This is a genomic window from Pseudomonas sp. 15A4 (genome assembly GCF_016925575.1).
Classification (GTDB): Bacteria; Pseudomonadota; Gammaproteobacteria; order Pseudomonadales; family Pseudomonadaceae; genus Aquipseudomonas.
Window position 1 is genome coordinate 1,145,001 of sequence record NZ_CP068986.1, and the last position, 57,671, is coordinate 1,202,671.

Here is a 57,671-nt window from a genome sequence, read left to right on the forward strand (position 1 = left end):
TCAGGTAACCAGGAACCGTACCCCAAACCGACACAGGTGGTTGGGTAGAGAATACCAAGGCGCTTGAGAGAACTCGGGTGAAGGAACTAGGCAAAATGGCACCGTAACTTCGGGAGAAGGTGCGCCGGTGAGGGTGAAGGACTTGCTCCGTAAGCTCATGCCGGTCGAAGATACCAGGCCGCTGCGACTGTTTATTAAAAACACAGCACTCTGCAAACACGAAAGTGGACGTATAGGGTGTGACGCCTGCCCGGTGCCGGAAGGTTAATTGATGGGGTTAGCTAACGCGAAGCTCTTGATCGAAGCCCCGGTAAACGGCGGCCGTAACTATAACGGTCCTAAGGTAGCGAAATTCCTTGTCGGGTAAGTTCCGACCTGCACGAATGGCGTAACGATGGCGGCGCTGTCTCCACCCGAGACTCAGTGAAATTGAAATCGCTGTGAAGATGCAGTGTATCCGCGGCTAGACGGAAAGACCCCGTGAACCTTTACTATAGCTTTGCACTGGACTTTGAATTTGCTTGTGTAGGATAGGTGGGAGGCTTTGAAGCGTGGACGCCAGTCTGCGTGGAGCCAACCTTGAAATACCACCCTGGCAACTTTGAGGTTCTAACTCAGGTCCGTTATCCGGATCGAGGACAGTGTATGGTGGGTAGTTTGACTGGGGCGGTCTCCTCCTAAAGAGTAACGGAGGAGTACGAAGGTGCGCTCAGACCGGTCGGAAATCGGTCGTAGAGTATAAAGGCAAAAGCGCGCTTGACTGCGAGACAGACACGTCGAGCAGGTACGAAAGTAGGTCTTAGTGATCCGGTGGTTCTGTATGGAAGGGCCATCGCTCAACGGATAAAAGGTACTCCGGGGATAACAGGCTGATACCGCCCAAGAGTTCATATCGACGGCGGTGTTTGGCACCTCGATGTCGGCTCATCACATCCTGGGGCTGAAGCCGGTCCCAAGGGTATGGCTGTTCGCCATTTAAAGTGGTACGCGAGCTGGGTTTAGAACGTCGTGAGACAGTTCGGTCCCTATCTGCCGTGGACGTTTGAGATTTGAGAGGGGCTGCTCCTAGTACGAGAGGACCGGAGTGGACGAACCTCTGGTGTTCCGGTTGTCACGCCAGTGGCATTGCCGGGTAGCTATGTTCGGAAAAGATAACCGCTGAAAGCATCTAAGCGGGAAACTTGCCTCAAGATGAGATCTCACTGGAACCTTGAGTTCCCTGAAGGGCCGTCGAAGACTACGACGTTGATAGGTTGGGTGTGTAAGCGCTGTGAGGCGTTGAGCTAACCAATACTAATTGCCCGTGAGGCTTGACCATATAACACCCAAGCAATCTGCAGAGAGACAGCAGGTTGCGGTGTGTGAAGACGCATGAAGACGAAAGTTTGCGAACACACAAGCTGCACCTTGATCACATACCCGATTTGCTGAAGCGTTCGAGAGAACGAATCAGTACCCGAATTTCTTGACGACCATAGAGCGTTGGAACCACCTGATCCCATCCCGAACTCAGCAGTGAAACGATGCATCGCCGATGGTAGTGTGGGGTTTCCCCATGTGAGAGTAGGTCATCGTCAAGATTAAATTCCGAAACCCCATTTGCGAAAGCAGATGGGGTTTTGTTTTAAGTGAAGGTCATACATTTTCGCTGGAACGTTACGTCAGTAACGGATCGGCCACAGAATTTCTTGACGACCATAGAGTGCTGGAACCACCTGATCCCATCCCGAACTCAGCAGTGAAACGGTGCATCGCCGATGGTAGTGTGGGGTTTCCCCATGTGAGAGTAGGTCATCGTCAAGATTGAATTCCGAAACCCCAGTCTGCATACGCAGACTGGGGTTTTGTCGTTTAAAGCCTGCCGATGAACAAGCCCAGCGGGCGCGTCGCCGTCAACGCCCCTATCGTTCAAACAGCAACGGCACGTTATTCATCGCACCATCAGCAAAGCCCTGCAAAAACTCTCTGAAGCCCTCAGCGCTCATAGGGTTGTCATCTGTAGGTTCAGCAATGATGGTCCAGGTCGCAATGCAGCTGGCACCATCCTTGGGCACAACCGTCATTGAGGCCCAGAGCTTGCTGACGCCAAGATTGTTGTAAATAGTTGTCCACGTCATAGCCATCGCGTTGTCGTCGCGAGAATTGAGTTGCTCGACAACCACAAGACTACCTTCCTTGAATTTCTTGTAACGTACCGAGCCAGGACCGTTACCGATTACTTCGATGCTCGCAAGCGCCGGAATGAATTGCGTGAAACCACCGAAATCGCCTACGACCTTCCAGGCCTCACCCGCTGGGGCGTTTATCGATATCGCAGACACCACCGGTTCTCCAGCGGGATTGGTGATCAGCGTATCGGGCGACAGGCAGCCAAGGGTGTTGAGCGGTTGAATGGCGTTCATGTTGTTCTCCATAACTTAAGGGATGTTGCGTCGGGGTGTATCAGATGAAAGCAATCTCTTTCAGGTACTCGCAGCCCTTGCGCAGCAGCGCCGGGGTTTTCGGTGGGTAGCACTCGCCCATTCGTTGAACACCCGCATGGGCGTTCTGATACGCGATCATTGATATGTCTCCGATGTCTTCCTCCAACCCGTCGAGGTAAAAGCCGAGCACGCCGAATAAAGCGTTCTCGCTGTCCACCCGTTTCAACTGGATTTGCCACTCACTGACGCTGACCATTTCGAAATCGCTGCCCGCTTCACGGAACGCGCTCACGTAATTGCCCCAGCTCAACGGCTCCGGGTTATGGAGGTTGAACACTGCGTGGGCTGGTTGATAACGGCTGGCGTGAAAGCCTATGAATCGGGCGAGAAAATCGACAGGCATCAAGTCGAAGCTCATTGAGAAATCCGGGACCTGGCCCAGTTGCATCGAACCCTTGAGCATTAGCATCAGGCGATTCTTGTGCGGCTGGCAGACACCGGTCGTGCTGTTGAATGCGATGTTACCGGGCCGGTAGATGTTTACCCACGCGCCTCGGTCACGGGCTCGCTCCAGGATCCGCTCGGCGACCCACTTGGAGAGGTTGTAGCCGTTCTTGATGTAGATGGGAGGTGTCTCGGCAGCAGGCGCTTCCAGAACGCTACCGTCGGCCCCGACGGCGCTCGAGGCTGAAAGCGTCGACACGAAGTTGAACACTTTCTTGCTGCGTCCTTCGCACAGCTTCAGGCATTCGAAGATCGGCTCGACGTTATCCTTGGCCAGGGTCTCGTAATCCTGGACATGGTTGACGTTGGCGGCGTTATGCACCAGCGCGCCAAACTCGCGATCAAGCCGCTCAAACACCTCGTTGCTCAACCCCAGCTGTGGTTGGGTGACGTCGGCGGCATAAATCCGTACTCGCGCCAGATCCAGATGCTCAAGACGGTTTTCGTGCAGTGCCTGAATAAAGCGATCCTGCGCCGTCATCCCTGCGCTTTCACGTACCAGGCAGGCGACCTCGGTTGCGCCCCACGCCAACAGCGCTTCGACGATGTGAACACCGAGAAAACCATTGGCGCCCGTGACGATGACTTTATGGACGTCCCCCATGCGCTCTACAGGCAGTACCGGCAGTTCGAAGGGCGCTGATGCATCCAGAAGTGTTTGCGGGCTGACAGTCCAGGAGGTGGTGCCGTCGCTGTCGAGCAGTGACGCCAGATTGGTCAGCGTGGGTGCCTCGATGAAACGGTTGATCGGAATGCTGCGGCCGAACCCTTCGCGAATCCCCAGCAGCATCTGCGACAGCAGAATCGAGTGGCCACCCAGGTTGAAGAAGCTCTCGTCGGTTGATATCTCGCCGGGGGAGCTCCAGAAGGTCTGCCCACAGCGTGAGGAGGAGCCTCTCGTTTTCAGTAGCGGGTAAACGACGTGGGGCTTGCTCCAGCATGTTCACTGGCAGCTGCAACAGCGCCTTGCGATCAACCTTGCCATTGCTGGCAAACGGCATGCTCGCCAGCTCTGTGTAGGCGGTCGGCCGCATATAGTCGGGCAACAAAGCTGCGACATGGTCCTTGAGCAAATGCCGAGCCGCGTCGGGTTCTACGCCGTGGGGCTGCGCGAGAAAAGCCAGGATGCGTCGCTGGTCATCTATCACGACTGCGACTTGGCGGTACAGCTGACTGTCGCGCAGGCAATGTTCGATCTCCTCAGGCTCGACCCTGAATCCCCGGATCTTGACCTGGTTGTCACGTCGCCCGGACAACTCGATACCATCGTCCGTCCATCTGCCGATGTCCCCGGTGCGATAGGCGCGCACGCTTTGGCCGTCACCCAGCGCGACATGCACATAGCGCTCATCGGTGAGCGGAGGGTTGTGGATGTACCCCAGGCACACGCCCGGACCGACGATGTAGAGCTCGCCGGGCGTCTGGTCTGCGACGGGCTGCATATCCTCGTTGAGGATCAACACTTGGCTGTTGGCGATGGGGCGACCCAGGTTGCGGTTGCTGCCGCCGGGTTGAAACCGGCCGGCGGTGATCAACACCGTGGCCTCAGTCGGGCCGTACAGGTTATGGAAATGACATTGCGCTGCCAGGCGTTCAATCACGAGGGGCTCGCAGACATCACCGCCCGTGCTCAGGTGCTTGAGCTTCAGCGGCCGGTCGATGGGCAGGATGCTCAGCAAAGCAGGCGGCAGAAACGCGTGGCTGAGATTCTGATCCAGCAGCTCGAACAGTTGCAGCGGATCACGACGCTGATCATCGTTCGCCACGATCAGCTCCGCGCCGCTGAGGAGGGTGGGGAATATGTCGATGACCGACGAATCAAAACTCAGCGTCGAGAACTGCAGCACCCGGCTGTGCTCGGACAGCTCGACATAGCGTGCATACCAGGCCGTGAAATGGCTCAGGTTGCGCTGGCTGAGCATCACGCCTTTTGGGTGTCCGGTCGTGCCTGAGGTGTACAGCGCCATGCACGGCGCGTTGATCTCAGTGCACTGTCGCATCAGCGACTGCGGCGTAGGCACAATCTCGATATGACTGATGTCCAGACCGGGCACTACAACACCCGCCAACGGATGACTCCCATCGTGCAGCAGCAACACGGCATTGGCGTTTTCGAGGATGTACTGTTGACGCTGTAGAGGCTGGCTAGGGTCCAACGGCAGGTAGACCGCTCCGTTGCCCAAAATGCCAAGGATTCCGGCGAACAGCGCCGCAGATTTTGGCATACAAATGCCGATCACAAGCGGTTCAGCTGATGCGTGCGGCAGCATGGCCTGTATCTGCTTCTGGATCGCGACACTGTTTGCGCGCAGTTGGTCATAGCTGATGCGCTCGCCGTCGATATTCAGCGCAGTGCGCTTGGCGAATTCGCTGAAGCTCCGATCAAGGCGTACTACCAATGGCTGCTCTGCGATGCTCAGCAGTTCGGGCTCGTCGGTGAAGTTGAAGCAATGCTCAAAGGCCAGTCGGTCCAGACGCAGCAGGCTTTCCTGGCGCTCACTGTGGGACGGGTCGACGCGCTCGGCGCGCGCGAAATACTCGGTATCGCGCGAGAATCGGCTGATCAACATCGCGACGTTGTCTACTAGCGTTGCGACCGCCGCGTCCCGCAACACGCGCCCGTTGCTGGGCGACGAGGCAGCCACGGCATGGCGCGCGATCAAGCGCTGCGCAGTAGCCGTCCCGAGCCAGCACACTATTTCCAGCTCAGGCAGTGCCCGCTCACCCACCGGTGTCAGGCCTACCCGGAGCCCAAGATGCACGGCTGCCTCAAATGCGTGCAATCCGGCATGGGGCACGTCGAGTGTGCCGTCTTCAATGACGACTGACGCGTCCTTCACCTCGATCAGCTCCAGCGTGGCCTGATCGCGCAGGTGGTGAATCAGATGGCCGTGGGCGTCCAGCTCTGCACTCAGTTCACTCATCGCCTGGCTGTGACCGATGAGCACAATCTCCAAGCGCTTCATTGCAATCCTCCGATAGGGAGATAGTCGGCAAGGGCGTGCTGCACGCAGGGGGATTCAAGCATCGAGCTGGAGGTGAAGAAGCGCATGATGTTGCCCACCAGCGGATGGTGGCGATTGATCGGGAAGCACATCGCCTGCGTTTCTTCCCTTAAAGCCTGCTTGATAGGCTCGGCGACCGGCAGGCTGTCGATCAGAACGAAGTCGAAAGACTTCTGGATGTCATTGGTCAAATACTGAGCGATAAACACCGGCAGGATCTGCGCAATGAACTGCTTGTCCTGCTCAGGCGCTGCATGCCAGTAGATCCTGACCAGACGTGCCCAGAATCCCGAATGCCGCCCTTCATCGAGCAGATGGTCCGCCATAAGGCCTTTGACGGACTGCTTCACCGTGTCGTCTTTGGCGAACGCGGCCACGTCGTTGGTCACGGTGTTCTCGGCGATCGCCACGCAGATGAGCTCGACCGCGCTGCGCAGGTGGTGAGGCGCCAATGCCAGAGCAGCGGGGATGGCCCGGCTGAGTTCGATTTCCTCCGGCAAGGGGATCGGCTGAATGCCGGTCAATGCGATGGTTTGTTGCATGAAGTCCATTGCCACCAGCGCGTGGTAATCCTCATCGACGACCACGGTCATGGCGTCGTAGCGGCACGCGAAGGGAAAGCGGATTGCAAAGTTGTCTTTGGCGATGCTTCGGGCGGTCTTGTCGACGATTTCGGTCTCGAAAATCACCACGTCGTTGATGAACTTGTACAGGCTCTGCACCAGCGCCAGATCGCGCAGATGGGCGCATTCGCGAGTGAACGTCTCGCTCAGCACCAGTGGCTGACGGCTGAGCGGGTAGATCAGTTTTTCGTCGTTTTCGACGATGCGGCGCGGGCGTGTCCGAATCGTCGCGCGGCCTTCCCAGGCATCGACGAATGACAGGTAGTCTTCGGCTTTCATGATGGCGTCCTTGTGTGGAGGGCTGGTCGGTTGCAAACGTGTGCCAGGCTCAAGCGCTGACTTCCCGCACTGGTTCGCGCATGGTCAGGCGAAGGGCGTCCCACAGCGCAATGCGGCTCTCGACTGCGGCGATGGCGGCGACATACACCTCGCGCTGATGCCGTTCATTGCCCGCGACCAGCCTGGCCAGCAGGTCTTCGGCCGCCGGACCGTGGTCTTCGGAGTCCACTTCAATGTGGCGTTCCAGGTAGTAGCGAAAGGTCGGTGCCTTATCGGCGGTGATGCCCCAGTCGTCGAGAATCCGCTGGAACATCTGTGGGATAACGCTCTCGCGGCCGTGCAGGAACGCGGCGGCGACGCAGTGCGCCGGCGCGTTCAAGGCAATGTCGAGGGTATCGCGGACGAAGTGAGTGGCCGCTCGGCCTGCGCCGACGCTGTTGAGCGCCGTTTTGTAGTGAACGCCTTCGCGCAACAGTTCGACGAAATGCTCGATGCGCGCCGTGCTGGCGCCGATCTCTCGCATGGCGTCCAGATAGAGCTCGAAGTGGCTGTAATGATCGTGGCGTCCCGGCCGATCATCCGACTCTTCGCCCAACACGATTTCGTTGATGAGTCGCGCGGCCTTCGGGTCTCGCGGCGGCAGCCAGGGAGCTGCGTGCATGTCAGTTCCTGCTGCAGCCGTTTGGTCAGTGACATAAAGTCCCAGACCGCGAACACATGCACCTCCATGAACCGCTGCAGAGCGTGCAGTGAATCAATTTCGGAAAAAACAGGGTGCGCGCTGAGCACTGATTTCTTTGCGATAAGTTGCTGTTTTAACAGATCCATTTTTACGTCCTTGATGAGATTGAGTACGTCACAAACTCTTTTAATTGCCGCAATTAGCGGTCGTCTTAAGTGCCCGTATAAGAGCGACTGAAACGGACTCCCGTAACTATCGGGCAATAAGAGACTGCGAACGTTACTTCGTTAATGGTCAACAATCGTGCAGGATTTAATAAGGCATGCTCACGTGGTCTATGCCCTCGCTGACCAGCGGTTATGGGCGAATGGCCGATAAGCGTTGGCGGCCAGAAAACGTTAGAACAGTTTCAAATGGTTTCGCAAATACTTTTTAATATAATTAATAGCGCATAAAAATCCGACATGAGTGAAGGCAATAAAACTTTTGAATAAAGTTTTATTGGGGCGAGCGCAACCCTTCCGGCTTATTAGAGCCAGAATTGAAATTAATGAACGAATACCTCGTTCAGCGTTGCGCTTTATTGGGCTAATACACTTTTTGAGATTTTTTGGTTTGGGCGACATTTAGGGTTTAACCTCAATGTCTCCGCCCAGGGCAATGCTCCTTTTACCGCTCCATGAGAACTGCCTGTCCTGAACCGGCTGCAGACCGATTCGTTGTTCGAGTTTGCCTGAACACGGCGGTACACCGCGTAACAACGGCCAAGTTTCACGATAGGTGCATTAGCGGCGCTCGGCCCAAGCGTGGCGCGGCGGCTTTTAGTCGTAGGAGAGGTTAGAAGGGGGGCTTAAAGAGTCGATGCAGTGGGAGAGGGCGGCTCAGCCGCCCAGCAAACCGAGGTGCGTATTGATGATGTGCAGCAGACGGTCGCGTTGCGAGCTGAGAAAGTCATGGGTGCCGCGCACTTCGATCAGCTCAAATTCCCGCCGAGTGAACTCACGCCATTTCATCATGCTTGCGGCCGTAGCGACCGGATCATCGCTGCCGTACAGACCGGTCAACGGAATATCGAGGCCCTCGTCCGCGCAGTGTGACCAGATCTCCGACAGCTTTACATCGCTGCGCACGACAGGCTCCAGCAGCTTCAGGCGTTTTTTATCCTGCGCGAAAGTGTTCGGGACCACGCCCAACCTGATTAGCGCCTGAATGAAATCGTCTTGCGGCAGCGTGTGCAAATACGGCCAGGGTTGTCGGCTGTCAGGGCTGCGGCAGCCGGAAACGAACAGATGACGTGTCAGACTCGGGTAGTGATTCTGCGCCAGTCTGGCCATTTCATAAGCGACCCGGCCGCCGAAGCTGTGGCCATAAAACGCATGGGGTTCGCTCAGGTAGGGCTGCAACGCGAGGAAGGTGTCTTGCAGCAAGGGTGCCCATTGATCGTAGGGCGTTTCCTTGAGCCGGCTGCCGTGGCCGGGCAGGCGCAGCGTCACCAGCTCGATGTGATCGGCAAGGCCTTCGGACCAGTCACGAAAGTGCTCCGGATCGCCTCCGACATGAGGGAAGCAAATCAGGCGTGTTCTGACGGGTTGTCCGGAATTGACCACCATCAGCCATTTGTTCTTTTCGGCGTGCACTCAGCTTCCCCGAGCCTTGAAAAGGCGTCATAACCGTGGAGCCGGGTCCTTCGGCGCATACACCGTCATGAACGGCGTTCGTTGATCCCTTGTGCTTTTCGGCCAATCAGGCAGTGGCGCGCAAGGTCGAGATTAAAAAACAGCAGTGAATGTCACTGGGTGACGGCACGCTTTCGTGAGGCCGCTGCAGGTTTTGCCTCTTCGGCCTTGCGGGCGCTCAAATAGGCATTAATAGCTTCAACACCACGGTTCAAGTGTTGAGTCAGCGCCTCGACCGTAGCGTTGACATCACCGGCGGCGGCCATCTCAAGCAACTCAAGGTGGTCGTGCTGGGACACCTTGCCCAGGTTCATTTGCTTGAGATTGAATCGCAGGAAACGCTCTTCCTCGTTCAAGCCGTCCTCGACCAATTTGAGCAGGCGGGTATTGTGGGCCTTGGAATACAGCACCATGTGGAACTGACGGTTGAGCGTGCCCATGATGCTGTAGTCGGTTTCGACCTCGAGCTGTTCGATGTACCCACGCGCCATGCTGATGTCTTCGGCGGTCAGAAGCGGGATTGATTGTCGCAGGGCCTCGGACTCCAGCAGGATGCGCAACGCATAGGCATCCGTTGCATCCTCGTTGATCAACGGGGCAACGACCGCACCTTTGTGGGTTTCGACACGCAGCAACGATTGAGCTTCCAGCTGCCGCAGCGCCTCGCGGACGGGCATGCGACTGACACCGAAAAGGGTCGCCAGCTCTTGCTGGCGCAAGGCGATTCCTGCCGGGAGACGTCCTTCAAGGATGGCGCTGCGCAGCTTTTCTTCGATGACGGTACGGGCCAGATGCGCAGGCGGCTGCTCATCACCCAGGGTTTCCCGCAGAAATTGCTCTTTCTCAGTCCTGCGCATGCTTGATCTTCTTCAGCTGAACAGTTATTGGATCCAATGGAACACTAGAGACCCATTGTGGCCTTGTCAAACTTTGATACAAGTCTGGCAGGCAGTCTCGGCGCGGCATTCTACAAGGGATTGCGCGTGCAGGTACTGCCATCAATCGGGATTGGGACCGCGATGTCCAGCCTCGCTTACGGACTTCGTTTGCAGCACTTGAGGCCGGCTTCTCAGTCGATCGGTATCAGGTATAACGGCCTGTCACGAAATGCTGCACATCGTTGAAACCTGGCGTGGATGCATGTCCGGGTGTCACAAGGGAGTCGATGAACGCCTCGTCCTCGGCAGTGATGTTCACGCTGAGCGCCTTGGTGTAGCTGTCCCATTGGTCCTCGGTGCGCGGTCCAACAATGGCAGACGTTACGGCCTGATTGTTCAGCACCCAGGCGATAGCGAATTCCACCAGACCCACGCCCTTGGCCTGGGTATACGCCTGCAGTTTCTGAGCGATGTGCAACGACTCGCTGCGCCATTCGGTTTCCAGAATGCGTTTGTCCTGACGGCCGGCGCGGGTGCTGCTGTCCGGCGTTACGTCGGGGGCGTACTTGCCACTCAACACGCCACGCGCCAGCGGGCTGTAGGGCACGACGCCCAAGCCATAGAACTTCGCCGCTGTGATCTGCTCCAGCTCGGCTTGGCGGTTGACGATGTTGTACAGCGGTTGGCTGATCACTGGTTTGTCGACGCCCAGGCGCTGAGCGACGTTGACCACCTCGGCGATACGCCAGCCGCGGAAGTTCGACACGCCCCAGTACCGGATCTTGCCTTCGCGAATCAGATCGCCGATGGCGGACACAGTCACTTCGAGTGGCGTGTTGTGATCTTCCTTGTGCAGGTAATGAATGTCGATGTAATCGGTGTCGAGACGCCGCAGGCTGGCCTCGATTTCATTGAAGATGTGCTTGCGATTCAAACCGCTGGTGTTCGGTGCAGTGTTGCCCGAGCTGCTGCCGACCTTGGTGGCGAGGATCCACTCGCTACGCCGTCTGGCGATGGCCTCGCCAACGATTTCCTCAGACCGGCCGGCGTTGTAGACGTTGGCCGTGTCGATGAAATTGACGCCTTCATCCCAGGCCTTGTCGATGATGCGCAGGGATTCTTCGGTGCCGGTCTGCACGCCAAACATCATGGAGCCCAGTGTCAGCGTTGAAACCTGGAGGCCGGATTGGCCAAGGGTGCGGTATTTCATTGCTCGATATCCTTTTCGTCGGGGGAAGTGGAAATCAGGACAGTCTGGGACAGGCTTGCAAGAGGTCTCGTAAAGACCGATCAGACCGACAGCTCTAGGCCGGACATACTCACCTGTTTGGGCAGCGTTTGAAAAGTGACAAATTGACGGAACTGCATGTGGCCGAGCGCAGGGTCAGAGGGAGATGTCAGCGTGAGTAAGCTTCGCGTGTCGCCCGGCCAGAAAGCACAATGTACCGCCCACCACAGTCAGGGACGCGAGGACGTAAAACATGGTTGGCGCGGGGCTATTGATCAATAAGTAGCCACAGATAACCGGGCTTAACGCTCCGCCGAAGGCCGCCAGATTCTGCGCACCCAAGTAACTCCCGCGAAGGTGATCGGGCGCAATGGTGTCGACGAACAGGTATTCGGCGGGGTAGATGATCATCTCGCCCAGCGTAAAGACGAACATCGCGGCGCACCAGGCCAGGGTGGTTTCGGCAAAACTGAAGCCAACAAGGCCGATCGCGAACAATGCAGTGCCGAGGCAAATCCAGTAGGGCAGTTGCTCGCGCTTGAGAAAACGGCCGATCTGGTACTGCATCACAATGACCGTCAGCGCGTTGCACGCCAATACGGCTGACAAGATTTTCAGCGCCTGCTCCGCCGTGTGCGTGACCAGCAGAAATTGCGACAAGTACAACGTATAGCGGCCATGCACGATGGTGCTGAGCAAGCTGCCGCCCGTGAACAGGATCAGCGTGCGATCGTTTTTCAGCGTGACCAGGGTGTCGATAAAGCTGCGCGGCAGGTATTCGGTGTCAGCGACTGTGTGGGGAATGCCGAGCATCAAAAAAGGCTGCAGAACGCGATGGCGCTGGCGATAAAAAACGGTGCCAGTGGCAGGTGCCCGGCGATGACCACGCCGAGCATCGGGCCGGTGGCGTAGCCAATGTTGGTGAGGGTGTAGCGCAGGGAGAACACCTTTGCGCGCTGTCCAATGGGCAGGTTTTCGCTGATGATTGCTTTGGAGCCGATTAGAAACAGCGCCGAAGCCGTTTCAGTGATGACCAGCGTAAGGGTCGTCAGATAGACGTTGTGGGCGAAGGTCAGTAGCGCGAAGCCGACGGCGCTGGACAGCATCGCCAGGATCAGCAATTTGCGCTTTTCCAGCCGGTCAATGACGTAGCCACCGTACAGCCCCAGCAGCGTGGCGATGAACACCGCGATGCCCATCAGCAGTCCGACGTCTTGCTGGTTGAGTCCCAATCTTGTGCTGAGGAACAGCGACAGCAACGGGCTGGTCATCGCTCGGCTCATGACGATGGTCAGCGAGCAGATCATCAACCGGCGGATGACGAGGGAGTAGGTGGCCACTGTCGTTTCTTCCGTCCTTGTTAGAGCCTTGGCGTAATCCTTTGCGGGAGCACCGGTATGGCACTCCCACATGAGCGGTCGTTGCTGATCGACCGTCTACTAGTGCCCCTGATTCATGCCGACCTTGGTCACCGCGCCCTGTTCCAGCTCCCACTTCTTGAGGATCTTGCCGTAGGTACCGTCATCCACCATCGCCTGCATCGCCTCGGCGATGGCCGCCGCCAGTTCAGGGTTGGACTTGCTGACGCCCAGGCCGGTGAACTGCTTCGAGATCGCCAGACCAAGCGGCTTGTAGGTGTCCTTCTCCTGGGACATCAGGTATGGAATGGTTTCGCTGCCTTGCATCGCGGCGTCGAGTCGGCCCTGACGCAGTTGCGCGCGTGCATCCGCCGACCCTTCCGAGCCGCTGACGATGATCGCCGGCTTGCCGTTCGCTTCGCAGTTTTCTTTACTCCAGGCCGCGATTTCCGCCGGCCAGGTGGTACGGCGGCTGGTGCCGACTTTCTTGCCGCACAAATCAGCCGGCTCATTCAGGTCAGCGTTTTTAGTCAGTGTGTACAGCTGTGGGCCGCTGGCGAAGTAGTCAATGAATGTCACCGACTTCTGCCGCTCGGCCGTGTCGGTCATGCCCGACAGAATGATATCGAACCGCTTGGTTACCAGGCCGCTGACCATCTGCTCGAACGCGGTTTCCTGCCATTTGATCTTCACGCCAAGGCGCTCTGCCAAGGCGTTGCCGAGATCCACATCCAGACCGGTCAGCGTATTGGTGCTGGTGTCTTTGAAATCCATCGGCGGGTAATTCGGGACGATGGCGGCGGTGATTTCGCCCTTTTCCTTGAGACTGGCGGGCAACGCGGCGAACACCGACGCAGAGGTCATCAGACCGGCGAGCAAGCTGGGGATGAGGATCTTTTTCATGGTCGTTCTCGTTTGTTCTGGTTTAAGTGCGAACGGCAGAAATGAAGCTTTGGGTTCTAGGGTTTTGTGGGCTTATTAGAATGTCTTCCGGGGTGCCGGCCTCCACAATCTGGCCGCCGTCCATGAACACCATCCGGTTGGAAACTTCGCGGGCAAAGCCCAGTTCGTGTGTCACCACGATCATGGTCATGCCGCTGTGCGCCAGGTCACGCATGACCGACAACACTTCGCCCACCAACTCCGGATCGAGGGCGGACGTGGGTTCGTCGAACAGCATCAGCTTGGGTCGCATTGCCAATGCGCGAGCGATGGCGACCCGCTGTTGCTGGCCGCCGGAGAGTTCGACGGGATAGGAGTGGCGCTTGTCCGCCAGTCCGACGCGGGCCAGCAACTCGGTGGCTTCTTCGGTCGCCTCTTTAGGCGAGCGCTTGAGCACCTGGATCGGGCCCTCGATCACGTTTTGCAAAGCGGTCATGTGCGGGAATAGATTGAAGCGCTGAAACACCATGCCGGTGCTCAAACGCTGACGTGCGATCTGAGCATCCGTCAGTTCGTGCAGTTTGTTGCCGACGATGCGGTAGCCCACCAGTTCGCCGTCGACCCACAAACCGCCCTTGTCGATTTTTTCGAGCTGATTGACGCAACGCAGCAGGGTGCTCTTGCCCGAGCCCGAGGGCCCGATGATGCACAGGACTTCGCCTTGTTCGACTTCAATGCTGACGTCTTTGAGGGCGTGGAACTGATCGTAGTATTTGTTCAGGCCGACGGCTTTGACGATGTTTCTCATGTTCACTCTCCTGGGCCTGACTTACGAACGCTTGCCGGCGCCGCGGGCAAAACGCAGCTCCAGCCGGCTTTGGCCGAACGACAGGACCGTCACCACTGCCAGGTACCAGATGCCCGCGACGATCAGCAACTCCATGACCCGGGCGTTGGCGTAGTAGATGTTCTGCGCGTTGTGCAGCAATTCGGAATACTGGATGACGCTGGCCAGGCTGGTCATCTTCACCATGCCGATGAATTCGTTGCCGACCGGCGGGATGATTACGCGCATGGCCTGGGGCAGGATCACCCGGCGCAGAGCCTGCAGGCGCGGCATGCCGATCGACTTGGCGGCTTCGTACTGACCGGTGTCCACGGACAGCAAGCCTGCGCGCACGACCTCTGCGGTGTACGCGCCCTGATTGATGCTCAGGCCCAGCAGTGCGGCCACGAAGGGTGTCATCAGGCTGACCGTGTCGATCTCGAACACGCCGGGAATGCCGATGACCGGGAAGATAAGCGCCAGGTTAAACCACAGCAGCAACTGCAGAATCAACGGCGTGCCGCGAAACAGCCAGGTGTAGGTGATCGCGACGTAACGCAAAATCGGATTTGCCGACATGCGCATGATGGCCGTGACCACGCCGATCACCACCCCGAGCACCATCGCCAGAATCGACATGACGATCGTGTTCAGCAGTCCCCACAGAATGGCCTCTGAAGTCAGGAACTGGCCGATGTAACTCCACTCGATCTGCCCGTTGGCAAACGCACGGGCCAGGCCGGCGAGTGCAACAATAATCAGGGTCGCGAAGAAAATGCGCCCGTAATAGCGGCGTGGGACGTGTTCGTACTGGGTGATGTCGAACGCGTTTTCGGTCTTTCTGCGCTCGGCTTGCAGCTGCTCCGCCTGATTCTGATTCATGTGTCTCTCCGAAGCTGTGTGCAGACCGCGCCTGCCTGATCTGGGCAACCCTACCCAGCCTCCGCCGCAACGCAGGCCCGCCGCTGCAGCATGGAATCGTCCTGGATAGAGGGCAGTTACGAATTTAAAGTCCTGATCAAAGTGTCAGGTTATTTAATGTTGGATCCGCTTTCGGCCTATGTAGCGAAGTGCCGCGTGCGCGGTTGCCAATCAGGTTTTTCTGTGTTCATTATTATCAACCGGGCACGTATTTGTTGTGAGTCAGAGCCTGTTGAATCCAATAGGCGAGGTCAATAAGCATTATGGAAACTCCACTTTCCAATTCTGGAAACGTGCCGCCTAAACCGGGAATGCGACCCCCTCTTACTCTCAGCGGAATGGACTTCAAGCTGTTGCGGGTGTTTCAGGCCGTTGTGGAGGCGGGTGGCTTCAGCGCCGCCCAGAACGAGCTGAACGTGGGCCTTGCAGCCATCAGCAAGCAGATTTCCGACCTCGAAATTCGTATCGGCATGCGCCTCTGTACACGAGGCCGGGAAGGGTTTCATCTCACTGAAGAGGGCAAGCTTGTCTATCAGGCGGCTATCGAATTGTTCGCCTCGGTGGACAGTTTCCGCGACCGGATTAGTTCAGCGCAAAACGAGTTGATTGGTGATTTGAGTATCGGCGTAATTGATAACACCCTGACCGATGAAAGTTCGCCGCTCATTGCCGCGCTTAGAGCAATGCACGATGAAGCGCCCAAAGTCAGACTGCGCCTGCAAGCGTCTCAACTGGATGAAGTCGAGCGCGCAATGGTCGAAGGGCGCGTGAGTCTTGGCATCGTGCCGGTGTATCAGCGGCGCGAAGAGTTTGATTATTTCGAGCTGTACGAAGAGACCTCCCACGCCTATTGCGCAGTAGGGCATCCGCTGTTCGAGGCGGATGAAAGCACCCTGGGCATCGATAGCCTGCGCGCATTCGATATCGTGAACCATCGCTATGCGATTCATCGCGACAAGGCGAGCTTCGTCAATTACGACAGCCAGTGCGCTTCGGCCTCACAAGTCGAAGCGGTCGCCATGATGATCCTGACCGGCCGCTTCATCGGCTTTCTCCCCGAGCACTACACGCGCAATCTGATCCGCGACGGCCTACTCCGCGCCTTGCGCCCCGACCTGATCTTCCTGCGCACGCCCGTCAACCTCATCCTGAGACACAACGCCCCCGAAGCCCGCTGGTCAAGGCGTTCGCGCGGGCGTTGGGGGTGGATTTGCGGGTTGGGGTGTAGCGTAACTATCACGCGATTGCCGCGAACGTGAGCCCGATGGCGTGCAGCCAACACCGTCCCTGTGGGAGTGAGCTTGCTCGCGAAGCCGCCTTTTCGAGCGCGGGAGATTTGGCAGATGTGCCAACCTCATCGCGAGCAAGCGCGCTCCTACACCTATAGCGTGATCAGCGGGAAAACCCCGGCAAACCCCAATCCTCCAGCGGAAACTCGGTCAGCGAACCCAATATCAGGTCCGCATGCGCGTACTGCTCGATCGGCATGTGCGAGTCTGGCACGGCCACGGCGTACATCCCTGCGGTCTTGGCAGCGGTGACGCCAAAAGGGGAATCCTCAAACACAATGCAATCCTTCGGGTCCACGCCCAAGTGGCGCGCTGCAGCCAGGAAGATATCCGGCGCAGGCTTGGCCGCCGTGACCTCGGCGTGATCCGCCGTCACCACGTCTCTAAACAGCTCAAACCAGGCGCGGTGATTGCTCGTCTTCGCGTGGAAATAGTGAAGGGATGAGCTGGTGCCCACCGCGATCGGAATGTTGTGCTCGGCAAGATGCCGCACCAGTGCCTCGGCGCCACGCATCGGCACGGCGTGCGGGAAGCGCTCGTCCAGCATCGGTTGGCGAACGGTCAGGAACTCCTCGGGAGACATCGGCAGCTCGAGTGCGCTGATCACGTATTCGGCGAAATCCTGAGAGCCGCGGCCAATGGAATGCTGCTTCACGGCCCAGTCGAACGTCTTGCCATACCGCTTGGCGATGATGTCGGTCACCTCGGTATAGATGCCTTCGGTGTCCAGCAGCAGGCCGTCCATGTCGAAGATCACCGCTTTGACCGGACCCTTGGGCTTTTGCACTTCGCTCATCTCATCGATCCCGTTAGCAAATTGGCGTCCAGCCTAACGCTTCGGCGAACGCCGTGGCTAGGCGCAACGGCTGCAAAACGTTCTCGCCAAGTGCTAATCTCGCCGGGCTCTCGGCAGCGCAAGGTGCTGCACGGCCGCTTTGTGTGGCGCCGAAACCCTCCGGGGTCAAGGAAGGCAAGACCTCTCTTCAAGAACGGACATCTTCGAGTCGACACATGAAAAAATCAGTCAACATCGCCGTAGGCGTCATTGTGGTTGCGGGCGTTCTTATCACCGCAGGCGCCTGGTACACCGGAAAACGGCTGGAAGGCGCGCTCAACGACGCCATCCAGCAGGGCAATCAGCAGCTTCAAGCTGCGTTTGTCGGCCATGAAGGCAAGGCGAGTGTTGAGCTCCTTTCTCTGGACCGCCACTTCTTCACCAGCACCGCGCACTACAAGCTGAACATCCAGGACCCCAAATTCAATGACGGTCAGCCGGTCGAGCTGCTGTTTGTCGATAACATCGAGCACGGCCCACTGCCCTGGAGCCGCGTAAAGTCGCTGCAACTGCTGCCGGTGATGGCGGCCAGCAACATGCAGATCGAAAAGAACGCCTTCTCCGAAAAATGGTTTGCCATGACCAACGGCCAGCCGCCGCTGACCGGCCACTTCAGCATGGGCTACGACCGCGCCGCATTGGGTCGTGTTGAGTTGCTGCCGTTTGAATTCACCGATCAGACCGGCGCGTTCAAGTTTTCCGGTTTCACCCTGAATGCCTCGGGCTCGGGTGACGGCCAGAAGCTCGAAGCCAACGGTGTACTGGGCAGCGTCGACGTCACCGCAACTTCCGAAGAAGGCCCTGTGCACCTGACGCTCAAGGACTTCACCTTCAACACCGGTGGCACCAAGGGCAAATCGGGTTTCTACCTGGGTCATACCGACGCGAAAATCGCCTCGGCGACATTCCAGGCGGCGGGCCAACCGGCCATTCAGCTCAAGGACTTCGTCAACACCAGCCTGTTGCAGGAAGTGGAAGGCAACTTGAATGCTCAGGTGACCTATGACGTCGGCAACATCAGCTTCAACGGCAGCGACATCGGCGCCATGCAGATGCTCTGGAAGTTCGGCAATTTCGACATCGCGTCAACCCAGGCGCTGATGAAGATCTATCAGGAGAAAGTTCAGCCTCAAGCCCAGGCCGCCGCAGCGATGGGTGAAACCTACACGCCGCATTTGAGCCCGGCTGATGAGGCGCTGGTGCAGGCCGAGGTCAGCAAACTGCTGAGCGCCAAGCCGCACATCGAACTGGAGAAGCTTTCGCTGAAAACAGCCAGCGGCGAGAGCCAGTTCAGCTTGTCGATGGACCTGGGCAACCCTTCGGCGCTTGATCAGCCGGGTGCGGAATTGCTCAAGCAGTTGCTCACTCAGCTTGACGCCAAACTGGTGCTCTCCAAGCCGATGATCAAGGACCTGGCCGCACTGCGTGCCAAGTCTGCCGGTCTGACCGACCCTGCCGCCATCGCGCAACAGGCGCAGGGCGCAGCGGAATCGGTGGGTGGCATGGCGGTCATGTTGCAAGTGGGCAAGGTCGAGGGCGACAACATCGTCTCCAGCCTGCATTACGCCAACGACGTGGTGGACTTCAACGGCGTGAAGATGCCGGCGCAACAGTTTGCCGCAATGATGATGGGCAAGTTTGTGATGTTCAGCGGCGGGCAGTGAATGGGCGGCGTGGCGCCCATTCGGGCGCTACGCCACCTGTCTTTTGTGGGAGATCGCCAGCCCTCCTGATGCCGCGCGGTCTATCAGCAGACGCTGTCCACGTGGGAGTGAGCTTGCTCACGAAGAGGCCTTTTATCCGCTGAGTCTTTTGCGCTAGAAACGCCGCCTTCGCGAGCAAGCTCGCTCCCACAAGGTGTTCAAACCGGCGGCTGGCGCGCGATTTCTGTGGGCGCTTCGTGGCCTTCGCGCTCCGGCTGCACGGTGCGCGAGGACATCTCCGCACGCAGCTGAGGCAGGCACTGCGGATATTGCCGGGCGACGAAACTGATCAGCCGCTCGCGCATGTGGCATCGCGCATCCCAGCTGCGTGATGAGTCCGCCGAACTCAACAACACCCGCAATTGCATCGCCTTGGCGGTGGTGTCAGTCACCTGCAACACGCAGACGCGGCCATCCCAGAGGTGCGGGATTTCCTTGCAGATGCGCTCCGCCTCTTCGCGCAACTCCTCCAGTGGCAACGCGTAATCCACCCACAAAAACACCGAGCCAATCAGGCTCGACGTGCTGCGGGTCCAGTTCTGGAAGGGCTTCTCGATGAAGTACTGCAGCGGAATCACCATCCGCCGCTCATCCCAGATCTTCAGCACCACGTACGTGCCGCTGATCTCCTCGATGCGACCCCACTCACCCTCAACGATCACAACGTCATCCAGGCGAATCGGCTGAGAGATTGCGATCTGCAGCCCTGCGATCAAGTTGCCCAGCACCGGCTTGGCGGCGAAACCGGCGGCCAGTCCTGCGAGCCCTGCCGATGCCAGCAGACTCGTGCCGATCTGTCGCACTGGCGGGAAACTCATCAGAATCAATCCGGTGCCGAACAACAGCACCAGCACATTCAGGCAGCGCACCAGCACCCGCACTTGGGTCTGGATGCGGCGGGCCTGGAGATTGTCTTCGATGTCCAGCGGGTTTCGGATCGCGACCGCTTCGCCGATGGCCTTCACGCAACTCAGCGCCAGCCAGGTGAACCCGGCCACCACCAGCATGCCGTTCAGATGCCGCACGCCGTTGATCAACATCAGATCATCGGGGGCGGAGGTCCAGACGGTTTGCAGGGCCAGTAGCGGGATCAGCCACAAGGTCGGCGGCTCGGCGCGATGGAGGAGCTGCTGGGCGAAGACGAAGGATTTCGCGACGCGGCGGAGCAAGACCAGCGCAATCCAGCGTCCCAACAGTGCGATGCCAATCGCGACGGCGGCGGCCACGAGGGTGTTGAGCCAAGGCAACGGCAATGCGTTCAGCCAGGCTTCCGGAAGTACGTGTTCCATAGAGGGGTCACCAACAGGACGGTTCAAAGGCAAGAGGTGTGAGCTCCCTCAGCGCTCATTGTTCCCCTGATCAACCCGGCGTCTTAGAAATCGTGACGGGCTGGAATCAGCGAGCCAGAGCATCCGACACGTGTACTCCATGTCGAATGCGCTGGCCAGTCCAGACTAATGGCCGGGCGACGCCTGACTGTCCAGTTCACGCTGCAACCGGGTTCGAAGCCGCCAGCACTGGCTGATCTTCTGCTCTCGCGAATAGTTCGCGCAACGCTCAGGCAGCACCGCGTTTCTGCACTCCTTGTCCATTAAATCCATTGCCTGCTCGCTGCTGCAATCAAGCTGGCCGGGCAGCGCTTTCGCAACTTGTCCGGAGCTGGAGGTCGGCACCGGCTTCGGTGCCAGCGGGTAGAGACTGAAATAGATCGCAGAGGCCGCGATGACGATGATCGACAGGAATATTTTGCGCGCGTTTAGGTGCAGGAACGTCCTCACCGCTTCGCGAATCGGGGCGTAAATCTGCGGGTGGCGATAGGGCGACAGAAAGATCCAGGCCAGCATCAGCAGCGTGTAACACATCCCAGGGGCAAGGCCTTGAGACGAGATCAACATCCCGGTCAGCACCAGCGGCACGCCGTGCCGAATCAGGAGTGCCTGCGACGCCGGCCAATGCAGCCACTCCGGAAGCAGCAGGTCGCTGAGCCATTCATCTGCGTCTTCGATTGCCAGGCACACCGGGCGCCAGCCGCGCATGGCAATCTCGGACAGGAAACTCATGAAAAGCGGGAACAGCAGTAATGTCAGCGCCACTCCCACGCCATCAGAAATGCCTTTCATCATCTGGTCTGGAATCACGTAGAAGGCCGTGAAAAGTACCCAGCCGATCCATATCCAGACAGCCGGGTTCATCGGCTCAACCCGCAAGGTTCGCCAGCTCTGCAGATCCGCCTCGGGGAAGACGTCGAGCATTTCCGGATAGCGATTGTTGCTCGTCGAGCACAGGCGCTCGCAGGCGATCCATACGTCCGCGCTGCAGAATCTCGCCAGTCGCAGCCGATCGACCTTGCGCCCCGGCTGGAGCACCAGCCGCGCTGCCTTCTCTTCGACGCTGTCAGTCTTGCCGCCCGCCAGCAGGCGCTGCCAATGTTCGATGTAGGCGTACTTCTCGCATCGTTCGATCAAATTCCGCCAGATAAACTCCGGCTCGGGAAATACGCCCTTGCGGTCGTCCCAACCAAAAAGCTCGCAGACCCTGTCGAACAGCGCAGCCGTCCAGCCTTTGTGATTGTGCAGAAAGAACATGACCCAGCGCTGCAGCTGATCGCGGCGTTCCAGCGAGGCCAGCCACGGTTGCTGAGCCAGCGCCTGCAACGCCGCAAGAAACTGGCGCTCTTTGCCTTCGGCCAGCGCGCGTTCGAGCCGCGCGCCTTCGCTGTCGAGCAGCCGCTGGGTCAGCTGGATTTCCCGGTCTGCGCTGATGCGTAACGACTGCCAGGGCGTCAGCCATTGCAGCTGGTTGATAGCGGCTTCAAGCACATCGCCGTTAGACGAATTTGCTTCCAGACACCGATCAAGCAAGCGTTGCTGGAAGGGCAAATCGCAGCCTTGTTCCACAGCGCGCTGATGCTGGCGCGGCAGATTTTCTGCGGTGGTCTCTTCCACCAGCACGCGTGCAGCCTGCCGCGCCATGGCTTCGGCATCCGGTGCCGGCTGAACCAGATCGGCCGTAGTGTGCGCTGACGTTACCGTCTCGACCGAGTGCGCCGATGTCTGGCCGATGGTCACCGCAGGCGAGTCGAACTCATCGTCTTCGTCGGCACGATTTCGCGACCAATCAAGCGCTCGCTCGTAGGCTTCCCGCAGGCGCTGAAACGCCTCCGGATCCTCGTCCGGTCGTGTGACCTTCAACAGTTTTGCGTATTGACGTTTGACGGTCCGCTCATCGGCATCGTCGTTCAGGCCCAGCAAAGTCCAAGGGTTCATGGCGCTTACCATTCCCCTCGCTCGAAGCGTTCGACCTGCTCGGTCAGCCGCTTGCGCACCTCGCTGATCTGCCGTTCATCCTGGGTTTCGAGCACGTGCTGAAACTGGCTGGCCCATGCCCCGACCATCTCGCGCGCCTCACCCAGGTACTCCTGATACAGACGCTCGAGCTTTGCAGTCATGTGCGTGTTCACTTGCTGCTCGCGAGGATGCGTCTTCAACGAGTCGAGGGCTTTAAGGCGCTCCTGAATCTCGGCAGGCGTCAGCACGCCGGGGTTGTTTTCGATCACCAGCGTATGCGCTTCTCCGGTCATCGGAATGCGCACGTCGGCTTCGAGAATGCCGTTGTTGTCGTAGGTAAACCGCACGTCCAGGTTGACTTCACCAGCAGGACGGCGAGGCACCTTGATCTCGAGTTCGCCCAGGGCCACGTTGTCCTTCACCTTGCGGCTCTCGCCCTGAAATATCCTCACAATGACGAATTGCTGATGATCGCTCAGGGTGCTGACAGTCCTGACCCGGCTCACCGGAACGACGGTATTGCGCTCGATAATCGGCAGGTAATGGCCGCTTTCGAAATGCTCGCCGATGCGTTGGGTGGTCTCGATGCCCAGCGTGTACGGGCACACATCCGTCAGCACCACTTCCTCCAGCGCCGAGTCGCGCGCTTTCAGGGCGGCCTGAATTGCTGCGCCTTGAGCGACCACCTCGTCGGGGTTGAGCGTGATGGACGGGAAGCGGCCGAACAGGCTGGCCGTCAGTTTACGGATCAGCGGCATGCGCGTGGTGCCGCCCACCAGCAGGATTTCATCCAGATCGGCAACACGGATGCGCGCGTCACGCAGCGCTCGTTCAATCGGGGCGCGCAGACGGTCCAGCAGGGGCGCGTAGAGCTCGATCAGTTGCTCCTGGGTCACTGGCTTGCGCCACTCGCGATCGCCATGACGCAGCACGAAATCAACACTCGCTTCCTGCCCCAGCGCTTTACGTACGCGCTCGGCTTCGCGGCGAAGGGATTGCTTCACCGTCAATGCAGGTGGAAATTCACTCTCTTGCTTGTGCAGCGCCACGAAATGCTCAAGCAGCACATTGTCAAAGTCCTCGCCGCCGAGGAAGTTATCCCCGGCGCTGGCGCGCACCTCCATGACGCCGTCGAACAGCTCCAGGATCGACACATCGAATGTCCCTCCGCCCAGGTCGAACACCAGAAACGACGTCTCGCCTTCTTTCTGATGCAGCCCGTAGGCCAAGGCTGCCGCGGTCGGTTCATTGATGAGTTTCTCGACCTTCAGGCCCGCCAGTTCGCCGGCCACTTTTGTGGCCTTGCGCTGCGCATCGCTGAAATACGCCGGCACGCTGATTACCGCTTCAGTCACCGGCTCGCCGAACGCCCGCTCGACGTCTGCTTTCAGGCTTTTCAGCACCAGCGCCGACAGCTCTTCCGGGCGATATTTGCGCGCGCCGAGCTTCACTTCATGCGCGCTGCCCATGTGCCGCTTGAACAGCGCCGTGGTTGTGCCCGGATGAGTTTGCAGACGTTCCTGGGCTGCCTTGCCCACCAACACCTGTCCGTCGTCATCCAGCCCGACGACGCTGGGCGTCAGCAGTTCACCCAGCGCATTGCTGACCAGTTGCGTGCCGCCATCGCGCCATACGGCGACCAGACTGTTGGTGGTGCCGAGATCTATACCGACGATCATGCCGAATATGCTCCTTGCGGGACTGCTGTGTGACTGTCCGAATAAATGAAAATGACGCTCTAGGTAAGGCGTATCGGCGACAGGTGGCGCGGCTTTAGACAGAGCATTGGACGATGACGGGCTGGCGGCGGCAGGCGGCAGCGCGCGGCGGATACATTAACGGAGCAGGCGAAAGGTCTCTCGCACATGCTCGGTGAGCGTTGTCGGGTTCTCCATGGCAGCGAAGTGGCCACCGTGCTCGGCCTCTGCGAAGAATCGCAGGTCGTCGAAACGCGCCTCTGCCCAGCGCCGGGACAGACGAAGTAGCTCGCCCGGGAACATGCTCACGCCTGCCGGGATGGGTATGGCGCGTGCAGGGCCTTGCTGTTGCATTTCGCGCATCCCTTCCCAATAGAACCGGACCGAGCTGGGTCCCGCATTGGGCAGCCAGTACAGCATGATGTCGTCGATCAACGCATCGACCTCAATGACTCGCTCGGGCTCTGCGCCGCTGTCGGAGGCATCCTGGAACAGCGCGTAAATCCACGCCGCCAGGCCAACGGGCGAATCTGCCAGGCCGAAGCCTATCGACTGCGGCCGGGTGCTTTGCACCTTCATGTACCCGGACAGCTCTCGCTCATAGCGTTGCGCATCAGCCAGCATGCGTTGCTCTTCAGGGGTGGCCTGCGCGATTTCATCTTCAGTGGGTTGGTACATCACCATATTCAGGTGAATACCGATCAGGCCAGGCGGACGCATGTGCCCAAGAGCGGTAGTCACTGCCGCGCCCCAATCCCCACCCTGGGCGGCCCAGCGCTGGCCATATCCCAAGCGGTCCATCAATTGCGCCCAGGCCGAAGCGGTCTTGCCTACGCCCCAGCCGGGTGAACGTGGTTTATCACTGAAACCAAACCCTGGAAGTGCGGGGATCACCAAATGGAATGCATCGCTGGCGTCGCCGCCATGGGCGGTCGGGTCGGTAAGTGGCCCAACCATCGCCCTGAACTCCAGAATGGAGCCAGGCCAGCCGTGGGTCATCAGCAAGGGCAGGGCGTCAGGGTGGGGCGAGCGTATGTGAAGAAAGTGAATGCCAAGACCGTCGATCTCAGTCCGGCTGCTGTTCCATTGGTTGAGCTGCGCTTCAGTCGCGCGCCAGTCATAACCGTTGCTCCAGCGTTCGACCAGCGCGCGAAGGCGTTCAAGCCGTGGCCCCTGGCTGTTGTCGGAGACGGTTTCCGGGTCAGGCCAGCGGGTTTGCGCCAGGCGCTGGGCCAGGTCGTCGAGTTGCGCCTGGGGAATTTGAAGAGGAAACGATTCGATAGGGTGTGTCATTGCTTGATCCCTTGCACATGAGTACGGGCCAATATGTCACGGACGGATGCCCATTCACGTTGGCCATAACGGTCGTTGTCCAGATTGAGCAGCTTGCCGCGCCCACTCATCATGTCTCGCAGGTATTGCATGCCTTGCCAGGCGGGGAAGGGCTTCTCGCTGGCAGGCGTGAGCGCACGCACCATGTAGATCAGGGCGGACAGCGTGCCGATATTCCCCGGGCGCAATGTGCGGTAGCGCTGCCCGGTCAACGCGGTGAGGATGTTGGCAATCTGCGCGGGGGAGACGCTGTTGCCGGCAATGCGCAGGAAACGCGGCGTGTTGTGATCGAGCGCGGCATCGGCAGTGAAGGCAGCGACGTCGTCCTTGGCAGTGAAGTCCAGCAGCTGTTGCGCGTCGCCGAAATGCAGCACTCGGCGGCCGGGGAGCACAATAGGCGCGTCGCCTTCGAGCAGCTCCAGAAAGCCACCGTTGAGGATTGAGGTGACGGCGATGTCGGCTGTATCGAGACGGGTGGCGAAGCGTCGGCGAAGGTCCAGGTTGCGGTTCTCCCCAGGACGGGTGCGGGTGTAGTCGAGCGAATAATCCGAGGGAATAAACCTGGGGACCCCAGCGGCAACAGCGGCCTGCAACAGCCTGCCTTGCTGCTCGATGATTACCGCTTCCAGGCCGTTGAGCGTGGACACCACGCAACCTGAGCCGGCAATGGCGCCGCGCAGGCCTTGAGCGTCATCCAAGGAAACGGGCGTGACGGTGACGCCGCTGCTGCGCAGACCCGTCAGCCGGGCTTGTTCAGTGCCTGGCCTAACCAGCGCGAGGACATGGGCGCCGCGCTTAACCAGCGCCCGGACTACGCGTTGGCCCAAGTCTCCTGAGGCGCCGGCAACCACAATGGGTAAAGCAGTCGTGTGATCCACAAAGCGCCTTCCTGGTCAGTTTAAAAGGGTAGAGGACGGCGCATGCCTGCGTCGATTTAACTGAACGTTACCGTTTAATTGACGCGCAGCATCACCTCAGAGCACTGCCTGGAAGAGACCGAGAGCAGTTGATCCAAGCCATTCCCGAGCGCGTGGAATGGGTCTGAAGCTGGTGCAGTCAGCCGGTATGCTGAAGTGAGCTTGTTGGATTCTAACCGCTTGCCAAGTCATAGTTCTGAACGGTAAAAACCTCGCGGGCTTTGTTAAGGGGGCTCAACTAAAGCGACAAGTGTGAGGGCTGATTTGTTCAATGCCGACGGCACTAAATATTCAAACTCAGAGTTGTTATGTGATTAGCGGGACCCACGCTCACTGGAAAGAGTAAGTGTCTTTGGTGTTTGGCTTAACTTCTACCATCCAGCGATGAAGAAGTTTCTTGACTGATCAGCTCGGAAAGGCCCAATCCTGCCGCTTTTGGTTTGGGCCAAACATAAGTCCACCCTGCCTGAGCCCAGCTGGATCCAAAGCCTCCGGGCCAAACTGCCGTCCGTCGATGTAACAAAAAAACGGCGAATAAATTGAACTTCTGGCTTGGGATAGTTTCGGCCATGAAAATATATTATTGGCCCTACAGCATCTAAAAAAGGTGCTTTTCCACTAAAGTTTCTTCGCGGGTGGCCGAATTTTATGGGGTTAGGAATGGCATGGAGTAGCCCTCTCCTATGTGAACACCTATAACTTTCAGAGGGCGCCATGTTAAAGAATATATTGATCAATATGACTGTCAGGTCGAAGCTCGTACTCGGATTCACCCTGGTGATCATATTTACTGTGCTTATCGCCTTCACGGGCTGGAGAGGAATCTCATCACTCAGCGAGCGGAGTGAGCGTGTGTCTGACATCGCCAAGCTCACAACGCTGACGCGGGACATGCGCATCGCCCGGCTGGTTTATGGCCAGAATTCCGACGACGCCAACGCTGCCACCTGGCTAAAAGCCTATGACAACCTAGACGCTCATTTGGCTTATTTGCGCCAGATTCTGGATTCCGATCTCAATATTCCCCATGTAAAGACGGCGACAGCCGCGATGACGGTCTATAAAGGTTTTTACAACGACATCATCAATGCGACCCATACGCGTGAAGCAAGTCGAGCCGTGTCTGGCAGCGCCGCCGATGAGGCCCTGGAGGTGCTGCTACGTTTAGCCACCCTCTCCAATTCGCCAGAGGGCACGTCCGCACAGCGAGATGCAATCGGGCAAGCACTGACGCTTTTTCAGAAAATGCGCTTTGATGTGCGTGGGTACACCTTCACGCTCAAGCCCGAAGCGCAGCAGTTGGCAATCGCTTCAATCGCCGCAGTCATGAACAACGTCCAATCCCTGCAAGCCGCCGGATTTCAACCTGATGCCATCAAGGGCCTCCAGGCTTCACTGAGTAAATACCAGGCCGCCATTGCTCAGTTTTCAGAAGCACAGGTCGCGATCAACCAGGGACAAGCAGGTATCACGAAAAACATCGAAGTCCTGCTGGCCTCCGCCGATCTGTTGGCACAGAACCAGGTCTCGCTGCGTATTGAGGACGTGGGTCAAGCCAACAAGATGTTGATCATATGGCTCAGCATTGCGCTCATCATCAGCGCACTGGCTGCATGGGTCATCACCCGCCTCATCGTGGGACCGCTTCGCGAGGCGCTGCAATTGGCTGATCGAGTAGCAAACGGCGATCTGACCTACAGCGAAGTCACGGTAAGACGAGATGAGCTGGGTCTGTTGCAAACCAGCATGCACAGAATGACCACAAATCTGCGGCAATTGATGGGTGGACTGCGTGATAGCGTCACCCAGATCGCGAGCGCTGCCGAACAGCTGTCGGCGGTGACCGAGCAGACCAGCGCGGGCGTTAACAGCCAGCGAACCGAAACTGATCAGGTCGCAACAGCCATGAACCAAATGGCCGCCACGGTTCAGGAAGTGGCGAGGAATGCAGAGCAGGCGTCAGATGCGGCGGTCAGCGCCTCCAAAGAAGCCCGCGATGGCGATGCAGTGGTCGCCAAGGCAGTGCTTCAGATCGAAAAGCTCGCAACCGAAGTGGGTCATTCGAAAACCGCCATGGATGAGCTCAAGCAAGAGAGCAACAAGATCGGCGGCGTGCTTGACGTGATCAAGGCTGTCGCCGAGCAAACCAACTTGCTGGCACTCAATGCCGCCATCGAAGCCGCGCGCGCTGGCGAAGCCGGACGGGGTTTTGCAGTTGTTGCGGACGAGGTGAGAAGCCTGGCGCAGCGCACCCAAGCGTCGACTGAAGAAATTGCGACATTGATCGGTGGTCTGCACAGCCGGACCGCACAGGTTGCGACCACCCTGGAAAACAGTCGCCTTCTGACTGACAACAGTGTGGAGCTGGCGCGGGATGCCGGGGCTTCGATCGGCAACATTAGTCGCTCCATTTCAACCATCGAGTCGATGAACCAGCAAATCGCGGCGTCCGCTGAAGAGCAAAGCGCAGTGGCTGAAGAGATAAACCGCAGTGTTCTCAGTGTGAGGGACATCTCCGAACAGACCGCTTCCGCGAGTGAACAGACAGCAGCTTCAAGCGTTGAGCTGGCGCGGTTGGGTGTGCATCTGCAGGGGTTGGTGAGCAAGTTTGTTGTATAACCGCCGGGTTAGTTAGGTGTAAGACCGTTGCGTAGCACCGGTCCTGTCCTCGCTGACTCAGCGCATGCCAAGCATGTGTTTCAGGCGCTGCAAAAAGGCTTCACAAGCGCTGTTTTCGTCGCTGAAGCGCTGCTCTTCGGCGCGCCATTCGCGCTCACTGTAGAAGATCGACCATCCCCCGTTTTCTTCGACCATGCAGAGCGCTTCGTCGTGGATTTCGCCGATGGCGTAGCTGTCGGCGGGGGCCTGGACGGTTTTCAGGTGTTCGGCCAATTCACGGCGATCCACATTTGCCTCCTTTTTTGACTTCTCCCAAGTGCCCGGAATCGAGATAGGACAGGACTCATTTATCCAGCTCGAACTGCCGCCCATAGCCCAGCTCGCCAAACCACGGCGCGATTTTGCTGGAGGATACGTTAGGGATCGGCTTCATGACCTCATAAACCGTGTACGGCTTGAGATGGGTGCCCGGCGGTAGCGCCCGCATGGTGTACGGGATGCCCACCGGCGAGGTGAACGTACCGCCTGGATAGCCGTAACGGTCGATGATCGCGCCCGGCTGCAGCGTGATGTTGTCGATGGGGCCGATGGCGCCACGGTTCGGCGGCCAGTACGGCACCAGGGCAGTGCTCAGGCCAAGCGGATCGACGTAGGTGATCGGGTTGGGCGAGTAGGCGTACAGGTTGAAACCGCCCTGCAAACCGATCGGGTCCTTGGTGGTGAAGCGGCCGATATCCGGATCGTAAAAGCGGAAGGTGTTGTAGTGCAGGCCGGTCTCGCGATCGAGGTACTGGCCCTGGAATCTGAGGTTCTGCTCTTCAATGAAATAGGGCTGCCGAACTTCCTCAACCGTGTTGCCCCATACCTGATAGCGGGCGCGCCAGAGGGTCTGGCCGTCGGGCTCGTGAAGCTGCTCGGGCATGCCGCTGAGGTCGTTCTGGTAATAACGAATGCGTTGCTGCGCGCCTGCTCCGTCGACGCGGGCCAGAGGCTCATGGGTTTCATCGGCGTACACGTACAGGCTGCTCAGGCTGTGTTTGTGCTCTTGCAGCAGGCGCAGGCCGTCCCACGTAAAACGGGTTTCTCCCAACAAATAACCCTGGCTGTCGCGTTCGGTTTTGGCGATGCGCCGACCCAGCGGATCGTATTGCATGCTGACCACGGTTTCACGCGCGCCGTCGTGAGTGCGGACCTCGATCAATCGATGTTCGGCGTCGTAGGCGAAGCGTTGCAGGCGTCGGCTGCCGCTGCGCTTCTCGACCATCCGGCCAGAGGCGTCATAGCGATAGCGCTTGTCCTGCCAGGTCAACAGCTTGTTGTTGACCACATACCCGCCGGGGTGCGCAGGATCGAGCAGATTGGCGGCAGCGTCGTAAGCGAAGGTTTCGCGCTGGCCCTCTACGCTGTCCTGGCTGGCGAGAATGCGTGCTGTCGCGTCGTAGTGCATCAGATGACGATAGTTGCCGGCTGGTTGGCGCTCGAATTGGCCGATCAGATTGTTGCTCGGGTCGTACTCGAAGTGCTGCTGTTCAGGCGCCGGCAGTTGCGACGGCTGATCGATGGGTCGATGCAATCGCGAGCGCAGTCGGCCGGTGCGGTCGAAGTCCTGACGCAGGCACATGTGCCCCTGCGTGCGCAGCACTTCACGATGCAGGCGATCACGCTCGAAGTCGCTGACGACATGGCCATCGAGGTTGATCTGATGCAGATGTCCACTGCCGTAATACAGCCGGTTCAACCAGCGCCCGTCAGGCAGTTGGGTCTGGATCAGATTGCCCAGTTCGTCGTACTGATGATTCAGCGTGCCTGCCGCACTCTGTTCGCTCTGTAGCTGACCTGCGGCGTTGTACCTGAACGTCAGGGCATCCTGAGTGCCGTCGCGGCCGATGAAGAGGGCCGAGCACATCTGATCCAGCGCGTTGTACTGGTACTCGGTGCGACCGTCGTCAGTGATCTTGGCGATCAGGCGTCCGACCGCATCGCGCTCAAGCTGATGAATGATCAGCGGCGCAGGGCTGTCAGGTACGAGCGCCAGGCCCGAACCATGGGGCGCGGGAATATAGGCAACCCGAATGACATTATTCAGCGCGTCGTAGGTGTAACGGCGGGCGCTGCCATCCAGATCGAGCTGTTCAATCAGGCGGTCGTTGGCGTCCCAGCTGAAGCGGTAATCCTCGCCGTTCTCATTGGTCAGCGTTTGCAGTCGCCCGAAAGCGTCGTAGAGAAACTCAACTTGTCTGCCGTGAGCATCGATGCGCAGCCGGACCTTGCCCCGGCGGTCGTACTGATAACGGCTGCTATGTCCGGCCGGGTCAACGTAGTCCGTTAACTGGCCGCTGGCGCTGCGTTGATACTGCTGGGTTCGCCCGTCGGCCAGCACGTAATTGATCAGATGCCCCTGAGCGTCGTAGGCCAGTTGCGTTCGCTCGCCCAGTGCATCGGTGATGCTGACCAGTTGGCCTCGTGGGTCGTACTGATAGCGCGTCGGATAGCCCGAGCAGTCGATGTGTTCGGTCAGTTGCCCGAAGTCATTCCAGCGCAGGGTTTTGCTCTTGCCGCTGGCGTCGATGACTTCGATCACCTTGCCGTGAGCGTCGTGGCGATAACGCGTAACGTGCCCCAGCGGATCGATTTCATGCGTACGATTGCCGCGCTGATCGTAGCGGTAACGCCAGGCATTGCCCGCGCTGTCGGTCTCAGTCAGCGGCAGCGGCCAGTGTTCCAGCCACAGGGTGGACTCGCTGCGGCCCAGCGGATCGAGGGTCGAGCACAGGTTTCCGGCGTCGTCGTAAGAGTATTGCCACTGCCCGTCCTGTGGGTCGATGGCGCAGAGCAACTGGCGTTCGTCGTTCCACTCAAAGCGCCAGACCTGATTCAGGTTATCGCTGTATTCGGTGATCTGATGCTGTGAATTCCAGCGTCGCGTGCTGACGCGATTCAGGTTGTCGGTGACGTGAGTGATGCCTGCGTTAAGGTCGTAGTCGAAGCGATACTCGTCGCCCTCATCGGTCCAGTGCCGCGACACCCGCCACTCGTTGGCAAAACGTTCCCACTGGTAAAAGCAGCGCAGGCCGGTCGCGAGTTGATGCTCGCTCATGCGCAGCCCCTCGTCGTAGGCGAAGCGGCGCTGTGTGACCCCTAGCGTGTTGCGGACCTCGATCAGCTGGCCACGAGCGTCGTAGCTGTAATGGGTCAGCAGCTCATTGGGGTGATCCGCAATGACCCGCTCGATGCGCTCTACCCGACGTGGATGAGTGGCGGCATAACTCAGCGTAAGCCGGGGTTGTTCGAAGGTGTCGCGCAGTTGAATCAGCCGACCCTGTTCGTCGTAATCGAGGTAAATGCGGTTGTCGTTGCGGTCGCCCAACTGGCTGAGGCGAAGCTGGCTCGGGTTCGCTTGCGTGGGTTCAAACAGCCGGTATAAACCCTCTTCGCTTTCGATCAGCAACTGGCCGTTGCCATGGCGTCGCACGCTCAGGCCTTCGCCAGCGCTGTACGTCGCCTGACCCGGCGCAATCAAGCCCAGGTCGATGCTTCGACCCTGCTCGTCGGTATAGATCAACCGCTCGCCGCCCTCGGGGTGCGGCTCGATCTGCACGCTGACTTCGAAGCGCACACTCCAGCCGACACCGAACAAGCCGTCGCGTCGCTCATCGCGGCTGTTGTAAACGCGCTGCCAGTGAATGGGCAGCAGCGCAGGCAAGACGCAATCCAGATCATCCTCGCCGCCAAGCACCTTGGCGCCCGTGGCCGCGTGCACCGGATTGGGCGATGCGCTGGTGGCGCGGGTCAGCGCACCGATGGCCATGCTGGTGGCGAAGGACGTGGCGCCCGCGAGCAGCATGCACGGCAGGTTGCTGATGAACTTGCCTTTACCGCCCTTGAGCATCAACAGCGCCGCAATCGCCAGACCGATGCCCGGCGTCTTACCGCTGCGAATCTCGCGCACCACCACCTTGCCACCGCCGATGCGCACGTTCGGCGAAATCAGCCCCGACGACACGACCGTTGCATCGCAGGTGCTGCGATCACCGCTGCGCACGGCAGGCTGGCCGTTAATGGTCACCTTCTCCGAACCCTCGGCGAGGAACTGCGGCGGCATCGGTGGATGGCGCGTGCAGAGCACCAGATCAAGCGGCTTTGGCACCACGCCCGGGGCCGGAGTCGCCACCGTTGACGAATGTGTCGGTCGAGCCAGTGAGGATATTGGCCTGCACCGTGGGCGGGAACAGGCCGTTGCCAATGTCCTCGCATAACGAACTCAGCCCCTTGTCGGCCCCGGTTTTGCTCATGGCAACGCCGACAATCACCCCAATCACCGCGCCCAACACACACGCCCCGATCCCGCCGGTCGCCACGGTAATCCCCGTCGCCGCTACTACGGCAGCAGTGGCCAGCGCTGTGATCGCCACGTTAGCCGCAACCTCAAGCACACCGCCGAGGATGTCAGCCATCATCGAGGTGTGGGAAAGGGCGTCGCCCAGGCGGGCTGCGTAGAGGGGGTTAGACATTTATTATTTAAGTCATAAGAATGGAAAGTTGATGAACTACAGCTTTTTTACTTTCCAGACGCGAGTAGCAGCGGTGAAAGAAAGTCCTTTAAAAAAACGGCCAACCTATTCACTTCCTCCCATACATAGACGCGAGCTGAGCTAAATACTATGGAGCTGTCTTGGTTCGAAATCTCTAAAAAATAGTGGTCCTTTTCGTAATCGTAGGAGCCATCATTTTTTAATGCATAGCGAGCGGGGCGCATCGTAATTACGCAATCGTCTGCGAGATATACCGTTTTCTCAAGCTCGGCCGCATCTTGATTCCATGGGTTTTTTCTGACCGTATCGAGTATTGATGTTCATCACGTAGAACGGTGTACCAGTAAGGCTCTACCTTATCCTCTAAAGCTTTTTCCAGATTTGAACTGGAGCGTACAACCAGCTTTTTCATATCAGTAATCCAAATGAAGGTTGGATGTGATGCCTTGCTCATTATTCCAGGCGTTCACATGAGGGCCTGCTCCCAGTTGGGGATGGCCAGGTGAGTCATCCCTCCATCCGGACGTCTCTGACTGGTTTTTCATCCCTATCCTTCCTTGAGAGTTTTTCCACGAGGGTGGCCCTCCTCGGAATTCTGCTTTGGTAATTGGCAGAGGTCTCGAGCCCAAGTTGCCAGCAATTTCTGACGCAGCCTGACGCGCAGCACGTCGGTTAGGCATTTTGTATCTGTTCTCGCCAGCCGTAACACCACCATGTCTCTTGATAATCGACTCGGCATGAGCTTGAGCCTTAGTGTCCCGGAAGCAAGGCTTCCATCCCAGAGGATCCACCCACCCAACCGGATTCGGCGCGTACTGATAGAGATTAATCCCACCCGCCAACCCAATCGGATCCGGCGTCGTGAACCTTCCCACGTCCGGGTCGTAAAACCTGAAGGTGTTGTAATGCAGTCCGGTTTCGCGATCAAGGTATTGGCCCTGAAATCTGAGATTCTGTTCCTCGATGAAATACGGCTCGCGGACCTCTTCGGCGGTGTTGCCCCAGACCTGATAACGCGCCTGCCAAACGACATGCCCGTCAGATTCGGTCAGCTGCTCGGGCAGGCCGTTGAGGTCGTTGTGGTAGTAGCGAATTTTTTGCAGGGCGCCGCTGCCGTCGATGCGGGCGAGGGGTTCGTGGCTGCCGTCGGCATAGACGTACAGGCTGGTCAGGCTGTTGCGTTGTTCTTGCAGCAGGCGCAGACCGTCCCAGGTGAAGCGGGTTTCGCCGAGTAATTGGCCGTTTCGGTCGTGTTCGCTTTTGCCGATGCGTCGGCCCAGCGGGTCGTAGCTCATGCGCACGACGTGGCCGTTGGGGTTGTGCACTTCGGTCAAACGGCTGTCAGCGTTGTAGGCAAACCGTTGGGTGCCGTGGCGGGCGCTGCGCTTTTCGATCATCCGCCCGAAGCCGTCGTAGCGATAACGCTTGTCCTGATACGTCAGCAGTCTGTTGTGCACGACCCGCCCGGCACCGGATTGCGGGCCGTCGAGCAGGTTGGCGGCGGCGTCGTAGGCGAAGGTTTCGCTGTTTCCCTGAAGGTTGTCCTGACTGGCCATGATCCGTGCCGTGGCGTCGTAGTGCAGCAGCGTTCGCTGGTCACGCTGGCGGTTGCGATTCAGTCGTCCGATCAGGTTGTCGGCGGGATCGTATTCAAATTCCCTGCTCGATTCGGCAGGCAATTGCGGCGGTTGATGCGTGGCCCGACGTAACCGGGAACGCAGACGCCCCGTGCGGTCGTACTGGCTGCGCGTGCTGATCTGCCCTTGGCTGCGCAGCACCTCGCGATGCAGGCGATCACGCTCGAAGTCGCTGATGACCTGCCCGTCGAGATTGATCTGGTGCAGATGACCGCTGCCGTAATGCAGGCGATTGAGCCAGCGGCTGTCGGGCAGTTGCGTCTGAGTCAGATTCCCCAGTTCGTCGTAGTGATGCTGCAACGTGCCAGCCGCCCTGTGCTCGCTGAGCAACTGCCCCATCGCATCGTAGGCAAACCCCAGCGTCTGTTGCTGACCAAGCTCATCGGCAAACGCGACTTCAGTCAGCTGATCCAGCAGGTCATAGCGGTACTCAGTGCGCCCGTCGGCAGTGACCTTGGCGATCAGGCGACCCGCCCCGTCGCGCTCCAGTGAGTGAACAATCGAATCCGCAACACGCTGGGTTTCATCAGGCGCAGGCAACTGCTCTACGCGAACCGGATGACTCAGCGCGTCGTAGCCATAGCGCCGCTGGCTGCCATGCAGATCCTGCTGAGTCACCAGCCGATCAGCGGCATCCCAGACAAAGCGATAACTCTCGCCATTCTCGTTGGTCAGCGCCTGCAGTCGGCCATAGGCGTCGTAGCTGAACTGCACCTGGCGATTGTGGGCGTCGAGGCGTTGTCGCACCTGACCCCGGCGGTCGTACTCATAGCTCGTGGTATGGCCGGCCGGGTCGGTATAACCGGTGAGCAATCCGCTGGCATCACGCACGTAGTGTTCAGCCCGACCGTCCGCCAGTTGACTGTGCAACAGCCGCCCCTGCGCGTCGTGCTGATAAAGCGTGCGCTCCCCGAGCGCGTCGGTGATGCCCTGCAGGTAACCGCGTTGGTCATAACTGAAGGCCGTCGGATAACCCGAGCAATCCACGTGTTCGATCAATTGACCGAATTCATTCCAGCGCAGCTGTTTGCGCTTACCGATGGCGTCGATGACCTCGATCACCTGGCCACGCCCGTCGTAGCGATAGCGCGTGACATGCCCCAGCGGGTCGGTTTCGTGGGTGCAATTGCCACGCGGGTCGTAGCGGTATTGCCAACGGTTGCCGGCAGCGTCGGTTTCGACCAAGGGCAACGACCAGTGCTCCAGCCAGACCGTCGAGTCGCTGCGCCCCAGCGGATCTTGCGTCGCGCTGAGGTTTCCGGCGTCGTCGAAGCTGTACGATCACTGTCCGCCTAAAGGATCGGTCGCGCTGAGCAACTGGCGCTCGTCGTTCCAGCCAAACCGCCAGGTCTGTCCGAGATTGTCGGTGTACTCGGTGATCTGGTGCTGACTGTTCCACAGGCGCGTGCTGCGCCGGTTCAGGCTGTCGGTGATCTGCGTGCTGCCAGCACCCAGGTCATAGTCGAAGCGGTACTCATCGCCCTCGTCAGTCCAGTGATGAACCACGCGCCATTCGCGCCCATCAATCAGCGCCCATTCATAAAAGCAGCGCAAGCCGGTCGGCAGTTGATGCTCGACCATGCGCCGCCTGCTGTCGTAAGCAAAACGTCGCTGTACCGCTCCAAGCGCATCGCGTACCTCGGCCAGATCGCCGACAGCGTCGTACGCATAGCTCGCCAGAACTTCCCGGGTTTGATCGCCAAACAAGCGCTCGACACGTTCCACCCGACGCGGCCATTGCGCCGAATACACCAGCGATACGCATAAAGCGTCGACGGTGTCGCGCAGTTGAATCAGCCGACCTTCAGCGTCGTAATCCAGATAAATGCGGTTGTCGTTGCGGTCGCCCAACTGAGTCAGGCGCAGCAACGAAGAATCGCTTGAAGTCGGATCAAACAGCCGATAAACCCCGTCCTCGCTCTCGATCAGCAACTGGCCATTGCCATGCCGCTTCACGGCCAGCCCTTCCCCCGCGCTGAATACCGCGCCGCCGAGCGGGATCGACCCCATGTCGATGCTGCGCGCCTGCTCATCGATGTAGATCAGCCGTTCGCCACCCTCCGGGTGGGCTTCGATGCGCACACTTACCTCGAATGCCACGCTCCAGCCCGCGCCGAACAGGCCATCGCGGCGCTCGTCACGGCTGCTGTAAAAACGCTGCCACTCAATGGGCAGGATGCCCGGCAGCACGAAGTCCAGCTCTTCAACACCGCCGAGGACTTTGGCGCCGGTGGCGGCATGCACCGGGTTTGGCGAACCGGCGATGGCGTTGGTCAACGCGCCCATGGCCGAACTGACGACGAACGAGTTCACACCGCTAAGCAGCATGCACGGCAGGTTGCTGAGGAACTTGCCTTTGCTGCCCTTGAGCATCATCAGTGCAGTGATCGCCAGGCCCACCCCGGGCGTCTTGCCGCTGCGGATTTCCCGCACTACCACCTTGCCGCCGCCGATGCGCACGTTGGGTGAGATGAGGCCAGAGGACACGACGGTCGCGTCGCAGGTACTGCGGTCGCCGCTGCGCACGGCGGGCTGCCCGTTGATGGTGACCTTGTCCGAACCTTCGGCGAGCATCTGGGGCGGCATCGGCGGGTGCCGCGTGCAGAGCACCAGGTCCAGGGGCTTGGGCACGACGCCAGGTCCGGGCGTCGCGACAGTGGGGCGCCACATCTGCGCGAAGAAGCCCTTGGCCATGTCGAGAAAGCCCGTTTCCTCCAGGGATTCGGGCTCCTCGGCTTCTGCACTATCAGGTGAGCCCGCTGGCACCAGCGTCGACGGCACGCTCCCTGCCGCCCGCGCGGCGGGAATGCCGTTGATGAAGGTGTCGGTGGAGCCGGTCGTAATAGTGGCCTGAGGCGTGGGCGGGAACAGGCCGTTGCCGATGTCCTCGCACAACGAACTGAGGCCCTTGTCGGCGCCGGTTTTGCTCATCACCACGCCGACAACCAGTCCGACCACCGCGCCCAGCACGCAGGCGCCGATGCCGCCAGTGGCTACGGTAATCCCCGTTGCCGCGACCACCGCAGCGGTGGCCAGCGCGCCGATGGCGACGTTGGCGGCCACTTCCAGCACGCCGCCGAGGATGTCGGCCATCATTGAGGTGTGCGATAAGGCATCGCCCACCCGAGCAGCCCAGAGTGCGTCAGTCATTCACGGCACTCATGAAAAACACTCTGCGGGGCGTCTTCGTGCCATGTGCCCCATAAGGCAACGACAGCACGCGTTACACCTTACTCAACAGCTTGCTGAACTGAGTCAGCAGTTTCAGCCACTGATCGTACGAGACGCCCACAATGAAGTAATCGCCAAGCCATTTCACATGACATCGGCTGATCAACTGCTTCGCAGCGTCCTGTCGCGCGCTCAATGATGCGGTCTCGTTGAGCACGGCATCGGTCAGTTGGCGGACTTCATCGGCTTCTTTCTGAAAAGACGATTGCGTCAGATGATCGCAAATCAAATCGCTGCATGCCCGTATGTTCATAGTCGCGTCGTTGCTCCTGTGTATCTGCCCCCGGAGGTGACGACCTGCCACCCCCGCCAGTTTTGTCTGCCCCCACTGAAGTTGCGGGGCCACTTTTCCTTCGAGCAACACCTGATCTTTGGTCAGCGCAATATTACCTTCATACGTTGCGGAGTTGTTCGGCGGGAGCGCCAGATTGGCACGCCTGTCAGCGGCCGTTGCGCCTGCTGAGCCGCGTGTCACAAACACCTGAGAAGCTGCCCCGGGCGTGTCCTCCGTGATCGTAAAAACATCACCTTTTTTCCGCGTGTCGCGTAGATCTGGCCCTCGAAACTGTCGACCGTTTCTTGCTGACTTTTTTGTCACGACCGCGACTTTTTAAAAGCTTGCGTGCGGAGTTGCGTGAAATTGCAGTTTTTCCGCCCGAGGAGCATGACCAGCCAAGCGGGTCGACCCACGCCAAAGGATTGGGTGCGTACGCGTAAAGATTTAGACCACCCGCCAGGCCGATAGGGTCGGGCGTGGTGAAGCGTCCGATGTCCGGATCGTAGAAGCGAAAGGTGTTGTAGTGCAGACCGATCTCACGATCCAGGTATTGGCCCTGAAAGCGCAGGTTCTGCTCTTCGATGAAGTAAGGCTCACGGACCTCTTCAAGCGTGTTACCCCATACCTGATAACGCGCCTGCCATACCGAGTGTCCATCAGCTTCGCTGAGTTGTTCGGGAAGACCATTCACATTGTTGTGGTAGTAGCGTACTTTCTGCAGTGTGCCGCTGCCATCAATGCGCGCCAGGGGTTCATGACTGTCGTCGGCATACAGGTAAAGGCTGGTCTGACTGTGTCGATGTTCTTGCAACAAGCGCAGGCGGTCCCAGACGAAAAGGGTTTCGCTTAACGCGTATCCCCGAGGGTCGCGTTCGATCTTGGCCGTGCGCCGACCTAACGGGTCGTAGGCCATCTGTACGATTGTTTCTAGGTTCCCTCGCTGCGTGCACACCGTGATTAATCGATGTTCGGCGTCGTAGCCGAAACGCTGAACCTGAAATTTTCCGACGCGTTTCTCGATCAGGCGTCCCCAGGCGTCATATCGGTAGCGCTTGTCCTGATAGGTCAACAGTCGGTTGTGAACGATCAAGCCCGTTACGCGTGGGCCGTCGAGCAGGTTGGCTGCGGCGTCGTAGGCGAATGTCTCATGCTGGCCGTGCACACTCTCCTGGCTGGCAACAATACGACCGGTTGCGTCGTAATGCACACGCTGGTTCTGCGTCACATTGGTTTGGCGATCCAGGCGGCCAACGAGGTTATTGCCCGGATCGTAATCAAAATGCTGCTGGGCCGGAGCCGGCAGTTGTGAGGGCTGGTTGGCTCTGCGGGTAAGGCGTGAGCGCAGGCGGGCACCACGGTCATAATCGCTAACGGTCAGCATCTGCCCTTGGGTGCGGGAGACTTCCCGGTGCAGGCGGTCACGCTCGAAGTCACTGATGACCAGCCCGTCCAGATTAATCTGGTGCAAATGCCCGCTGCCGTAATACAGGTTGTTCAACCAACGACCGTCGGGCAGCTCCATCTGAGCCAGGTTGCCGAGCTCGTCGTAATGATGCCGCAGATTCCCTGCCGCACTGCTCTGCTCCAGCAGTTGGCCGAGCGGATCGTAAGCAAACTTCAGTGCCTGAGTCTGGCCTTTGCGGTCGGTAAAACTCACACCAAGCAGTTGATCCAACGGATCGTATTGGTATTCATAACGCCCGTCATCGGTGGTTTTGGCAAGCATGCGGCCGACCGCGTCGCGCTCGAAACGATGGACGATCGGTGAGAGCGCCGCAGTCGGCACCACGGCCATGCCGTTACCTTGAGGGGCGGGTATATCTTCGGTCTGCACAACATTGTTCAGCGCATCGTAAGCATAGCGCCGAGCACTGCCGTCGAGGTTTTGCTGCACGGTCAGGCGGTCGCCCGAGTCCCATGCAAAACGGTAGTGTTCACCGTTCTCATTGGTCAGCTGCAGAAGGCGGCCGAAGCTGTCATAACGGAAGTGCACCGTACGGCCATGGGCGTCGATGCGTCGACTCACCTGGCCACGCCGATCGTAGTGATAAACGGTCGAGTGCCCAGCCGGGTCGATAACGGCGGTCAATTGACCGCCAGGGTTTCGCTGGTAGTGCTGAGTCCGACCATCAGGGGTGCGTGTCAGCGACATCCTACCGAGTTCATCGTGCTCATATTCGATGCGTTCGCCCGTCGCATCGATTTTCGCGCAGAGCATGCCGCGTACGTTGTACTCAAGGCGTGTCGGATAACCCGAACAGTCAACATGCTCGATCAGTTGACCCAGTGTGTTCCATCTCAAATAGTTGTGTTTACCGCTGGCATCAATGATCTCTATAGGTTTCCCACATGCGTCATATCGATAACGTGTGGTGTGCCCCAACGGATCAGTTTCGTGAGTACGGTTGCCGCGTGCGTCGTATCGGTAGCGCCAGCTGTGCCCTGCGCTATTGGTTTCTGTCAGTGGAAGTGCCCAGTGTGAAAGCCAGACGATCGATTCGCTTCTGCCCATAGGGTCAGTTGACTGGCAGAGGTTTCCGAAGTCATCGTAACTGTATTGCCATTGCCCTCCTGCAGGGTCCACAGCCCTCGTAAGGTGGCGTTCATCGTCCCAGTCGAAGCGCCAGATCTGCCCAAGGTTATCGGTGTGCTCTGTGATTTGAAGGTCGATATTCCAACGTCGCATGCTGGTACGATTCAGGCTGTCGTGGATACGCAAGCTGGCGTTATCCAGATCGTAGTCGAAGGTGTACGCGTCTCCGTCATCGGTCCAATGTCGGATGACGCGCGAATGCTCGTCCTCGAACACTTTCCAGTCATAGAAGCAGCGCAGCCCTATCGGCAACTGGTGTTCGATCATCCTGCGCGCGTTGTCGTAGACGAAGCGCCGTTGCTGATGCCCTTTCACGTCACGTACAACGGCCAGGTCACCCTGAATGTCTTGCTCGTAGCTGATCAGTAGCTCGCGGGTTTGGTCGGGGTATATCCGCTCGACGCAGTGCAGTCGTCCGGGCCACTGGGTTGCGTAAGTCAGCTCGGCCGTGCACTGCCCGGAGCCGTCGCGAAGGCGGGCTATTCTCCCTTGGTCGTCGTAGTCGATGTGAATCCGATTGTCATTGCGATCACCCAGCGTGCTCAGGCGCAGCAAAGACCCATCGCCAGGCTCGAACAGGCGGTACAGTCCGTCGTCGCTTTCGATGAGCAACTGTCCATTGCCATGGCGTCGGACATTAAGCCCCTCGCCGCTGCTATAGACCGCGCTGCCCGGGGCGACCCAGCCAATGTCAATTCGTCGACCTTGCTCGTCGGTGTAGATCAGTGTGTGTCCGCCATCGACATGCAGAACCGTTTCTACACTCACTTCAAAAGCGACACTCCAGCCCGCACCGAAGATTCCATTGCGGCGCTTATCGCGGCTGTTGTAAACACGCTGCCACGTGATCGGCAATACACCTGGCAGAATGAAATCCAGGTCGTCGATGTCGCCCAGTACTTTGGCGCCGGTCGCCGCATGTACGGGGTTGGTGGCGGCGACAATTGCATTGCTGGCGGCACTGATTGCCGCGCTGGTCACGAACGAATTTGCTCCCGCCATGAGCATGCAAGGCAGGTTGCTGATAAATTTTCCCTTGCTGCCTTTAAGCATCATCAGCGCGGTAATCGCCAAGCCTATGCCCGGTGTCTTGCCGCTGCGGATTTCGCGCACCACCACTTTGCCGCCGCCAATGCGCACGTTCGGTGAGATCAGGCCGGATGAAACAACGGTGGCATCGCACGTACTGCGGTCGCCGCTGCGCACCGCAGGTTGTCCATTGATGGTGACTTTTTCTGAGCCTTCGGCAAGGAACTGAGGAGGCATGGGTGGATGGCGCTTACAGACCACCAGATCCAGTGGCTTGGGCACAACGCCAGGGCCCGGTGTCGCCACGGTAGGGCGCCATAGCTGAGAGAAGAAGCCCTGAGCCATGTCCAGAAAGGTCGGCTCTTCTTGTGCCTGCTCCTCCGGGGCGGTAACGTTTTCACTGAGTACGGACCCACTTGGCACAAGCGTTGAAGGCACGCTCCCTGCCGCCCGCGCGGCGGGAATGCCATTGATGAAGGTGTCGGTGGAGCCGGTCGTAATAGTGGCCTGAGGCGTGGGCGGGAACAGGCCGTTGCCGATGTCCTCGCACAACGAACTGAGGCCCTTGTCGGCGCCGGTTTTGCTCATCACCACGCCGACAACCAATCCGACCACCGCGCCCAGCACGCAGGCGCCGATGCCGCCAGTGGCCACCGTAATCCCCGTCGCCGCGACCACCGCAGCGGTCGCCAGTACGCCGATGGCAATGTTGGCTGCCACTTCCAGCACGCCGCCGAGAATGTCGGCCATCATTGAGGTGTGCGACAACGCATCGCCAACCCGAGCGGCCCAGAGTGCGTCAGACATTCACGGCGCTCATTAAATACCGTCGAACTGCAGTGACTGTTTGATCGTCGCCCAATGCCTTGCTTCGGGCTCGCCCAGCGGCTGCGCCTTTACATAGCTGAGGGCGAGCATCTTGCGCGTGCCGGGCAGCACCAACGCCAGCTGATACTGGAACACCATCTCCTCGCCTTTGCTGAACTGGCTGCGCAGCTCAAGCGCCTCGATGTCCTGCGCGGCGCCGACTCGAATGGCTAGCGCTGGCTGATAACGCAGCTCTTTTACCTGCTGTTCCAGGCGCTTGAGCTGGGCGTCGAAGTTGCTGTGCAGGGTTTCGTCTTGCGCCAGAAAACTGCGGCTGACGATCAGCGAAGTGCCCAGCGCGGGAAACTTGAGGATGTTGATCGAGGCGTCCTGCAACGCGCTATCCGGCAGGGCGAACTGGAATTCGTTGATGCGGTACTTCATAACGGCGATTTCTCTCGAATAAGGTGTTTACTGGCCGGATTTCGGCTCGGGGAACATGGCTTTGACGGCTGCGTCGATACTGCCTTTTTCGCCTTGGCCGTCAGGCGTGGCACCCGGCCCGCCGCCGATGTTCAGGTGCAGATGGCCGCCCGTGTTGATCTCGGCGCTGCCCTCGGTGTTGAAGTTGAACTGCACGCCAGTGAGGTTGATCTGCCCGCTGGCATTGAGCTCAAGCACGCTCTTGCCGCAGACCAGACGCAGGTTTTCGCCGACCTCGATCAGGTAGCTGCGGCTAATGCTGTCGGTCTTGCTCGAACCCACCAGCAAAACATCGTCGTGCTGCACGGCGCGCAGTCGGTCGAGCCCAATCGTCACCGTCTCGGTGTTGCCGATGCTCTTGTTCCGGTCGTGCCCCACCGAGTGGCTTTCGTCCACTTCGACGACGATGTCCTGATTACGCTCGGCGTGGATGTACAGCTGCTCACTCCCTCTTTTGTCCTCCATGCGGATTTCGTTGAAGTTCGCAGGCGTGCCGCCCTTGCTTGACCGGCTTTTCATCCCGCTTTGCGTGGCATTGGCGGGTAGGTCGTAAGGCACGGTTTGTTCTGCGTTGTAAACGCGGCCGGTGATGATCGGGCGGTCGGGGTCGCCCTCGAGGAAGCTGACAATGACTTCCTGACCGATGCGCGGGATTTGCACCGAGCCCCAGTTCTTCCCCGCCCAGGCTTGCGATACACGAATCCAGCACGAGCTGTTTTCGTTGGACTGGTCGTGACGGTCCCAGTAGAAATGCACCTTCACCCGGCCAAACTGGTCGGTCCAGATTTCTTCGCCGCTGGGGCCGACCACCCGTGCGGTCTGCGGCCCTTTGACGATGGGGCGCACGGTCTTGGGCAGTGGCCGGAAGCTCTGTTGCGCGCTGATGCACGACATCGCGCTTTCGTACTGCAGGCCTGCGCCGCTGGTGCCGGTTTCCAGACTTTCCTGGCTGATCATGTAGCTGGCGGCAACGATCAGGTATTCGCGGTTTTGGTCCGGGCGGCTGAAGCCGGTCATGCTGAAAAGATGCCCCGATCCCAGTCCGCGTGTATTGCCGCTGAACTCGACGCGTTCGTGCAGGCTTTGAATCGCCTCGATGCGCGTGCGGGCGTAGTGCTCGCCGTCCTCGCTTTGCACGTACGTGCCGGGGTAGTCATACAGCGGATAATCGCCTGCCGCATGAGGTCGTGGCATGGCCGAGCGCACATCGATGCGAGCGCCGGGGCGCTGGAAGTCGTAGTCATTAAGCTCCAGAGAGCCCGGCTGGACTTCCTGCGCCAGCCGCCAGTCATTGAGGTGATCGCGCTCGCGGTGCTGACCGTCCGGTGGGTAGTAGGGAACAGACTCATAGCCAGGCGCCGGTTGATGCGCGCCATAAGCGTCAGCCAGGACCAATACGTGACGGTCTTTTTCATGACGGAAGAAATAGTAAATTCCTTCCTGTTCCATCAAGCGGCTGACAAAGTCGAAGCTGGTTTCCCGGTACTGAACGCAGTATTCCCACTCGCGATAGGGGCGGCTGAGGGCGTCTTCAAAGTCGGAGAAGCCCAGGTCGCGGAACACCTGTTTGATGATCTGCGGAATGCTCTGGTGCTGGAAAATCTTGCAGTCAGAGGTGCGCGTCAGCAACCACAGCCAAGGCCGCAGCGTGACCTGATAACTGGCGAACTGACCGGCATCGACGTTCTGGCTGCACCGCGCAACCAGCCCGTGGAAATAGCGCTCGTTGCCGTCAATCAGCTGCAGCGACAGGCTCATGGGCTTGCCCAGCAACTGGTTCAGGTCAATGGCCGCGTCGTTCGATGTCAGCTGCAATTCGTAATCGAACATACGCCCCAGCTCATCGCCGCCGCTCATGTGTTTGAGCAGCAAAACATCGGGCCCCAGCGGGCTGCTGACTTGGGCGAGGCGGGTGAGTTGCTTGAACTGCATGGGTTATCTCAATGACTTGATGGCCCTTGTAGGAGCGCGCTTGCCCGCGAATGGGCTGGGTCAGCTGATGCAGTCATCTCAGACCGATCGCATTCGCGGGCAAGCGCGCTCCTACACGGATTAATAACGCTCAACCGACATCGCTGAAGTGGTAATCCAGTTGCTGATCGCTGACACCGATTCGTACCGCCTCCATTGGCTTGCCGTCGAGCATGCGCGTGAGGAACTCACGGCTCATGTCCGGCAGCAGGGTGTTGGTCACAATGGTGTCGATCATCCGCCCGCCGCTTTCGGTTTCGGTGCAGCGAGAAACGATCAAATCGACCACAGCGTCGTCGTACTCAAAGGCCACATTGTGCGTGCTTTCCACGCGCTTCTTGATGCGCTCCAGTTGCAGGCGGGTGATGGCCTTGAGCATGGTGTCGCTGAGCGGGTAATACGGGATGGTCACCAAGCGTCCGAGCAGCGCCGGCGGGAAAATCTCCAGCAGAGGCTTGCGCAGTGCGGTGGCGATGTCGTCCGGGTTCGGCACGTTGAGTGGATCTTTGCACAGGCGTGAAATCAGATCTGTGCCCGCGTTGGTCGTGAGCAGAATCAAGGTGTTCTTGAAGTCGATCACGCGGCCTTCGCCGTCTTCCATTACGCCTTTGTCGAAGACCTGGAAGAACATCTCGTGCACGTCCGGGTGCGCTTTTTCCACCTCGTCCAGCAGCACCACGCTATAGGGTTTGCGCCTTACTGCTTCGGTCAGCACGCCACCTTCGCCATAGCCGACATAGCCGGGCGGTGCACCCTTGAGGGTGGAAACGGTGTGCGCTTCCTGGAACTCGCTCATGTTGATGGTGATGACGTTCTGCTCACCGCCGTACATGGCTTCGGCGAGCGCCAGCGCGGTTTCGGTCTTGCCGACACCCGAGGTACCGGCCAGCATGAACACGCCGATCGGTTTGCTTGGGTTGTCCAGGCCTGCGCGCGAGGTCTGGATGCGCTTGGCGATCATTTGCAGCGCGTGGTCCTGACCGATGATGCGTTTGCTCAGGTGCTGGTCGAGCTTGAGCACGGTTTCCAGTTCATTGCGCGCCATGCGCCCAACGGGGATCCCGGTCCAGTCGGCAACCACCGAGGCGACGGCCTGGTAGTCCACGGTTGGCAATATGAGCGGGCTTTCGCCTTGCAGGGCACTGAGGCGTGTTTGCAGGTCAACCAGTTTTTCACGCAAGGCATCGCCCTGTTCAGAACCGGTATCACTGTCCACCACACCAGCGCCTTCTCGCAGTTCGGCGCGGGTGGCGAGGAGTTCGTCTACCAGCGTTTTCTCTTCGCTCCAGCGGCCTTCCAGTTCGGCAAGGCGCTCGCGCTCAGTGCTCAGCAACGTTTCGCTGTGGCTGCGTCGTGTCCCGGTGGCGATGCCAATGGCGTGTTCACGAGCAATGATTTGCAACTCGGTTTCCAGCGCTTCAATGCGCCGACGGCTGTCATCGACCTGCGCAGGCACGGCATGCAAGCTCACGGCAACCCGTGCGCAGGCGGTATCGAGCAGGCTGACGGATTTATCCGGCAACTGCCGCGCAGGAATGTAGCGATGGGACAGCTTGACCGACGCCTGCAGCGCTTCGTCCAGAATCTGCACCTTGTGATGCTGCTCCATGGTCGAGGCCACGCCGCGCATCATCAGCAATGCTTTGTCTTCAGAAGGTTCTGCGACTTGCACCACCTGGAAGCGGCGGGTCAGGGCCGGGTCTTTCTCGATGTGTTTCTTGTACTCAGCCCAGGTGGTAGCGGCCACGGTGCGCAGGGTGCCGCGAGCCAGCGCAGGCTTGAGCAGGTTGGCGGCGTCGCCGGTGCCTGCCGCGCCGCCAGCACCCACCAGCGTGTGGGCTTCGTCGATGAACAGGATGATCGGCTTGGGCGAGGCCTGAACGTCTTCAATGACCTGACGCAGGCGCTGTTCGAATTCACCTTTCATGCTCGCGCCGGCCTGCAGCAGGCCGACATCCAGGCTGCGCAGCTCAACGTCCTTGAGTGCGGGCGGCACGTCACCGGCCACGATGCGCAGCGCGAACCCTTCGACCACCGCTGTTTTACCTACGCCCGCTTCACCGGTGAGAATCGGGTTGTTCTGCCGACGGCGCATGAGGATGTCAACCATCTGCCGAATCTCATCGTCGCGGCCAACGATCGGGTCAAGCTTGCCGCTGCGGGCCTGCTCGGTCATGTCGACGGTGAAGCGTTTGAGCGCTTCCTGCTTGCCCATGGCGCTAGGGGCGATGGCACCACTGGCTTCGCCCGGTGTTGCACCTGCCATAAAGCCATCGTTTGCACTCAGGGCGTTTTCCGGGGAGTCACCGACGTACTCGTCAAAGCGCTCGCTCAAGGTCTCGGCCTTGAGCTTGCCGAACTCGGCCGACAAGGCCAGCAGCGCATTGCGCAGGCTCGGGGTTTTGAGAATGCCCAGCAGCAGGTAGCCCGTGCGCACTTGGCTTTCGCCGAACATCAGGCTGCCATACACCCAGCCGCGTTCGACGGCCTCTTCGACATGCGAAGACAAGTCGGTGATCGACGTCGAGCCACGCGGGAGTCGGTCCAGCGCTTCAGTCAGGTCGCGGGCCAGGCGCGCGGGCTCGACGTTGAACTGACGGATGATCCGGTGCAGGTCCGAGTCCTGCAATTGCAGCAACTGATGAAACCAGTGCGCCAGCTCTACATACGGGTTGCCCCGCAGCTTGCAGAACACGGTTGCGGCTTCGATGGCCTTGTAGCCGACGCTGTTCAGTTTGCCAAAAAGCGCTGCCCGACTGATTTCACCCATGTGCTGTGCTTCCTGCGTAAGAGTCTGAAGAGTGGGCCGACAGCGGCTGCGCGCAGCGCGTCAGGTCGGCGTAATGGCGGGCCAGAATCAGGTCCCGTGGGTCTCGTGCTGGCTGGCCCAGCCACGTGTTGAAACCCAGGCGAAACTGGCCGTTGAGTTGCAATTTGGGCACTTGGGGTTGTTCAAGAATGAGGTTCAGGTCCCAGTCCAGTTCATGCCCCAGGTATTCCGCAACCCAGGCGACCAAGTGTTTAAACGGTTCGCCATCGGGCAACATGCCCATGTATTGATCGAGCTTGAGCGGACCGACGCGGATACGGAATTTGTGTTGGCGGTCCCACACGTGGCTGCCCAGACAAAAATCGACACCCAACTGATTGGCGCTGACGGAGACGCGGCTGCGTTCGGGCAGCTCCAGCCATTGGCCCACATACTCCTCGATCTCCACCGGTAGACCAAAGTACGACTCAAGAATGGCTTTCAAGCCGTCGGGGTAGCGAGTCTGAGCCGCCAGATGCCCGCTGAAGTGCAGCTTGGCCGTATCAGGGATAAGCCCTTGGCGCAGCAGGCTCGGCATGCCGCGACCACTGAGCGCCGCCAGTCGCGCCAACCAGTAATCGTCGTCTGGCCGGTCGTGGCTAACGGTTGGCCTGGCTTCGGCCCAAGCTCGGTAAAACAAACTCAGCAAGCGGTGATGGAACACGTCCAGAAAACGTTTGCTGGTGCTGTCAGCGTTATTGCGCTGACGATCGCGCACATACTCGGTCAGGTGCAGCGGCAGCGGACCGTTTGGCCCACCAAGGCCAAAGAAAAACTGCTCCAGGCGCGCGGCCTTGCCGTCTTCGGCAGGCGTCAGCGCCGCCAGTGTCGAGGGTGCAAACGCACACTCGGGCTGCTGTCCCAGCCGCAAAGGGTCATCGGCCAGTCGCACAGAATGGCCAAAGCGTGGCAGGTGCGGTGACTCACACTCGATCCGCCGCATTGCCTGGAAGAAGTCGTACTTCCACGGCGCATCGTGCATGTCCGTGAGCGTACTCACAGGGTCGGACGACGGCCGGGATTGGCTTTCCATCGCATGATCTCGCCGCGTTCGCTGGTACGAATCACGGTCTCGGTAAAGCTGTTGATGGACACATAGCGCGCCAGAAAGCGCTCAAAAACGGCGCCTAGGACAAACACGCCGGTGCCGCGGAAGGCGTTCTCGTCGAACTCCAGCGTGATCTCAAGACCACGCCCGAACACAATCGGCCCAGGCATCGGCAGACGGCGTGTGCAGGCTTTGCTGCGTACCTCGCGCAGGCCTTCTATCTGTAATTGCAGGGCGCTGTCGTTGCTGTCGCCGTACAGCCGCAGCAGTTCGCGCAGGGCTGCTGCGCCTTGGCCTTCTTCACTGAGCGACAGGTAGTTAAGCGACAACTGACTGATCAGGCGCCAGGCTTTCTGGTCGTGGGCATGGCTGGCACGCGGACGACTGGGTCCGGCCAGGCAGCGAATCGACGTCACCGGGGCGCTGTCGGCCAGCGTGAAGTCGGTCATGCCACCGCCCACGTTCATGAACAGCGGCAGGTCGCGGTTGGTGCACAAGGCTGTCACGCCGAGCTGGCGCAGGTCATGGCGATACGGCGCTTGCTGGGGGTCCACCAGGCTCACAAATGTTTCACTGCCGACGTAGTTGGAGCGCGTCCCATTGCGCCGCTGCTCGCTGGACAACACGCGCGGCTCGCGGCGCAGGGTGTAATAGGCCTGGTTGCGGCCATAGCGTGACGGGTCACGCACCGCGTAAAACGGCAGAAACGGTTGCTCGGGTCCCGTGCCGTGGCCGGTGATACTGGTCAACGAATGAATCTCGAAATCCATCGGCCTGGTGCGGTCGGCAATCACATGGTGCTCGCTGACCCGGTCTGACAAGTGAATCCGGTCGACGCGGCGTGAAAACAGGTTGATTGCAGGCGTGCAGAACGGCACAAATTGCTGCGGGCCAACGCTGCCTTCCAGGCTTTGATCGAGGCGATCGAACAGCACGATCAACTCCAGCTCCTGGCCCGTGCAGCGTTGGACGGCGCGCCCCAGATGCGTGAAGTCAACGAACAGGTAGCGCTGGGGCAGTGCGAAATATTCCTGCAGCAACCGATAGCCTTGAAACGCCTGCGCCACGATAGGCATGGCTGCTTCACGGTCATCGAAACCGCACGACTTAATAGCCTCGCTTGGCAGGCGTTCGACCCAGTCGGCACCGGGCTGGCGGGCATACACGGCGCAGGCATTGCCCAGTAACTGCTCGTAGAGGCGAAACGGTTGCTCATCGGCGCCGTTCAAGTACAGCGGCAGGTTTTCCAGGGTCAGGCTGTTGAACGGCGTTTCGGCGCCGCTGCGCAGGACAATGCGCAACCCGGCCTTGGCCTTGGGTTCGGCCGCCGCCAAGCGGCCCAATACGGTTGCGGGGTTGCCGAAGTATTCAGCCTGGCTGACTTTCAGCGGCCACAGGGTGACGTTGTGGGCACTGCGGTATTCGCATGGCGTCTGCGAGTCGCGACCCAATGTGGCGCGCAGGACACTGCCACGTGGCAAGTTGAAGCCGCTGTTGAGCGAGCCCTCATCGGGATCGATCTGCATCTGCACCACGGTCATCGACGGCGTGGGCGCCAGGTAGTGCGGGTAGGCGATTTCCAGCAGGTTGTGCGTGAAGGTCGGGTACTCGGCGTCCAGCTTGAGCTGCACGCGGGCGGTCAGGTACGCAAAGCCTTCCAGGAGGCGCTCGACATAAGGGTCGGCGCAGTCGATACCTGACAGCGTCAGGCGCCCGGCAATCTTGGGGTATTCCTTGGCAAACTCTGCCGCGCTTTCGCGCACGTGTTGCAGTTCCTGGTTGTAGAGTTCCAGCAGGCGCGGATTCATGTGCGCCTCCGTTGCTGGGCAGGCACGACCTGAACATGCCCTGATTCCAGGTCCAGATCAGTGCGCAGTAACAGGGGCAAGGCCACAGGCTGGGCCCACAGATCGCCTTCAATCTCGAAGCTCAGCGCGTTGTGGTTCATTTGATCCGGCAAGGTCTGTGCTCGTACACGCAAGGTATTGCGCAAAATGCGCGGTTCATAAGTGGCAATGGCTTGGTAGATCAGGCCTTCCAGAACGCTCACGTCGATGCTCGACGCAGTGTTACCCGCCAGCGCAGGCAGGCCGTAATTGATCACTGACGTGCCCGCGGGCGTATTCAGTGTGGTGTCAGCGTCCAGCAATGACGTGCTGTTGAGCAGCCAGGTCAGATCACGCATGACCGACGCTTTCAGCTGGCTCAGCGACAAAACGCGCTTGTCGGTGCCTTCCTGAAGGTTGCCGGGCTCATCGTCCGTCAGCCGGTCGAGCAGCGAAGGTTGCAGGCGCTCGCGCAGGGTCAGGTCGTTCACCAGTCGAAATCCCAGATCAGAGCTTTCTGATCCCAATAGCCGGGTCCGCACGCAGCGATTTGACTCACGGGCGCAACTTCCACCCTGCCCTTGAAATAACGAATGGCTTGCAGATCTGTCGCACAGTCCTTGCTGGGTGGAGGTAGGTGCTCGCTACGTTCTACCATCAGCACTTGCGCTTGGCGGTAGGATTCCACTCGCACGTTTTTCTGTCGGTCTTCGCTGAATCGGCAGGGCCATATCATATCCAGCGCAATGGATTGCGCGGCGGAAAGGCTCAGAGCACAACGCCCGTTGTCGTTAATCAAACTCACGTTTTTTCCAGCGAAGCTCGCGTGAACAAGGCCTGGGCTGTCAGAGGGCGCGGGATCGGCGCAAGCTGCAATGCTGAATATGCCCAAGGCAAACAACGCACTCTTTTTCATCATGGCAGTTCCCAGAACCTTGCCCCGCCATCCCTGGCAGGGCGCGTGCGTCATATCAGCGTTTGGTGTTCGAACGGATGTTCCAGCCAAACTTGATCGGGCCGCCTTGTTTGGAACCGTCAGCTTTCTGCTCTTGGTACTCGACCATGACCTGAGCGAAGTTCAGGGTCACGTTCTCGGTCAGACGGTCGTCCGAGCCTGAGCCGCCGGTGTGCAGGGAGGTGATCAGCACTTCTTCCAGGTCGATTTTCATGTACTCGACCTGGCTTTCACCGCCGGCCTTGCGCACCACCAAAGTGACCTTGTCGACGTGCTTGCCGCTGGCGCAGTGCATCATCAGGTTTGGCGAGGATTTATCGACATACTTGGTGATGGTCAGGTCTTGAATATTGACCTTGCCAGCACCACCGCCACCGCCGACGTGCATGTTGCCGGACTGGGACATGCCCCAGCTCCAGTTCAACACATCGATTTCTTCCTTGTGGGCTTTGTCCATGGACTCGCCCTTGATGTCGCCGATCTTGATGAAGATATCAACAGCCATGTTTTCTCCTGAAGTGGCGGCTGCCACTGTTTGGGGTGCCGGGCTGCCTCGTCGTCGAGATCAGCCCGTTGAGCAAAGTGGATCTTTATGAGCGCGAGCCAGTCAGTGCCCACGATGAAAAGGTGATCAGGCGCCTTTAGCGGACGGCAGCTTGGAGACCAAACGCAACGACACCGTCAGGCCTTCAAGCTGATAGTGCGGCTTCAGGTAAAACTTCGACGTGTAATAACCCGGGTTACCTTCAACGTCCTCAACTACCACTTCCGCGGACGCCAGCGGGTGCTGGGCTTTGGTGGTTTCGGTGGAGTGCGCAGGGTCACCGTCGACGTAGTTCAGAATCCAGTCTTGCAGCCAGCGCTGCATTTCATCGCGGCCTTTGAACGAGCCGACTTTGTCCCGCACGATGCACTTGAGGTAGTGAGCGAAGCGGCAGGTGGCGAACAGGTACGGCAGGCGAGCGGCCAGATTGGCGTTGGCGGTGGCGTCCGGGTCGTCGTATTCGGCCGGCTTCTGCAACGACTGAGCACCGATGAATGCGGCAAAGTCTGTGTTCTTCTTGTGCAGCAGCGGCATGAAACCGTTTTTGGCCAGTTCCGCTTCGCGACGATCCGAGATCGCGATTTCGGTCGGGCACTTCATGTCCACGCCGCCGTCGTCGGTCGGGAAACTGTGCGCGGGCAGGTTCTCAACTTCGCCGCCGGACTCCACGCCACGAATCCGCGAGCACCAGCCATAGTGTTTGAACGAGCGGTTGATGTTGACGGCCATCGCATAGGCTGCGTTGGCCCAGGTGTACTTGGCGCTGTCGGCGCCGTCGGTGTCTTCTTCGAAGGCGAAGGCCTCAACCGGATCGGTCTTGGCGCCATAAGGCAGACGGGCCAGGAAGCGCGGCATGGTCAGGCCGATGTAACGCGAATCCTCGGACTCACGCAGCGAGCGCCAGCCTGCGTATTCAGGCGTCGTGAAAATCTTGGTGAGGTCACGCGGATTGGACAGCTCCTGCCACGAGCTCATGCCCATCACGGTCGGCGAGGCCGCAGCAATGAACGGCGCGTGCATGGCTGCGCACGTCTTGGACAGCTCGCCCAGCAGTTCCACGTCCTGTGGCGACTGGTCGAAGTAGTAGTCGCCTACCAGACAGCCGTAAGGTTCGCCACCAAACTGTCCGTACTCTTCCTCGTACATCTTTTTGAACAGCGGGCTTTGATCCCACGCCGTGCCCTTGAATTTCTTCAGGGTCTTGTGCAGCTCCGGCTTGGCGATGTTCAGCACGCGGATTTTCAGCTGCTCATCGCTTTCAGTGTTGTTGACCAGGTAGTGCAAGCCACGCCAAGCGCTTTCCAACTGCTGGAATTCGGGGTGGTGAATGACCTGATTGACCTGAGCGGTGAGCTTGGCGTCGATGGCGGCGATGATCGCTTCGATCGAGGTGATGGCGTCGTCGGAGACCAGATCGGTCTGTGCCAAGGCCTGCTCAGCCAAAGTGCGAACAGCCGTCTCGACGGCTTCGCGCGCACGGTCGGTCTTGGGTTTAAACTCTTGCAGCAGCAGCGAGGCGAACTCGTTGGCTTCTTCGGTACGGCCTGACTGGGCCTGATTATCACGCAGTGATTCGGTCATGATCGTTCGTCCTGATTAGGCTTTCGGCTCGGAGTCCTGGGGTTTTGGCGCACTGGCCAACGCCTTGAGCAGGGCCGGATCCTTGATCGCTTTCATGATGATTTCTTCTGCGCCGGTCTTGCCATCCATGTAGGTCAGCAAGTTGGCCAACTGAGTGCGCGCTTCGAGCAACTGCCTGAGCGAGTCGACCTTGCGCGCCACGGCGGCAGGGCTAAAGTCGTCCATGCTTTCGAAGGTGATGTCCAGGCTCAGATTGCCTTCGCCGGTCAGCTCGTTGGGCACGTGAAACGCGACTCGCGGTTGCATCGCCTTGAGGCGTGAGTCGAAATTGTCGACGTCGATTTCCAGAAACTTACGGTCCGCTACAGCGGCCAAAGGCTCGGCAGGCTTGCCGGCAAGATCCGCCATGACACCCATCACGAAAGGCAGCTGGACCTTTTTCTCTGCGCCGTACAGCTCAACGTCGTATTCGATCTGAACCCGCGGTGCGCGGTTGCGCGCAATGAATTTCTGAGAACTGGTGTTCGCCACGTTGCTCCTCCTGGTCGCTGCTGCGACGTAATTGGCGTCATCGGTATTGGCCGGTAACGGGGTTGCGGGGTCCTGGCCGGGGCGGGCTCGCGATGCAGGCGAGCAGCGTTACTCGGCGTCGGGCCCTCGCAGGTTTTCGAACTGGGACATACCGTCGGGAATCAGGTTGCGCACGATCGCTTCAAAGTCAGCGTTGACCAGCTGTTTGGCGCGGCCAAGCAACATCGGCAAGGGGCTTGAAGGCTCATGACGTGCGTAGTAGGCAAGGATGCGATCAAGGCTGCGCACGACATCGTCGCGGTTACCGATCTCTGCATTGCCCCGCGCAGCGACGGGGGCTGCTGCCGTTTGGGCCTCAGGCTGAGCGTCGATAGTCTCTGGGGAAGGTGAGTGGCCTTCAGCAAAGGCCGGTGCGTATTCACTCAGAATATGCAACGCCTGTTTAAGCGGCTGCTTGAGGGGGAAAGATCCACGCCTTGTGCCGAGCCCACTTGTTGCGAGACGTACTGTTCGATGGCATCTGCAGCGTCGTGAGCTTCCTGCAACGCTGCGCGAAGGGCGCTCAGTTGCTCGGGGTCACTGTCACGCAGCGCGCCGGCCAGCTCTTCGGGTTTGAGGTGCTCGTCACTGAAGGTCTGCAAACCACTGGCATTCAGGGCTGCGCGCAGTCTGATCGAACCGAAGGTGCGTGAACGGACCAGCAGGCTCTCGCGCAGCAACCGAACGTTGGCTTCGCAAGCGATACCCGCCAGCGCATTGATGCGCACGGTGGGATCGTTATCGTCTTGGGCGTCGAGTTGCGGATGCAGGGTGGCCCAGTATTGGCCGAGCAGATCATTGATCAGGGTCAGTACGTTGGCCAGCCCGGCAAAGCCGTCCAGGGCCAAAGCGCTCTGTAGCAGGAAATGAGTGACGCGAAGGTCTTTGCTGCGCTGAAGAAGGGTGGTGCTGGACTGTTCGATCAGTCGCCAGTTCGGCGGCTCTGCCTGTTGCACGGCGTCGCCCATGGAGCGCTCAGGCTTCCCTTGAGCGTCGCGTTCCAATTGCAGGAAATCAGCGTCGTATTCCAGGTCCTCGCCACAGGGAGAGTCCGCAGACACAGCGGCGAGCAACAACGGAACATCCACCAAAATCGATCTCCTTATCGGTCGCATGCACATCAGAGCAATAAAAATTTTAATTAGAGCAAGGGGGAGCAAATGCGGCGTTGTAAAACCAGTGATGCCACATAGGCATCATCTGTCTTTAAACGGATGTCATTTTTGGTGTGGAACTTACCCTTTGTCAAGGTAAGCTATACGACCTTTGGATCGTATGTGATACAGACCGCAGGATGGATGAACGCAAGGTCGACCTGTGGACGACTGTCATTCAACTGTGTCTAAAATTGCGAAAAAGCCAGAAACTGGTCTTTATTTCACTTTTATTGAGCGTCTTCTCACAATATTCGGTCCTGGGTCTTAGGGAGCTGGGCCTCGAACCGTGGTCCGAAGTGTAAGCAAGGAGGCGCAGTGTCGCTCTGTCTGACTATTACCAGCTATCACAAAATAACCCCCGGACAACTCCCCGAGAAGTCGATGGACAAAGGGGTCATTTCGATTGGCCGTAGTCTGGAAAACGACTGGGTACTGCCTGACCCTGAGCGCTTGGTGTCTGCCAAACATTGCGTTATTCAGTTCAAAGACGGTCGGTACTATTTGACCGACCACAGCACTAATGGTGTCGAGTTGGTCAAGGCCGGTATTCGACTGCGTCGCGGCAATAGCGAATGGCTTGAAGACGGCGAAGTTATCCGTATCGGCGACTACGAAATTGGCGCGCGTATTGATGCTGATTTGACGCTGGCCGACTCCAACCCCTTCGGCCTTGAGGCCTCCAGCAGCTTTGACGCGCTGATGGGGCGCCAGAACAGCCCAGCCCCCATCAGCAACGCCCCCTGCGACGGCCCACTTTAAAGGCGGTGCTGCGCAGGACACGTTTCCCGATCTGTTCGATTTTCTGACCCCGGCCAGTGTTCCACCTGCGACCCAATCGGATCACGTCCCGGTCGAGCGTCATGATTTTCGCCCCCTATCCCTCAGGCACCTAGTGCGCCCCTTATCACGCCCGCGTCGGCGTCGAGTGTCATCCCTGAGGATTGGGACTTATTGTCCGACGTCGCCGCGCAGCCGCAGCCGCAGCTACCGCCGTTGGCCGTTGCGCCTGTGGTGCCGGTCGTGCCTGTTGACGTGCCCCCGGTGTTCACCGTTGAACCAGATCCGGTGCAGTTGCCTGCTGTCGAGCGCGTTGAGCCCTTGGTGCCGCCCGCGATCGGCGGTGGTGCAGACCTTCTTCGCGCTTTTTGCGCGGGGCAGGGCTCGACCAGTTGCGCATCGACCCGGCGCAAGCCCAGGCCCAGATGGAGTCGATCGGTCGCAGCTATCGGTTGATGGTGGAAGGCTTGATCGATGTGTTGCGTGCCCGCAGCAGCCTTAAAGGCGAGTTCCGGATGCAGCAGACCATGATCAGCCCGGTGGAAAACAACCCGCTCAAGTTTGCGCCGAATGTTGATGAGGCACTGCTGTTGCTGCTGCGCCACGGCAATCATGCGTTTATGTCGCCGGACCTCGCCATTGCTGACAGCTTTGATGATCTGCGTGCGCACCAGTTGGCGGTGATGGCAGGTGTGGAGGCGGCGATCAACGCGCTGCTCAAACGTTTCGAACCCTCCCGGCTTGAGGCGCGTATGGGCAAGCCCGGCGCCCTGTCGAACCTGTTCGGTTCGCGTCACGCGCAGAATTGGCAGCAGTTCACCGAACTGTATGCGCAGATCTCCCGCGAAGCAGAAGAAGACTTTCAAGACCTGTTCGGACG

30 protein-coding genes, 3 rRNA genes and 8 pseudogenes (2 of these 41 cut by a window edge) are annotated in these 57,671 nt (G+C 59.3%); 8 read left to right on the plus strand and 33 right to left on the minus strand.

The annotated features are described in order from the left end of the window. The 3 genes from JN403_RS05125 to rrf (JN403_RS05135) all read left to right on the plus strand — a co-directional run. Positions 1-1,318, plus strand: a 23S ribosomal RNA gene (locus JN403_RS05125) (it extends 1,573 nt beyond the left edge of the window). A gap of 146 nt (positions 1,319-1,464) precedes the next feature. Next, a 5S ribosomal RNA gene (rrf, locus tag JN403_RS05130) occupies positions 1,465-1,580 on the plus strand. Between the two features lie 107 nt (positions 1,581-1,687). Next, positions 1,688-1,803: ribosomal RNA gene (rrf, locus tag JN403_RS05135) — 5S ribosomal RNA — on the plus strand. Positions 1,804-1,901: 98 nt separating this feature from the next. On the opposite strand, the gene JN403_RS05140 is transcribed toward rrf (JN403_RS05135), so the two are convergent. From JN403_RS05140 to JN403_RS05190, 11 genes and pseudogenes are all read right to left on the minus strand, one after another. Next, on the minus strand, positions 1,902-2,402 hold the full coding sequence (locus JN403_RS05140) for an SRPBCC family protein (RefSeq protein ID WP_240356818.1): 501 nt from the start codon (positions 2,400-2,402) through the stop codon (positions 1,902-1,904). Positions 2,403-2,442: 40 nt separating this feature from the next. Beyond that, a pseudogene (locus JN403_RS05145) lies at positions 2,443-5,893 on the minus strand (non-ribosomal peptide synthetase). Then, complete coding sequence (locus JN403_RS05150; RefSeq protein ID WP_205485818.1) at positions 5,890-6,834, minus strand: diiron oxygenase; 945 nt, start codon at positions 6,832-6,834, stop codon at positions 5,890-5,892. Before JN403_RS05150 ends, JN403_RS05145 begins: the two are co-directional and overlap by 4 nt. A 49-nt stretch (positions 6,835-6,883) precedes the next feature. Then, positions 6,884-7,662 (minus strand): annotated as a pseudogene (locus tag JN403_RS05155) (DUF3050 domain-containing protein). Positions 7,663-8,397: 735 nt separating this feature from the next. Further along, the gene (locus JN403_RS05160) at positions 8,398-9,153 is read right to left on the minus strand and encodes an alpha/beta fold hydrolase (protein ID WP_122624340.1); all 756 of its coding nucleotides are present in this window, start codon (positions 9,151-9,153) and stop codon (positions 8,398-8,400) included. Positions 9,154-9,305: 152 nt separating this feature from the next. Next, positions 9,306-10,049 (minus strand): GntR family transcriptional regulator, encoded by a 744-nt coding sequence (locus JN403_RS05165; RefSeq protein WP_205485820.1) that lies wholly within the window; start codon positions 10,047-10,049, stop codon positions 9,306-9,308. A 226-nt stretch (positions 10,050-10,275) separates the two neighbouring features. Further along, positions 10,276-11,280, minus strand: coding sequence for an aldo/keto reductase (locus tag JN403_RS05170; protein WP_205485829.1), 1,005 nt, complete (start codon positions 11,278-11,280; stop codon positions 10,276-10,278). 174 nt (positions 11,281-11,454) lie between these two features. Then, positions 11,455-12,638 (minus strand): annotated as a pseudogene (locus tag JN403_RS05175) (MFS transporter). A gap of 99 nt (positions 12,639-12,737) precedes the next feature. Next, positions 12,738-13,559, minus strand: coding sequence for an ABC transporter substrate-binding protein (locus JN403_RS05180; protein WP_205485831.1), 822 nt, complete (start codon positions 13,557-13,559; stop codon positions 12,738-12,740). Between the two features lie 22 nt (positions 13,560-13,581). Further along, a complete protein-coding gene (locus JN403_RS05185) occupies positions 13,582-14,346 on the minus strand; it encodes an amino acid ABC transporter ATP-binding protein (RefSeq protein WP_108120972.1) in 765 nt (254 codons plus the stop codon). 21 nt (positions 14,347-14,367) lie between these two features. Beyond that, the gene (locus JN403_RS05190) at positions 14,368-15,246 is read right to left on the minus strand and encodes an amino acid ABC transporter permease (protein ID WP_205485834.1); all 879 of its coding nucleotides are present in this window, start codon (positions 15,244-15,246) and stop codon (positions 14,368-14,370) included. Positions 15,247-15,548: 302 nt separating this feature from the next. Here JN403_RS05190 and JN403_RS05195 point away from each other — a divergent pair. Beyond that, a pseudogene (locus JN403_RS05195) lies at positions 15,549-16,513 on the plus strand (LysR family transcriptional regulator). A 164-nt stretch (positions 16,514-16,677) separates the two neighbouring features. Here JN403_RS05195 and JN403_RS05200 read toward each other — a convergent pair. Continuing rightward, the gene (locus JN403_RS05200) at positions 16,678-17,370 is read right to left on the minus strand and encodes an HAD-IA family hydrolase (RefSeq protein ID WP_205485836.1); all 693 of its coding nucleotides are present in this window, start codon (positions 17,368-17,370) and stop codon (positions 16,678-16,680) included. 215 nt (positions 17,371-17,585) lie between these two features. Here JN403_RS05200 and JN403_RS05205 point away from each other — a divergent pair, with 215 nt between their 5' ends. Further along, positions 17,586-19,073 carry a YdgA family protein gene (locus JN403_RS05205; protein ID WP_205485839.1) on the plus strand — a complete coding sequence of 496 codons (1,488 nt, stop codon included), beginning with the start codon at positions 17,586-17,588 and terminating at the stop codon, positions 19,071-19,073. A gap of 197 nt (positions 19,074-19,270) precedes the next feature. Here the strand turns inward: JN403_RS05205 and JN403_RS05210 are convergent, their stop codons facing one another. The 5 genes from JN403_RS05210 to JN403_RS05230 form a co-directional block, all read right to left on the minus strand. Next, positions 19,271-20,401, minus strand: a complete 1,131-nt coding sequence (locus tag JN403_RS05210; protein WP_205485841.1) for a mechanosensitive ion channel family protein — start codon at positions 20,399-20,401, stop codon at positions 19,271-19,273. A gap of 165 nt (positions 20,402-20,566) precedes the next feature. After that, positions 20,567-22,378, minus strand: a complete 1,812-nt coding sequence (locus tag JN403_RS05215; protein WP_205485844.1) for a J domain-containing protein — start codon at positions 22,376-22,378, stop codon at positions 20,567-20,569. A gap of 5 nt (positions 22,379-22,383) precedes the next feature. Further along, entirely contained in the window at positions 22,384-24,078 is a 1,695-nt protein-coding gene (locus JN403_RS05220; RefSeq protein WP_205485846.1) for a molecular chaperone HscC, read from the minus strand. A 156-nt stretch (positions 24,079-24,234) separates the two neighbouring features. Beyond that, the gene (locus tag JN403_RS05225) at positions 24,235-25,389 is read right to left on the minus strand and encodes an epoxide hydrolase family protein (RefSeq protein ID WP_205485848.1); all 1,155 of its coding nucleotides are present in this window, start codon (positions 25,387-25,389) and stop codon (positions 24,235-24,237) included. Continuing rightward, positions 25,386-26,306 (minus strand): NmrA family NAD(P)-binding protein, encoded by a 921-nt coding sequence (locus JN403_RS05230; RefSeq protein WP_205485857.1) that lies wholly within the window; start codon positions 26,304-26,306, stop codon positions 25,386-25,388. Before JN403_RS05230 ends, JN403_RS05225 begins: the two co-directional genes overlap by 4 nt. A 753-nt stretch (positions 26,307-27,059) precedes the next feature. On the opposite strand from JN403_RS05230, the gene JN403_RS05235 reads away from it, so the two are divergent. Next, a complete protein-coding gene (locus JN403_RS05235) occupies positions 27,060-28,964 on the plus strand; it encodes a methyl-accepting chemotaxis protein (protein ID WP_205485866.1) in 1,905 nt (634 codons plus the stop codon). A 57-nt stretch (positions 28,965-29,021) separates the two neighbouring features. Here JN403_RS05235 and JN403_RS05240 read toward each other — a convergent pair whose 3' ends face one another. The 16 genes and pseudogenes from JN403_RS05240 to tssA form a co-directional block, all read right to left on the minus strand. Continuing rightward, positions 29,022-29,252 (minus strand): hypothetical protein, encoded by a 231-nt coding sequence (locus JN403_RS05240; RefSeq protein ID WP_205485867.1) that lies wholly within the window; start codon positions 29,250-29,252, stop codon positions 29,022-29,024. Positions 29,253-29,307: 55 nt separating this feature from the next. Continuing rightward, positions 29,308-33,475: pseudogene (locus tag JN403_RS05245) on the minus strand (RHS repeat-associated core domain-containing protein). 794 nt (positions 33,476-34,269) lie between these two features. After that, a pseudogene (locus JN403_RS05250) lies at positions 34,270-38,283 on the minus strand (RHS repeat-associated core domain-containing protein); the annotation flags it as partial. A gap of 73 nt (positions 38,284-38,356) precedes the next feature. Next, positions 38,357-38,845, minus strand: a complete 489-nt coding sequence (locus tag JN403_RS05255) for a hypothetical protein (protein WP_205485868.1) — start codon at positions 38,843-38,845, stop codon at positions 38,357-38,359. Positions 38,846-38,888: 43 nt separating this feature from the next. Further along, entirely contained in the window at positions 38,889-43,070 is a 4,182-nt protein-coding gene (locus JN403_RS05260) for an RHS repeat-associated core domain-containing protein (RefSeq protein WP_205485869.1), read from the minus strand. 12 nt (positions 43,071-43,082) lie between these two features. After that, positions 43,083-43,514 carry a DcrB-related protein gene (locus JN403_RS05265; protein WP_205485870.1) on the minus strand — a complete coding sequence of 144 codons (432 nt, stop codon included), beginning with the start codon at positions 43,512-43,514 and terminating at the stop codon, positions 43,083-43,085. A 27-nt stretch (positions 43,515-43,541) separates the two neighbouring features. Next, a complete protein-coding gene (locus JN403_RS05270; protein ID WP_205485871.1) occupies positions 43,542-45,485 on the minus strand; it encodes a type VI secretion system tip protein VgrG in 1,944 nt (647 codons plus the stop codon). Between the two features lie 130 nt (positions 45,486-45,615). Then, positions 45,616-48,294 (minus strand): type VI secretion system ATPase TssH, encoded by a 2,679-nt coding sequence (gene tssH / locus JN403_RS05275; RefSeq protein WP_205485879.1) that lies wholly within the window; start codon positions 48,292-48,294, stop codon positions 45,616-45,618. Then, on the minus strand, positions 48,287-49,366 hold the full coding sequence (gene tssG / locus JN403_RS05280; RefSeq protein WP_205485889.1) for a type VI secretion system baseplate subunit TssG: 1,080 nt from the start codon (positions 49,364-49,366) through the stop codon (positions 48,287-48,289). Before tssG ends, tssH begins: the two co-directional genes overlap by 8 nt. Then, the gene (gene tssF / locus JN403_RS05285) at positions 49,330-51,189 is read right to left on the minus strand and encodes a type VI secretion system baseplate subunit TssF (RefSeq protein WP_205485898.1); all 1,860 of its coding nucleotides are present in this window, start codon (positions 51,187-51,189) and stop codon (positions 49,330-49,332) included. The genes tssG and tssF overlap by 37 nt, the downstream gene beginning before the upstream one ends. Beyond that, positions 51,186-51,701, minus strand: coding sequence for a type VI secretion system baseplate subunit TssE (gene tssE / locus JN403_RS05290; RefSeq protein WP_205487231.1), 516 nt, complete (start codon positions 51,699-51,701; stop codon positions 51,186-51,188). The genes tssF and tssE overlap by 4 nt, the downstream gene beginning before the upstream one ends. Further along, positions 51,695-52,126 carry a hypothetical protein gene (locus tag JN403_RS05295; protein WP_240356820.1) on the minus strand — a complete coding sequence of 144 codons (432 nt, stop codon included), beginning with the start codon at positions 52,124-52,126 and terminating at the stop codon, positions 51,695-51,697. Before JN403_RS05295 ends, tssE begins: the two co-directional genes overlap by 7 nt. A gap of 52 nt (positions 52,127-52,178) precedes the next feature. After that, positions 52,179-52,667: a type VI secretion system tube protein Hcp gene (locus tag JN403_RS05300; protein ID WP_205485900.1), complete on the minus strand. Its 489-nt coding sequence runs from the start codon at positions 52,665-52,667 to the stop codon at positions 52,179-52,181. A 126-nt stretch (positions 52,668-52,793) separates the two neighbouring features. Continuing rightward, on the minus strand, positions 52,794-54,287 hold the full coding sequence (tssC, locus tag JN403_RS05305) for a type VI secretion system contractile sheath large subunit (protein ID WP_205485909.1): 1,494 nt from the start codon (positions 54,285-54,287) through the stop codon (positions 52,794-52,796). 15 nt (positions 54,288-54,302) lie between these two features. Next, complete coding sequence (gene tssB / locus JN403_RS05310) at positions 54,303-54,818, minus strand: type VI secretion system contractile sheath small subunit (protein WP_205485926.1); 516 nt, start codon at positions 54,816-54,818, stop codon at positions 54,303-54,305. A 108-nt stretch (positions 54,819-54,926) separates the two neighbouring features. Further along, positions 54,927-55,945 (minus strand): annotated as a pseudogene (gene tssA, locus JN403_RS05315) (type VI secretion system protein TssA). A gap of 384 nt (positions 55,946-56,329) precedes the next feature. Here tssA and tagH (JN403_RS25285) point away from each other — a divergent pair. Beyond that, the gene (gene tagH, locus JN403_RS25285) at positions 56,330-56,773 is read left to right on the plus strand and encodes a type VI secretion system-associated FHA domain protein TagH (RefSeq protein ID WP_240356822.1); all 444 of its coding nucleotides are present in this window, start codon (positions 56,330-56,332) and stop codon (positions 56,771-56,773) included. 369 nt (positions 56,774-57,142) lie between these two features. Next, positions 57,143-57,671: pseudogene (gene tagH, locus JN403_RS25290) on the plus strand (type VI secretion system-associated FHA domain protein TagH); its annotated part runs 52 nt beyond the window's last position; the annotation flags it as partial.

Bases quoted from the DNA above. Each gene is read 5' to 3' on its own strand.
- JN403_RS05190 (WP_205485834.1), bottom strand. From the start codon at position 15,246: ATGAATCAGAATCAGGCGGAGCAGCTGCAAGCCGAGCGCAGAAAGACC.
- JN403_RS05235 (WP_205485866.1), top strand. From the start codon at position 27,060: ATGTTAAAGAATATATTGATCAATATGACTGTCAGGTCGAAGCTCGTA.
- JN403_RS05185 (WP_108120972.1), bottom strand. From the start codon at position 14,346: ATGAGAAACATCGTCAAAGCCGTCGGCCTGAACAAATACTACGATCAG.
- tssF (WP_205485898.1), bottom strand. From the start codon at position 51,189: ATGAATCCGCGCCTGCTGGAACTCTACAACCAGGAACTGCAACACGTG.
- JN403_RS05180 (WP_205485831.1), bottom strand. From the start codon at position 13,559: ATGAAAAAGATCCTCATCCCCAGCTTGCTCGCCGGTCTGATGACCTCT.
- JN403_RS05270 (WP_205485871.1), bottom strand. From the start codon at position 45,485: ATGCAGTTCAAGCAACTCACCCGCCTCGCCCAAGTCAGCAGCCCGCTG.
- JN403_RS05205 (WP_205485839.1), top strand. From the start codon at position 17,586: ATGAAAAAATCAGTCAACATCGCCGTAGGCGTCATTGTGGTTGCGGGC.
- tssH (WP_205485879.1), bottom strand. From the start codon at position 48,294: ATGGGTGAAATCAGTCGGGCAGCGCTTTTTGGCAAACTGAACAGCGTC.
- JN403_RS05150 (WP_205485818.1), bottom strand. From the start codon at position 6,834: ATGAAAGCCGAAGACTACCTGTCATTCGTCGATGCCTGGGAAGGCCGC.
- JN403_RS05210 (WP_205485841.1), bottom strand. From the start codon at position 20,401: ATGGAACACGTACTTCCGGAAGCCTGGCTGAACGCATTGCCGTTGCCT.
- JN403_RS05300 (WP_205485900.1), bottom strand. From the start codon at position 52,667: ATGGCTGTTGATATCTTCATCAAGATCGGCGACATCAAGGGCGAGTCC.
- JN403_RS05220 (WP_205485846.1), bottom strand. From the start codon at position 24,078: ATGATCGTCGGTATAGATCTCGGCACCACCAACAGTCTGGTCGCCGTA.
- JN403_RS05225 (WP_205485848.1), bottom strand. From the start codon at position 25,389: ATGACACACCCTATCGAATCGTTTCCTCTTCAAATTCCCCAGGCGCAA.
- JN403_RS05200 (WP_205485836.1), bottom strand. From the start codon at position 17,370: ATGAGCGAAGTGCAAAAGCCCAAGGGTCCGGTCAAAGCGGTGATCTTC.
- JN403_RS05165 (WP_205485820.1), bottom strand. From the start codon at position 10,049: ATGCGCAGGACTGAGAAAGAGCAATTTCTGCGGGAAACCCTGGGTGAT.
- JN403_RS05260 (WP_205485869.1), bottom strand. From the start codon at position 43,070: ATGTCTGACGCACTCTGGGCCGCTCGGGTTGGCGATGCGTTGTCGCAC.
- tssG (WP_205485889.1), bottom strand. From the start codon at position 49,366: ATGGAAAGCCAATCCCGGCCGTCGTCCGACCCTGTGAGTACGCTCACG.
- JN403_RS05140 (WP_240356818.1), bottom strand. From the start codon at position 2,402: ATGAACGCCATTCAACCGCTCAACACCCTTGGCTGCCTGTCGCCCGAT.
- tssC (WP_205485909.1), bottom strand. From the start codon at position 54,287: ATGACCGAATCACTGCGTGATAATCAGGCCCAGTCAGGCCGTACCGAA.
- JN403_RS05265 (WP_205485870.1), bottom strand. From the start codon at position 43,514: ATGAAGTACCGCATCAACGAATTCCAGTTCGCCCTGCCGGATAGCGCG.
- JN403_RS05295 (WP_240356820.1), bottom strand. From the start codon at position 52,126: ATGATGAAAAAGAGTGCGTTGTTTGCCTTGGGCATATTCAGCATTGCA.
- JN403_RS05170 (WP_205485829.1), bottom strand. From the start codon at position 11,280: ATGAAATACCGCACCCTTGGCCAATCCGGCCTCCAGGTTTCAACGCTG.
- JN403_RS05215 (WP_205485844.1), bottom strand. From the start codon at position 22,378: ATGAACCCTTGGACTTTGCTGGGCCTGAACGACGATGCCGATGAGCGG.